The sequence below is a fragment of the Shewanella sp. GXUN23E genome (assembly GCF_050865035.1).
Lineage (GTDB): Bacteria > Pseudomonadota > Gammaproteobacteria > Enterobacterales > Shewanellaceae > Shewanella.
In genome coordinates, this window is the sequence record NZ_JBOZWP010000004.1 from 230687 (window position 1) to 288357 (window position 57671).

The following is a 57671-nucleotide window of genomic DNA, read 5'->3' on the forward strand; positions in this document are numbered from 1 at the left end:
CGCCAGCCTGTGCAGCGGATTCATGCGACTTTACCCAAATATCCAGCTGGATGTTCAATTTACCGACAATGACGTCGGTTTGGTGGGGGAAGGATACGACATTGCAATCAAATATGGACCCCTTCAGTCATCCGACCTCGTTGCCCGGCTGTTATTTGAGCGCCAGCCAATACTGGTCGCAAGCCCGGGATACCTGAAGAGTAAGGGCACACCGGCCACCCCAAAAGATCTGGCCGGACATCAGGGAATTTTGCTGGGAACCTCCCGCAGTGCGCCGATTTGGCCGCTGGGCAAAGGGAATCGCAAAACCATGGTCAACTTTCAGCGCAAGGTGCGGGTCAACAGTGCGGTAATGGTTAAGCAGCTGGCAATGGATGACTTCGGCATTGCCATGCTGTCGTCGTCCAGCTGTAAAAATGAAATCGCCCGCGGCAGTCTGGTACCCATACTGCAGGAATGGCCCATCGAACCTTTCAAGGTATACGGGGTCTATTCAAGCCGTCGCCAACTGGCTACCAATATCACGGTATTTCTGGACTTTTTTACCAAACGTTTCAACAGTCAGGAAGCCGCGCAGGCGTTGATGTTCTGAAGCGGTACCGGCGCAACACCGGTACAATGAAAAAAGGCGGCCCGGGCGGACCGCCATCGCTTCCGGGAAGGGATGGAAGCGACAAACCCACAGACTTCAAGAAGCCGCCAACATCGGGCATATGCCAGTTGCTGGCAACGAAAACCTCTTCGGCCAAAACCATCAGAACCGATAGGGAAAGCGCAGGCTGACCTGATAATCCGGGGTATCTTCGGTCAATCCGGCACCTATGGTGGTCACCATAGAGAGGGAGTCGGTCAACGCCAGTGTAGCCCCCAATCCCAGAGTGGCAGTATTGGTGTCCGAGCGGGGAATTTTCTCCCACATCCCTCCTTCAACCCGTTGTCGGGTTTTGCTGAAAAAGCGCTGGTTGAAACTCATCCCCAGGCTCATTTTCTCCGATACCGCGAACGCCAGACCAACGCTGTAATCTATGTAATCCCCCAAATCTATCTCCCCGGGAACGACGCTGGATTGTCCGGTAATGTCGTCAAATTTCTGCGGCAAATTAACGCCATAGTTAAGATTGAAAAACACAATCGCCGGATCATAAGTTTTGGCCAGGCTGAAGCCCGTCGAGATCCCCCATACACCGTTTCCCGACGCCATTTCACTGGGATAGGTCAGGTTGCCTGACTCAGAGGTCAGCAGCGGAATGCCATAGGGATCTTTACCCGTAGGCGCTTTGACCCTGACATTCCATACCCAATCGGGCGCATCCTGAGTTTCCGCCATGATGCGGTAGTAAAGACCTGCACTGATATCCCCCAACAGCGTGTCCTGAACCCGCGCGACCTCATAGCGTTGACTCGAGTTTCCCTCCCCTACCGAATCAAACTGGTTTTCCCGGTAGATAAAGGGCAGCGACAAATCAATCTGCCAGTTTTCATTGAAACTGTAGCGACTGGTCAAATCCAGCTGCACATTGGACGTACGGATCCGATCAAGATTCAGGTTTCCCAGAAAAATCGCATCCAACGCCAAAAAACCCCTCAATATTAAGTCCTTGCGACTGAAATAGCTGTAACTCAACGAAGGCTCAATGCTGAACTTACGGCTGAAAACCGTATGGGTTTCCTGCAGCACATCCTCAGTACTGCGGCCGCGATCCGGTGCCTTTTTGGTATCTTCCCCCCCTTCTGTCTGCGACTGTGTAGCCGCCGTTGCAACCGGCTGCTCAACCCGGGTACCGGATGGGATCTTTGGCCTGGCAATCCCTTCCTGACCGACCGTTGGCGGAGCAGTTTTACCACCGCTGACCTGATGCAACACCTGCTCACTGTTTAGCACCCGCTGCGCCATGTTATTCAATGCCTGTTGCTGCTGTTGCAGCTGCTGGTTCATCATCAACAACTGGCGCTTAAGACGGATGATCTCCTGTTTGAGAGCTTCCTCCTGCTGCGCCGTTACCTGCGCCGGGTCAAGCGCATCTGCAGCGAATAATGGCGTTGGCAATCCAAGAGACAGGGCGATAAGCCCAGGCAAGATTGCTTTGTTCATAGGAGTACCCCGCAATATAAAGGTCATCCGGATAACTGCCTGCCCGGACCCGGAATGACAGGATGACGCAGACGCCATCAGGGCCTGCGATGCGATACCCGGTTGCGAAGTGCAATCATTCTCCCCGCAACAAGGCACTATTGGTGTCAGTAATTCAGTCCAAGCAGTTGCTGCGCCAGAACGGCACCAGACAAACTGCCGACGTCAATGCCTGCATATCTGAGCTGCGTCAGGTTGCTTATCCCAAGCCCTGAGCCCTGCAGGTCAATCGTTTGTAATAGCTGTCCGGACCCGCTGGTATTGACCAGCCCCTGCACCGAAACCGCTCCGGGCAAGGTAATTTGCATCCCTAGTTGCCCGGGTTGAGTGGAATAAATGACCTCACCATTGCTGCTTACCCACTGCTGACCAACGGCTACTTCCACGCCCTGTGGCAAGGCGGCGAGCTGCCCCGCAGCCAGATTCAGGTCATTCAGTCCCTGGTTGGCGTTGCCACCTATCTGAATGCGCTGTTGCAGACCGGCGCTTTGCCCCAGAGTATTTAAATCCATACTCTGATCAGTGGCCGTGACAGCCTCGGCGACAGTCACCTGCACCAATCCTGCGGAGTGAATCTCCAGTTGCATATTGGCCTGACCAATCTGGCCATCGGCCTGCAGATAGCGGGTTTGCATCAGCAGGCCAAAGTAATAATCCTGACCGCTGACGGTATATTTGCCGCGAATGCTGCCAAGCTGCTGCTCTGACAGCTCGTTAAGCCGGGCCAGAACATTGCCTGCCAGTAAGGTCCCTGACAACAGCACCACTTTTATGACGTTCGTTTGCATACTCCCTCCTGCAACCGCCGTTTGTCACAGCATGTCGGAATAGTAAAAGCCAAACTCCATCAACTCGGCATCCGACATGGGTGAAACAGGCTCCAGCGCCCGGTAACTCAGCCGCTCACGCGGGCTGAGCAGTATTGTGTCTTTGTCGTACTGTCGCCCTATCACGACAAACACTACCTGATTCCATTTGCTCTCAAATTCATCCAACGGAATGATGCGGTTTCCCAGCGCCGGATCCCCCAGATATGCCATCCCCCGCTCGATACGTCTGAGCACCACAAAGTGGTTGTAGCCGTTATCATTGAGCAGGACGATAGCCGGGATTTTCAGTTGCATCAGTTCATCCATTCCCACCTGATAGCCCCGTCCCCTGAGACTGACGGTCTGCAGATAGCGCTTCATATCCAGCAACGAAAATCCCTTCTGCGCAACCTGCTGCATATCCGCCTTTTCCAGCATGCCGTTCATCACATCAAACTCCTGCAGTTTGGGCATGGCATAGGCAAATTTCAGAATGGTAGCCAGACTGGCCGCACCACAGGAAAAATCGGTCTGCTGCGCGACCAAATGCTCGAATCTGCGCTCTCGAATACTCTGCACGGGCTTTTGATAGTGACCAACATTGGGGATTAACCCTGTCAGCACCGCATCAACGGCTTCTGCCGCGCCAGCCCCCAGGAGTGGAACCAGAAACAAAGCTGTCCGGATAAATGATTGATTCATGATGCAAAGAGGGGGGAGCAAGCTCCCCCACACCCTTTACTCGTTGCCAGGGCTGCCACCGCCGCCATTGATAGCGGTCAGAGACAGGTTATTGGCCTGGAGGTTGCCGGTGCCAGAGGCGATGTTCACGCCAATGTTACCGGTTGCGCCGCTAAAGGCATTGCCGCTGACCCGGGCGGTATTGGTACTGCGCTGTTTAACCTGTTGAATAATCATCGGTAGGTTACCGGTCACAGTGCCAGCCAGAGTCAATTCACCGGCTTCGTGGAAGGTCATGTTTTCATCTGCAACACCGTCTGGACTGTCAGCATCAGGTAGACCACCAGACTCGGTGTCCTGATTGAAATCAATGTGTCCCCACAGGGTTTCATCGCCACTGCGGTGAATACCGTCAGGGTCCTGCCAGATTTCCGGGTAGTACTGAGAGGTCATCTCAGAATCACCGCTGTAAGTACCAGTTGCATCCAGCGCCAGAGAAACCTGAACCTGCGCATAGGTATCTTCCACCACCCCCTGATTCATCACCATATTGCCGCCGGTAGCCTGGTTGTTGGAGACAGAAGCCTCACCCAGACGACCGTTGTACACAGATGCCGCCAAATTGTTGGCCTGCGCGTTATTGTTACCTGATGCAACGTTAACGCCGATATTACCGCTGGCACCGGCGAAGGAATCATTACCAACAAAGGCGCTGTTGGTACTGCCATGATTGGTGGTGTAATTGGACATGCTGAGCTGATCACTGAAGATTTCTGCATCTCCGGAACCAAATGCAAATTCAGCATCGATAGCAGCCAGTGCCGCAGAGTTTGCCTGGGCGTTGTTGTCGCCTGCGGCAACGTTCACCCCTATGTTACCGGCTGCATTCTGGAATGCGGTATCCGAAATACCGGCACTGTTGTTGTGATAGTAATTGGATGCCTGGTTATAAACAGAACCCTGTTTATTTTCTACAACAGCCATACCCAAACCATCTGCGGTAATAGTACCTTCGATGGTGACCTCTCCTGTGTACTTCAGATCCTTCTCAACATTTACCTTTTTGGTGAGAGTGACATCACTGCCTGAACCATCTTCGGCCATTGCCGGTACACTGATAATTGCAGCGATAATCATTGCTAAAGGTAGTTTGTTCATCTTCCATTCCTCCATTTGGATTGAAGAAAAGCCTTGAATGGCCCTTCCCGCTGTTCAATTCCCGCCTGACAGCTGTAACGAGAATTGGTTTACGGCAACGTTGCTGTTACCGGAAATCTGATTGAGCTGAATAACCCCCTGCGCCTGACTCAAACTGTCGGCAGCAATCAGAGTCTGACCTGCGGGCGCATCAGCAATCATTCCGGGCGTCATCGCGCTAACCAGTGTGAGATCCCTATCCTCCAGTGCCGTTGGCAGCGATGAAATCGCGCCAGCATTAATCTGCAGGTTTTGGTTACCGCTGACCTGATTCACACTCAGCATCCCGGTGAATCCGGCAAATGCCATGGATTCAATACTGCTGATGGCTTCTCCATCACCAGCCTGCCAATCATCAGCCATCAACAGATTGCTTTGTCTGACGCTGGCCTCTTGGCCAATGGCATGATTGTTGGCTTGTTGATTGAAGTTGCCGGCGGCCATATTTACCGCCGCCCGTCCGCTGGCGCCCTGAAACGCCTGATTGCCTATCACGCTGACATCCTGAGCCGACACAAACGCCGAAGTGATGATCAACAGAGCCCAAAGGGTGCTCTTGCCTGTTCCTTTCACATCTCCTCCCATGTCATCCGGACAATCCGTCAATCACATCGCAAGCCCGATGCCAATGTTGATTAAGCTTATTTATCAATACTTTGTGAATTAATGCGCAGGAATGGCGTCTCATTTTTAAGACTGAACAATAGCTAACTGATTGAATTAATTGACGAGTCTAAGATTGAAAGACGTTCTCGAAGTTAAGACAGGATGACGCTGGCGGGTCATAAGAAGAGCGTGCAGCGCTTTCGGGATAGTGCTGCCAAAATCCAATCCCATTCAGCACAGCCAAGTACAAAAAGCCGGGCAAATGGAGATGAGGGAATTAATGTCAACTGTTGGTCTGACTATTGTCTGCTGAATGCCAGGCTATAAGCAGCAATACAGCATCAACAGTGAACGCCAGACCCAAATAGAAAGGCCGCACAAAGGCGGCCAGATAGAAGCTTGTGCAACCAGCTCAGTGAATTAAAAACGCTGACAACATATTGTTCCAAAAACAACCAGAGACAGTCAGGCAAACAGTAAGTCGCACATCTGCTGCCTGGAATATCCATGCGCCGACGCAAGCCTTGCAGCAAATCCGCTGTTCATCAGACAAACCGTCAGCTAAACCATCACTCAGCCACTGAGCAGTGGCCTGCATGAACCAGAGTGCTATTGACCGGCAGGGTTGCGGTTATCACACCGCGATACCGTGTTTTTCCAATAATCGGTACAAAGTGGCCCGGGATACCTTCAACTGAATCGCTGCCGACTCTACCTGACCATCACACTGCCGCAGCGCAGAAGCCAGCGCCTGCCTCTCGGCTTCATCCCGGAAGGCTTTAAGCGAACGCACGACCGGTGACTGGATGGCACTTCGCAGCTCCAAATCTCCCGGTGAAATTTCCTGCCCATCACAAAGCACCACGGCGCGACGACTGCGATTCAACAGCTCCCTGACATTACCAGGCCAGTCATGGGCCAGTAACGCCGCTTCAGCCTCAGGCGACAGTACTTTCGGTGCCAGCCCAAACTCAGCGGCAAACTGCTCAATAAAGTCGATAGCTAAAGGAATGATGTCATTCTGACGCTGGCGCAGAGGGGGCACATACAGGGTGACGCCATCGAGGCGATAAAACAGATCAAGCCGGAAACAGCCCTCATCAATGGCCTTCTCCAAATTGATATGAGTGGCTGCCAGTACCCTGACATCGGCCGTGTGACTGCGCTGGCCGCCAACGACATCGAACTTGCCCTCCTGCAGAAATCTCAGCAGGTTAACCTGTTGATCCAATGGAAGATCACCTATTTCATCCAGAAACAGCGTTCCACCATCAGCCTGCTGAATTTTGCCCAGGTGTGCATTAACCGCTCCGGTAAATGCGCCTTTTTCGTGGCCAAACAACTCAGACTGCACAAGACCTGAGGCTATCGCGCCACAGTTAACCGCAACAAATGGACCTGCAGCCCGATCCGACAAACCATGGATCTGACGGGCCACCAGCTCCTTACCCACGCCACTTTCACCGCGGATCAGTACCGGAATATTGGTGGGGGCAATCTTGGATAATTGTGTATGCAGCTGACTCATCAGACAAAATGCCGCACCGGCCGGACGCCGCTTTTGCCCCTGCGCCAGCACCTGGCGCAATCGACTGAGTCCCATTAGATGACCAAGAACCACCAGCAGGCGCTCCTGCTGTAAAGGGGCGGTGTGAAAATCTGCCGCATACAGAGAAATGAGCCGGGCAAGCTGTGGCTCCTGCAATGCCTCGCTATCAGCCAACATCAGCAACAACATCTTTTTATCCAGCTGTTTGGCAAGCGGCATGGCCCACCCGCCATCAAAACACTGGCGTAAGTCCATGATACAGATGCTGGCTTTCATGCATTCAGGAGTCAGTTCGGCGAGATCACCAATCCTGAGTTGGTAACCCCGATCGCGCAACAGTGCAATCAGGCTCTGATCGGCATACTGACCTATATAGAGCAACGAAGAGTTCATGGCGATGAATCCTGCTATCTTATTCCCTGAGTCTTTGCGCCGCCCCGGTGGGGTGGCGAACTTGAGGTAGGTATCTCCTACCCATCCATGGTGCATTCAGTGTAATAATTTACACTCTGCTTTTTTGATAGTGTCTTCAGCCACAATAGAAAGGACATCCAGAATAGACCTTCAGTAAAGCAAACACCAGCTATATAGCAAAACAGTTTTGAGTTGTTATTTTTAATAATCCTGAGCTATGAACTGAGTACAGGACTGTTTGTTATCCCATCTCTCTGGTGCATACTGTTCATTTGACAGACAATTTTACTGACGTTTGCGCTAAACCAAACGAGGGACTTCTATGCTCACCAGGTTATGGATAACGTTACCGCTGACACTCTCCACCTTACTTTGTCTTCATCCGGTACAGGCTAATCAGGTTGAGGAATCCCGGTTGCCGGCAGCCCGGGAGGCAATGCCTCAGGTCATTGAACGCTATCAGGGGATCACCGGTAAACTGTTGCCAACTCTTGCCCAGACAAACAATGAACTGGTGTTGACCCGGGACGTTGCCCAGCTGGGCACCCGCTTATGGCAACAAGCGGTGACTGATGTGCAATCTGGCAATCCCGATGACCGCTCACTCTACTGGAGCCGTCTGCAGCTGCGCCAAACCCTGAATGATGCTCCGGCCGGCATTAAACTGGTCGATTGGCAACGCAAGGTACTGCTCAACGCAGTGGAAAAAAGCTCCCGAGGCATGAGCGATATTCACTTCGATGACGATGCCCGGTTACGTATCCTGGTCACAGGTTTTGACCCTTTCTTCCTCGATCGGAATATTGCCCAGAGCAACCCTTCCGGTCTGGTGGCATTGAGCCTGGATGGCAAAAAGTTTGAAGTCGGCGGGAAAACAGCGCAAATCGAAACGGTAATGATCCCGGTGCGCTTCACCGACTTTGACGAAGGGCTTATCGAGTCACTGCTAACTCCGATATATCGTGACAGGCAGGTTGATTTGGTAGTGACAGTCAGTATGGGACGGGATCAGTTTGATCTGGAGCGCTTTGTCGGTCGCAATCGCAGCGCCGCGGCGCCGGACAACCGCAATGTGCTGACCGGCGCAGATAAAGCCCATCCCAGGCCGCCCCTGTTTCAGGGCAAGGTATTAAATGGCCCTGAGTTTATTGAGTTCTCGCTGCCTGCCCAGGCCATGACTCAGGTACAGGGACGCTGGCCCGTTAATGATCACCATACGGTGACCACCAGCCAGAAAGGGGAATTCAGCCCCCTGTCCATCGGCGAGCTGCAGCAGGCTACGTCCGTAGAGGGCGGAGGCGGCGGTTACTTATCCAACGAAATCTCATATCGTGCCTTGCGATTGCAGGTGTTGATGAACAGCCCGATTGCCACTGGCCATATCCACACTCCCAGAGTCCAGGGATATGAGCCTAAAATGGAGCAGGAGATAGTTGAACAAACCCTGCAATTATTGCAGGCCGCGGCCGCAGCACTCTGATGTCAATCCTGTTTACAGAGCCAACGAGAATTGGTTTCCAGTTAAGTCGGTCCAGGTTGAGTCAGCAGACGGGCAATCTGGGAACGCTGACTCACTGAAGCGCCACAGCGGAAATACGGGTATTATGAGCTTATCCGTATTTCTGCCAGTCAAACCATGTTACAACGCCTGAAAGCCGCTTTATCCCCCTCATCCCCAGCTATCCCGGCAGTGACAGATCCGCTGCAACGCAAGGTTATTGAGCGTTGCCAGGCCTGTTATCAGGATGCCGAGCACCTGCTCAAGCGCCGCTTTCCCCGCCCGGAAATCAGCTTTAAGCTCAGGGGCAAAAGCGCTGGTACCGCTCATTTGCAGCAAAATCGGCTGAGGTTCAATCCGGTGCTGCTGGCAGAAAATCCAGAGGCCTTTCTCTGCGAAGTAGTGCCCCATGAAGTCGCCCATCTGCTGTGTTTTCAACTCTATGGCACAGGCAAACACATCAAGCCCCATGGCCAGCAATGGCAGGCGATCATGCGTCAGGTATTCAATCTGGCTCCCCGTGCCAGCCACAATTTTGATATCAGCTCGGTGAAAGGCCAGACCTTCACTTACCAGTGTCAGTGTGGCCCGGTGGAACTGACAGTAAGACGCCACAACAAGGTACAGCGGGGAGAAAGCCGTTATCTTTGCCGCCAATGTCGCCAGCTGCTGAGCCGACGCACCGACTGAGTCTTGCCAGCCTTCCGGGCAATCCTTAAACTGCTGCCAGGCTCCGCCAGAGAGCCAGCCAGTCATTTAGGGAATCATTTTGAAATCAATTATGTTAAGGCCAGCTATACTGCTGTCTGGCCTGTTGTACTGCATTGCCGCGCAGGCTTCCCCAAGTCATCCGGAAAACTTTGCCCAGGCCAAAAAAATGGCCACTGCCATCTACGCGGCACAGGGCGACATCAAGACTTTCTATTGTGGCTGCGACATCAACACCGCCGGCAAAAAATGGCAACCTGAGCTGAACAGCTGCGGCTATCAGGTTCGTAAACAGGTGAATCGGGCCAACCGTATCGAGTGGGAACACATAGTGCCCGCCTGGGAATTCGGCCATCAATTGCAATGCTGGCAGGAGGGCGGCCGCGCCAACTGCGGCAAACAGGATGCCGGTTTCAAACGGATGGAAGCGGATTTGCACAATCTGGTGCCGGCCATCGGCGAAGTGAATGGCGATCGCAGCAATTATCGCTTCAGTCAGTGGAATGCCGACACAGGACAATATGGTCAGTGTCAGATGGTGGTGGATTTCAAAGGCCGCAAAGCCGAACCACCGGCACGCGCCCGCGGTGCCATCGCCCGGACTTATTTTTATATGCAGCAGACTTACGGCCTGAAAATTGCCGCCAATCAGCAAAAATTATTCAGTGCCTGGGATAAAACTTATCCGGTAGATCCCGTAGAATGTCAGCGGGATGCTGAAATCGCCCGGGTTCAGGGCAATCATAATCCATTTGTTAAATCCCAGTGTGATGCCCGCAATGACGGCACTCGCCTGGCTGAATGAGGTAGTCAGTTTCATGAGAGTTCCACGTATTTATCAGCCCATTGCCCTGTCAGCTCAGGCGCAGGTATCGCTGGATGAAGATGGAGCCGCCCATGTTGGCCGGGTATTGAGAATGGGCGTTGGTGAGCAGATCTGTCTGTTCAACGGCGATGGCAACAATTATCTGGCGGAAATTATCGCCGCCGGCAAGAAATCCGTGGATGTGCAGGTCCTCTCCTGCGAGGCCAATGCCAGTGAATCACCGCTGAATTTGCATCTTGGTCAGGTGATCAGCCGCGGTGATCGCATGGATTTCACCATTCAAAAATCGGTGGAACTGGGCGTCAACACCATCACTCCGCTGTTTTCCGAGCGCTGCGGGGTCAAGCTCAATGGCGAACGTCTGGACAAAAAAATCCAGCAATGGCAAAAAATTGCCATCAGCGCCTGTGAGCAGAGTGGTCGCAGTGTGGTGCCGGTTATTCGCCCAGCAATGGAGCTCAGAGACTGGTGCGCTGAGCAAACCGCTGCGCTGAAGCTCAATCTGCATCCCAGAGCGGCATTCGGCATCGGCGGCCTGCCCAGAGACAATCAGCGGATCCGCCTGCTGATCGGTCCTGAAGGTGGCCTGTCGGCAGACGAAATCGGCATGACAGAAACCTATCATTTTACCGATGTGCTGCTCGGCCCGCGGGTGCTACGTACCGAAACCGCCTCCCTGACCGCCATCAGCGCACTGCAACTGCATTTGGGGGATTTGGGTTAACCCATCCCCGTTGCCGGCAACCCGGCCAGCTATTAAGGAATTTCATCAATGATTAAACTCGGCATAGTGATGGACCCTATCAGTTCCATCAACATCAAGAAGGACTCCAGCTTTGCCATGTTGCTGGCCGCCCAATCCCGTGGCTACCAGTTGTATTACATGGAAATGAAAGATCTGGCGCTGGTTGACGGCGAGGCCATCGCCTCCATGCACCCGCTGAGCGTGCAGCAGGATGCCGGCAACTGGTACCAACTGGGCGAAGTGCAGGAACGCCCATTGGCAGAACTGGATGTGATTTTGATGCGCAAGGACCCACCATTCGACATCGAATATATCTACGCCACCTACATGCTGGAGCGGGCGGAAGAAAAAGGCACCTTGATCGTCAATAAGCCCCAGAGCCTGAGGGATGCCAACGAGAAGTTGTTTACCGCCTGGTTCGCCCAGTTTACCCCGAAAACCTTGGTGACCCGCGATGCCAAGCGTATCCGCGCGTTTCATGCGCAGGAGAAGGACATCATTATCAAGCCGCTGGATGGCATGGGCGGCAGCTCCATTTTCAGGGTGAAAGAGCAGGATCCCAATCTGGGGGTGATTATTGAAACCCTGACCCAGCACGGCAGTCAGTATGCCATGGTGCAAAAGTTCATTCCCGAGATCACTCAGGGTGACAAGCGCATTCTGGTGGTGGACGGTGAGCCGGTGCCATACTGTCTGGCGCGCATTCCACAAAAAGGTGAAACCCGCGGCAATCTGGCCGCCGGTGGCAGCGGTGAACCTCGCCCACTGAGTGAGTCAGACTGGGCTATCGCCAGAGCCATTGGTCCTGAGCTGAAAAAGCGCGGCTTGATTTTTGTCGGTCTGGATGTGATTGGCGATAAACTCACCGAAATCAATGTCACCAGCCCTACCTGCATCCGGGAAATTGAAGCCGCCTTTGAGGTGGATATTACCGGTATGCTGATGGACGCCATCGAACAGCGAATTCGTTCTTAACTCAACCTCATACAGGGAAAGTGATTATGTTTTTCTCCCCTCGAGCAGGACAGCTTGCCGGATTGCTGGCACTGCTTCTCAGTACCACACAACTGCAGGCGGAAGGTCTACCACAGGTGCCCAGCACGCCGAAAAACCTCATCATTATGGTGGGGGATGGCATGGGGCCTGCGTATACCAGCGCTTATCGCCTGTATATGGATGATCCGGCCACCGAAGAGGTGGAGGAAACTGTATTCAACCGCCTGTTGGTCGGCAATGCCAGCACCTTCCCCGCCCGGGAAAGTGGCTATGTCACCGACTCGGCAGCAGCTGCCACAGCCCTGTCCTGCGGTATCAAAACCTACAACGGCGCCATAGGTGTCGACAGCCAGAAACAACCGGTGCCCACTCTGCTCGAGCGGGCTAAACAGGCAGGCCTGTCTACCGGGGTTGCAGTGACCTCTCAGGTAAACCACGCCACTCCTGCGGCGTTCCTGAGTCACAGTGAAAGCCGCCAGAGCTATGATGAGCTGGCGCAAAGCTACCTGGCAACCGATGCCGAAGTCATTCTCGGTGGTGGACAGAAATATTTCCCTGAATCACTCAGAGATAAATTCCGCGCCAAGGGCTATCAGGTGCTGACGCAAATGGACGCCCTTGAGCAGGTCAACAAGCCTGATGTACTGGGACTGTTTGCCGATATTCACCTGCCCTGGGTACAGGATGAGCCGGAAGCAGACAGACTCGCCACCCTGACCAGAAAGTCACTGGAACTGCTGTCTCAGAATAACAAAGGTTTCGTCCTGTTGGTTGAAGGCAGCATGATCGACTGGGCCGGCCACGGAAACGACATCGGCGCCGCCATGGGAGAAATGCACGGTTTTGCCAATGCGGTGGAAGTCGCTGAACAGTTCGTTCGTCAGCATCCGGACACTTTGTTGGTTGTCACGGCCGATCACTCTACCGGTGGACTGACCATAGGTGCCAACAGTGAGTATCGCTGGAATCCAGAGGCTATCCGCGGTATGACAGCGACAGCCGAGAGCATTGCCAAACAGGCAATCGCTACCGACCAATGGCAGCAGGCGGTAACAACCGGTCTGGGCTTTACGCCTTCCCAGCAGGAATGGCTGCAACTGGATCAGGCCAGAATGCAGGGCCAGGATGCCATGACCAAGGCACTGCGAACCACAGTAAACAGTCACTCCAATACCGGCTGGACCACTGGTGGTCACACCGGCGTTGATGTTCAGGTATTTGCAGCAGGCGCAGGTTCAGGACTGTTCCGTGGACATCAGGACAACACTGACATAGCCAACAAACTGGCCAGTTTGCTGCCATCCCCAACACCAGCCAAGGTGCAGTAACCTGACAGTAAATGCCTGAGCATAAAAAACAGCGCCTGATGGCGCTGTTTTTACTTGCCGCAACGGCTCACACTCCGGCTTCGCTCACACTCCAGATGGTGACAGTCCAGGCTGATTCACCGCATTGTACATAACCACAGTAACTTTCCCGATAAGGCTCGTTTGGCAAAGCTCAACCGCAAAACTTAAGTAGTCGCGGGGCGATTACCCCAGCTTGCCCATCTGCAGATAGTTTTCCGCTTTGGGCCAGATATGATGTGTACTGCCAGCAGTCAGAATACGCTGCAACTGATCTTCTCCAATGGGGCGGGAATACAGGTAGCCCTGCGCTAACTCGCAACCTGCGGCGCGCATAAACTCCTCCTGGGCATCGGTTTCTATACCTTCGGCCACCACGGTTCGCCCAAGATTGTGGGCCAGTTCGATAACAGTGGTCACTATGTGTGTATCCACGCCATTATCCAGCACGCCACGGGTAAAGCAGCGGTCGATTTTGAGCACATCAAAAGGCAGCTGTTTCAGATAACTGAGTGAGGAATAACCGGTTCCGAAATCATCGATGGCAATGCGGATGCCCAGTTCCTTGAGATCCCGCATCACCTTCATGGCCAAATCCACCTGCTCAATCACGCTCTCCTCTGTCACTTCCAGCAACAGAGTGTCAGGCTTTACCGGATAAAGCGCCAGCAGTTCGGTAACCGTCTCTTTCAAACCATCGGCCAGGTAATGACGGGCAGACAGGTTCAGCGCCAGGTACAGTTTCTCGCCATAGTTGCGCTGTAACCGGCTCAGCATACGAACCCCTTCCCTGAGTACATAGTTGCCCACTTCAATAATGGCATCTGAGTGCTCAATATCCGGAATGAAGTCACCGGGCATAATCAGCCCCCGCTCGGGGTGAAACCAACGGATCAGCGCCTCAAATCCTTTGAGGGAGCCGTCATCCAGCGACACTATTGGCTGCAGGTACAAAGATAATTGATTGTCGGCAATGGCCGCTCCGATATCCTGCTCCACCATCATGCGATTATTGGCATGGTGCAGCATATCGTAGCTGAAAACCCGGTAATTACTGCGCCCGGCATGTTTGGCCTGATACATGGCAAGCTCGGCATGCTTGATTAAGTCTTCAGGCGACATGGATGCATCTTTGCAGAAGGCAATACCGATACTGGTGGTGATAATAAGCTTATGGCTCTTGAGCATCACCGGCTGCTGCAGCGCCGAAAAGATTTTATGAATGACCCGCGGGATCTCCTGTTCATGCTCCATCCCCCTGATAAGGATGATGAACTCATCCCCTCCCTGGCGAAACACGGTATCCATGGCCCGAACACTGTCATTCAGGCGTCCGGCGACAATTTTGAGCAACCTGTCGCCCTCATTGTGACCCAGGGTATCGTTGATGCGTTTGAACTCGTCCAGATCCAGAAACAACAGAGCAATTTGCTCATGCAGGCGTCCGACACAGGCGATAGATTTATTAAGCTCATGCAACAACATAGGACGATTGGGCAAGCCGGTTAACATATCCAGCATCGCCAGCTTTTCCAGTTCCTGTGTGCGGGAAACCACGATTTGCTGTAAGTATTCAAGCTTGTCAGTCAGCTCAAGCGTCGCCTGTTCAACATCATCGACCTCATCCTGCACCCCGGAAGACGCTGTCGGAATCGCCCGGCGCACACCATCAAAATCTGATTTTGCCAGCAAAGGCAAAGTCCTGGCGTGGCGCTGTAACCGACTGATGGGCGACCAGGCAAGCACCATCAGCCACAGACTGACCAGGATCAACGCGCTGAGCATGATGCCCATCATATTGCGTTGAAATCTGGACATCGCCTGATGCCACTGGGACAGATCACTCATGACCACCAGTGCCGGGCCAACTTCACTGGTGTCCAGCGCAAACGCCCATACAGCCAGCGACTGTTGCTCACTGCTGAAAATCTTCTCACCATCAAACAGCGCGCTCCACGCCCACCGGCTGGCTACCCGCTGCAACACTGGCAGGGTCGCCTTGCGATCACTGATACTGAACAGCTCACGTCCCCAGAAACCGATTCCGGGCACGCCGGGTTGATAACCGCCAAGCACAGCAAACTCCATATTTTCACTGCCCTGCAATCCCACCAGAATATCGGTGAGCCCGGTTTCTACCAGCATCGGATAAATCTTGCCCTCGGCAACCACCGGCACCAGCACCTGCAGCCTGCAGGTTATCTCACAGACCACCAGCCAATCGGGCGCGGTCAGTGCCGTATCCGACGAAACCGGCGCCAGCTCAGGTAACTGCGACTCCCCCAGTGACTGCAGGCGTCGGCCCTTATCGTCATACAGCCCAAGTCCGGTCAAATCCCAATGCATCTGCACATCCGGCCAGCGTACCGCCAGCCAGGATTGCAGCCGGGTAAACGAACTTTCTTCAGACAGGGTTTCAGAGGCCAGCAAGGTGATTTGTTGAGAAACCCGCACGGCACGATCGACCGAGCGGCGAATGGAGCTTTGCAGGTTATTGGCCAGAGTCTGGCGCTGGGATTGCAGCTGTTGCTGTTGCTGACGGGTCAACTGTCGGTCGGCGAAGGAACCCAGGACAACGCCGACAATCAGCATCATCAACAGGACGCTGACCAATAATTTCCATTTCAGGCTCAGAAACCAGTATGTATGTCCCCTTTCTATCATAGGGTCACCATTGGATCCGATATGACAGCTGCAACATCAACATGCTCCAGTCTTTTCCCTGTCGCGAAGGATCCCGTGGCAGCAACGGTGCTACCCAGGCGGCGCCTTCGATCCAGTGATATTCGGCGGCCACCAGCCAGTCTTTGTTAACCAGCCAGCGCCCCCCCAGGGTCCAGTCATTACTGTACGCAAAATAGGCAGGATTACCAGTCTGCGCTGCATAGGCCTTTCCGCCGGAGTCGTTAAGGTTATCGGTGTAATCATCGTATCGAATAAAAACTTCAACATTTTCAGGCAACAGCGCACGGCCTTCAAGGTAATAGCCCAGATTGTCATCCCTCCGCTCACCGGCCTGCAGCGGAAAATAAATGCCCTCTGTATGACGATCCCCCAGCAACACTTCACCTGTCAGCTCAAACCAGGAACGACTGTATTTGGCCGACAATACCCAGGCATGCAGTTCGAGCTCGCCATCGATAAATTCGCCGCCAGCCTGATAATCAACGCCGGCGGTATAATAAGTGGCCCCCAAACGCCAGTGCTCTGCCTGATACTCCATATCCAGACTGAAAAACCGGTGAGCATCCAGCTCACCCACATCGCCCTCACCAAAGATATTACGGGTCAAATCACCACTGTTGGCACTGGCACCGGCCATCAGGTGCCAATCAAAAATCCCCTCTCCGAAACTCAGGCGACCAAACAGGTCCCCGCCATCCACGTGCAACTGGGCATCCCGGAAATAGTCAGAATAGATAGACTGAGGCAACATAATTCCCGGACGGGTAAAACTCATGTCACGGGTGCTGGAATAGAAGCCGACCTCATTCTTCATTCGCCCGGCCCGCAGTCCGACATGCCCCCCGGGCAGTTGCCAGTGAGTCTCTGCAAACAGATAGTCAACCCGGACCTCAGCATCCGCCAGATTGCCCCAGCGCCGATAAGTCACGGCACCGGCTATTCGGCCCCTGGACCAGGGCTGCCAGGATGTGGTGGCCATGACTTCGGTCAACTCCAGACTGTCACCATCTGCACCAACTATAAAATCACTGTCTTTGACATGGGCATAAGCCTGACTGGCATAACCATTGAACTGCCAGTCCTGAGCCGCTGCAGTGCAGGTTACCAGTCCCAGTAAACACAATACGTTACTTGCCTTCATGGTCACCTCCCTGTGACACACTGTCGGACACCAGATATCCAATGGCCCCGGGGGTTACCGATACCAGGGTTTTCATCACCTGTTCATTGGGGACAATTTTGGGACGGTCTCCAGTCCCCGAATACACCAGTCGATCCCATCTGCGCTGCAGGACATAGGGCATCAACTCCAGCACTTCAATACAGAATTGCCTGTGTTCACCGGAGTCAGGCTGCAGGATAAATACCGTAATAGGTTCGCCGTTGGGCCAGAACAACTTCTGGCGGGAGAAAATCAAACGCAATTCGGCCTGTGATGGATGGTAGGCAGCGACGGAATCATGGGTGATGGTCTGAGCCGCCAGGCACGGCTCCCATATCAAACTGAACAACAAGCATATCCCTATCGCCTTGCCGTGCATGCCAATGCTCCGTAATCCTTTACAGCGAATGCCGGGCCTCCCCGCTTCGCGCAAGGCACCAACAGCTTGGGCGACACAGGAACCGTCCAAGGCTGTCCATGCCGTCATTGACTAAGCTTAGGCGAAAAACCTGAACTTGCCGCGCAATTCCAATTAAACCGATTCAGTCATTGGGCTATAATGGCGCTTTGTTTATTGACTCTCCAGGCTCGCCAGTGCTCAGCAATTCTTCGCAACTTATTACTCGAAACAATCAATTGGTAAATGGGCACAAGGTACTTCTGCTCAACCATGAAGACGATTTGCTGGCCAAAGAGCTGCTGCACAATGCCAGCTCAGTCACCGCGCTGGCGCTGGATTTTCATCATTATCTGACGCTGGCACCACATCAGGGCGGCGCACTGAACACATTCTTTGGCCATTGTCTGCCTCAGGCGGAGACCTTTGATACCGTCATAGTGCACTTTCCCAAGGCCAAGTCACTGGCGCCCTATCTGTTTAACCTCGCGGCCAACTACCTCAGCCAGGGCGGACAACTGCTGGTAACCGGTGATAACAAAGGCGGCATTAAGTCGCTGCCTAAAATGTTGCCTGAGTATTTTGGCAGTTGCACCAAGCTGGACAATGCCCGCCATTGTCTGTTGTTTGCCGCAGAGCTGATCGACACAGCCCCGGCAATGGTGCTGCAGGATTGGGTCAGCAGCTATACCCTCAGCACGCCTCAGGGTGATATCAGTATCTGTAATCTGGTGGGAGTCTTCAGCGAGAAAAAGCTGGATATGGGCACAGAGCTACTGCTGCAGCATCTGCCATCATTGCATGGACGGGTGCTTGATTTCGGTTGTGGAGCCGGCGTCATCGCCGCCTGCCTGCTGAAGGCCAATCCCCAGCTGCAGCTTGAATGTGTAGACATTAACGCCATGGCACTGGCCTCCTGTGAGTTAACACTGGCAGCCAACAAGCTGCAGGCCAGAGTTTATGCCTCTGATGGCATGAGTCAGACTGAGGGCGCATTCGATGCCATTATCTCCAATCCACCATTTCATGACGGATTAACAGCCACCACAGATATTGCCCTGAGCTTCGTTCGTGACAGCCACCGCGCCCTGCAGCCAAAAGGCTGCTGGCAAATTGTGGCCAACCGTCATCTGCCCTACTCAGAGACCATTGCCAGCCACTTCGGCAAGGTAGATTGCGTGGCAGAAAACAACAAATTCAAGGTCTATCGCCAGTACAAATAGCACAGGTACAGCAACCCAACGCTAAATGCTATTGCAGGGCCAACGTTACGGTCGACGTTAAGTACACGTCGGCCGTTTTTGTTTTCCGCACGACAGCATAACAAGCAATGTGCCGTAAACCCGGTTTGATGCTTTTGCCACAAATTTGTACTGCTGCCATTTCAACCAGAAAATCCATTGATATACTTGGGAAAAAATTTGCAAGGGAAGCAAATGAATTCACCTGAGTTAATCAGTCTGAGCGCGGATAAGCGACAACTTATCCTGACCGGCGCCCCCATGGAACACTTTGGCCTTGCGACTGCAGACATCATGCAAGCCATCAAAGACGCTGGATTTGGTCACTATTGCCCACTGTCTCAACATCTTGAATATGTGACTCAGGAGTTGTCCCGGCGCCATGCCGCCGGCGATCACTCACACCTCAGCCATCCCATCGCCGAACGCCGGGATGCCATCCTGAAACTCGACATAAGTACCGATCTGATGCAGGTACAACTGCATATCACCAGCCCTTGGGGTGGTCGCAAAGCCTCCCTGCTCGACGTCCTCAAACAGCTGAAAACTCATCAGATCCGCAACGGTATTCTCAAAGGCAACATAGAACAATTGCTGAAACAGAGTGCACTTGCTGCGCCCGGCAGCGTGTTCCAGGGCATGATCGCCAGAGGGCGGCTTCCCCACCACGGCCGCGACGCCAAAAATATCCGCAAAGTTCCTCTGGCCCGGGAGCGCATGATGCAACCCAAAGAGCGCGATAATGGCACGGTTGATCTGCGGGATCTGGGCAAGCTGGCGTCGGTATCAAGTGGCGACATATTAATGGTTAAACGCCCACCCAGTGCAGGATTCAGTGGTTACAACGTCAGGGGAGAAGTGCTGCCCGCCCTGCCGGGAAAAGATATTGACCTCATTCCCGGTCCGGGCACCCGCCTGGACAATACAGATCCCGCCGTGCTGCTGGCCGATCGCGCCGGATTGCCGCAGGAAACACCTCACGGCATGCTGGTTGATGAAGTATTGCTGCTGCACGATGTTGATCCGGCCCACGGACATGTCGAATTCAAAGGCAGCGTGCTCATCCGTGGTGATATCAAGGAGGGGATGAAGGTCAGGGCCAGAGGAGATATCTGCGTACAGGGATTGGTGCAATCGGCACAACTCGAGTCCGGTGGCGATATCGTCATCAACCAGGGAGTGCTTGGACGTCAGCACCATGAAACCCACAGTCTCGCTGCCAGCCTGGTTGCCCGGGGACAAATCTGCGCGCCGTTCGTACAGTATGCCAACCTGAATGCCGGTGGCGATATCAATATTACCCGCCAGTTACTGCACAGTCAGGTAGTCAGTCAGGGCGATATTATGGTGTGCGATCGTTTCGGCAAACGCGGGGATATTGTCGGCGGCAGTATCCGCGCCAGCGCCATTAAAGTCGTCGCCCTGGGGGCTGATGCCAGCACCCGCACCCGGGTTGAATGTGATGACCACCGCGCTGATCTCAAGCAGCAAATCAAAGAACTGGAAGTGCAGAAGCAAACTCTGGTTGTCCGTAAAATCCGCCTGGAAAACCAGCTTCAGCAGAAAACCACTGCCAGTCAGGACAACGAGCGATTCCGGCAGATGAATAAAGATCTGCTGTTTACTGCCACCGAACTAAATCAACTGAGCAAACAACTGGATGAGCTGCTTCACCACCTTGAACACTACTATGAAATCCACAATGTTCAGGTGCGTCGCTGCCTGTTTCCGAATGTTGAAATTGTATTGGGCAAGGCCAGCCACAAGACTAATCGTATCCATGGCAATTGCACCGTAAAGGTACAGCATAAAGAAGTGATCTTTGACTATCAGAGCAAGCCCAACTTCGTCGCTCCGCGCTGATATCCAATTGAGCATGCGGGCTTTTGAATGACGGTCCGCATGTTATCATCCCCGCCAGCAACATTAAGATATTAGGGATAAACACATTTGGAACTGCTGAATATCGATTGTCTTGGACGCCCTCTCAGGCTTGAAGGGTCAATGGCAGGCTGGCAACAAGTCTTCTGGAACAACACACTGGTGTCACAGCAAAATGCGACCGGTAACAGCGATGGTCACAGTCAGCACAGTTTTACCCTGACGGGCCAGAATGCCAACGGTGAAGCTCAGGAAATTCTGATCACCCTGGATATCCACCTGCAATGGCAACCCTTTGTACTGGACTACCGGATAAGCGTCGACGGCGCCCCCCAGAGCAGTGGTCAGCGCACAACCAAAGATATTGAGCGTCAGACACCTCAGGTCGCGCCAGCTGTCCCGCAAAAGTTCAGTCTGGTGGGGCTGGCATCACTGGGATTCAAATTACTTAAAAGCGCCAAGGTAATTAAAGTGGTGCTGGCCGGTGCCAGCATTGCTGCTTATTCCTGGCTGTTCTCATTTCAGTTTGCGCTGGCGCTGATTGCCTGTCTGATGTTCCATGAGTATGGCCACATCCGGGCAATGAAATATTTTGGCATGAAGACCAAAGGCATTTACCTGATCCCTTTTATGGGAGGCCTGGCATTGTCTGACGAAAAGATAAACACCCGCTGGCAGGATGTGGTGATCTCCATTATGGGGCCAACATTCGGTCTGCTGATGTCACTCTTTTGCGTACTGCTGTACTGGCTGACCGGCGAGATCTTTTTTGCCGGTCTGGCCACGTTCAACGCCCTGTTGAACCTGTTTAATCTATTGCCTATTTTGCCACTGGACGGCGGCCATATTCTCAAGAGTATCAGCTTCTCCATGAACAGCCTCACCGGTCTGCTGACCTGCGTTGGTGGCGCAGCCATAGGCGTCTATGTCAGCTATACCTTTGGACTGGCATTGCTGGGATTCCTGCTGCTAATCGGCAGTCTTGAGATCATTTTTGAATGGCGCAGCCGTCATCAATCCCACCTGCTGCCACTGGACAGATATGGCCAGATATTCAGTACTGTCTGGTATCTGCTGACGGTCTGCGCACTGGTTGGCGTCATCTGGTACTTTGCCGGTATCGGCGACGACCTGCTTGGGTTACCGCTGAAAATTCTGCAAAGTTAATACGTTAAAGGGAGAGCCAAGGCTCTCCCTTTTTCCGACCGGAATAGCCCCGCGCCTCTATAGTCGCAGTTCGACATTCACAGCAATACCCCGGGAAATTCCAGGCAACAAACAAATTTCTTTTCAGAACACAGCGGGCAGCGGCATCAGCCGAATATCAGCAACATATACATCCCTCTTCACCATTCATGGGGTTCAGCGTAAACAGTCTTCTCTATTCGAGCCTGCCTGAAGACGTATCGCAAAACTGGCATTGGCGTCACTCACCCCGTCCCCAACTCTCTGCCAAGCTCACATCTTTTCCCAATACAAGGGGGTAGCATCGAAACATCCCGACAAATTTACATCGAAAAAATGAACAAAATTGATGTGTTAAGCCGTATCTCCGATGAGATGCGTGAAGCATTGAATGCCAATCCGCCTGCCACAACTCAAACTGATGAGTCAGATCCCCTCCGCCGGATGCGCGCAAACTACAATCTGGACAGACAGTTCTGGAATCAGGGCGGTCCGCAAATGCAACGCACCTTGAATGTATCTGTGCCATTTGGTGACCAGACCATTCAAACCCGCATTCACTATCCCAGCAGTGACAAGCCGTTACCCGGTATTTTCTATATTCACGGCGGAGGCTTTATTGTCGGCAACCTTGATACCCATGACAGAATTATGCGGCTCATGGCCGCCGAGTCAGGATGTGTCGTCATTGGCATTGATTACAGCCTGTCACCTGAAGCTAAATTTCCACAGGCCATCGAGGAATGTGTCTGCGTAACCCGTTACTTCCGGCAACATGCCAGTGACTATGGTCTGGATCCACAGCAAATGGCCTATGCAGGGGATTCCGCAGGAGCGCACCTGTGCCTTGCGAGCTTTCTCTGGCAAAGAGACAAGCAAATGGATGTCAGCTTCATCAAGGCGCTGCTGCTCTACTACGGCTTATATGGGCTGCAGGACTCCCGCAGCAGACGCCTCTATGGTGGTTGTTGGGATGGGCTGACCCGGGAAGATCTCAACTACTACGAACAAATGTACCTGGCCGCTCAGGACGCAGCTGAATCTCCATACTATTGCTTATTTAACAATGACCTGAGCAGTCATATGCCAGCCTGTTTTATCGCAGGCAGCGAATTTGATCCACTGCTTGATGACAGTAAAACCCTGCACAGCATGCTGCAGGCCAACAATCTTCCAAGCCAATATCAGGTTTATGAAGGCACGCTGCACGCATTTCTGCATTGCTCCAGAATTATGCCCATCGCCCATAAAGCGATTGCTGATGGGGCAAAGTACTTCCTTCATCAGCTGGAGCGAGCGTAAGTACCGGCTGGGCATTACCCGTAAACCATTGCTCAAACCGACTGGGGTAATTCACCGGGAGCCTGAAAAACCGCTCCCGGAGTACCGGTTTACACGAATACCGCCGATGCCGGCAGGGCGATGATTCAGGCCGGCTGTCTCAGGCGCTTTTTGCCCAAATCCTGACCTTATCCGATATACCGCAGGCAAGCGCACTCTTGTTGGTTTCAATCACCATCACTGACACCGCCAGAAACAGTGCATCTTTCAACAGAAAGAAATTGGTGATCAATACACCATCGGAAAATTTCCAGGTGTCAGGTGTTGTCGCCATAAAACTGATAGTTACCAAAAAGATAGCGCTCGCCGCAACGCCTGACGCCAGACCTGTCAAAGAATGTCTCAATCCCAGCAACAGGCCAAGCCCCACCACTATCTCAATCGTTCCAATCACATTGGAAACCTGTTGCACCGAAAGCAGATTGTAAATCCACGCCATCAATGGATGGTTCCGGATCAGAGGTTCAATCAGGCCTGCCTCGGTTGGCGTAAATTTATAGATTCCCAGCCAAATAAGCAGGACGGAGACACTGATAACGGCGAGAATATATCCCCGGCCAATCGTTTTGCTCATGGTACAACTCCTTGATATACCACTCCCTGTGAGTGTTGCTTAAATTGACCGTCCAGTTGTCCAATCCCATTCAGCAAATCCGACAATAATTCCTTGTTATGCTGATAGGTCGAGGCGACGACTTAAGGTCAGTAACAACCGGCACCGCAGCTTTTGCGTGCAACGCTTAGAGAGAGAAAACGAAAGGGAGCGGTGATTGCGTAAGTGACAGGCTCAGCAGGCATCTCAAGCTGTTTACGCCAGCTGGCTTATTTCAGACACAGCAAGCTTCCAGAGAGCAAGCCGTTATCGACGGGCATCTGCAGTTATCAGCAGCCCTTTATTGTCAGTGTTTTCACTGAATTTCAGACACAAAAAAACCGACTCAAAGGTCGGTTCTTATTCTCCTTAATCAAGGAGATGGTACCAGAGGTCGGACTCGAACCGACACGCTTTTAAGGGCGGGGGATTTTGAATCCCCTGTGTCTACCAATTTCACCACTCTGGCATCAAATTTTAATATCTTCAAAGGCATTTCCTCAGAAGATGCTGGGCATTATACCTGTGGTTTTACCTTTGACAAGCCCCGCATTCCCTATTTCATCAGCCAGCCCTGTCGATCGCACACTTTTCAGCCTGCAACTATGACCAAGGTCATTCACCACAAGCTTAAAAACAATTCAAGCAATTAGTTGATCATGATCATTAACATCTTTTAACAACCGTAATAGGCTGAAATCAAGTTGATAGAAACAAGGAGTTGGATATGGCCTTTTGGTTGGATTTAATGTTTGGTAATCCCATTGGACTGATGTCGATGATTGTTATCTTCAGCACCATTGGAATTATTTCCTATATCAGCTGGCTTTTTATCAGTAAGTCATCCTCTCCGGATGCATGAGTCAAACTCAGCAACTGACAGATAAACCGATGAAGCGCCAGATGCCGGCAGTAAGAAGTGGCAGAGACGGGAGTCGATGATAAGTGGCGAAGAGCGTCAGCACTGAAGTGATGTGTCTGCTTGTTGGTGCCATCTTACAAAAGCAAAAACCGGTTACCCAGGACCCAGTCAGGATGCCAAAAACCATCCTGACCACAGGCAACAGGTCGCTGGGTTAACGTAGCGGACATGAAGAATTTACCAGGCAACACCAACTGGGGCCCAGCATAAGCTCCCTTGTCCGCAGGAGCTCCTGCGCAACACGCCTGTCAATATGCTTGTTTGCCAATAATTGACATCAGCTTCATTGATAATCCGACGTCAACAATTCCCTGTCAGGCTGCATGCTTACGGGTTTGAGCCAGGTTATTGATGAACGAAGGTCTGGTTTTGAGCAGCGCCTGCATTTCTTCAGCCGTCGGCTGGCCCAGTGGTAATCTCAATATCTGACGATTGAGATATACCCGCGCCTTCATTGATATCTTGTAATCCGCAGTAGGACCATGAATTGCGTAGTGCTTTTCATTACCAAGACATTCCAGAATACCTGAGTTAAGCAAGCTTTTTACCGGCGTTTCATTCTGTGGCAAAGTCAAAATGGTGGCACCCTGTAAAAAAAACTCCCGCAGCAATGCCCGCTCAGACAAATCCAGCAAGTTGATTTTATGCTCGATGTTTTCAATCAGGCGTTTGTCACTCAGATAGCGGATCCCTTCATCCAGCAGTATGCCCAGCAAGCGGGAAGCAAAATAGGCAACACCTATGATCATTCCCAATCCGATAAAATGATTATTGGCAGCCACAAATCCCTGCAAACCTATAAGCATCAGAGTCTTCTGAGGCAAAAACAGCAGCGTCACACAACACACCACCAGCCAGATCATCAGGCTCATCGTCAGCTTTCGTGCATTTACGGCCGGCAATTCTGAGAAATTTGTCTTCAACATACAGGCATCCAACTGTCAGAAAATTGAACAAAACAACTCCGGCTAAGATTTCTGCAAATTCCGCACCAAATTTTTAGAGCAGTGCCTCAGGGATTGTGTATTTTACCCGGTGCCGTCATCGTTCCGGCACACAGCTCCCTTTGGCCCCTTTTCTCCATCCTTTTCAGTGAAAAGCACCTTTGCCTACTATGCTTTAAATATTAGGGTCAAGGGTGCAGGGCGCTATGTTGAATATCTTTGAACAACTGCTGCGACAACCGGATGCCAGACGACTGTATCAGTCGGTTCTGCTGGTAGTGGTTTTGTTGACGCTGTTGATCACCCTGTTACAGACAGGCCAACAGCATGCCGATTTGACGGCAGCACAAAATGCCCGCATTGAAAGAGCAGTAATGCAACGCCTGCCTATGCTGTTTGACAAACTATCAGCGGGTGAAGTCAACCTGCTGCCCGACCATATCAACAAATGGCTGGAGGAGTTGGCCCGCAGCGAGCAACTGCAGCATGCTTCCCTCACTCTGGGCAACAACCTGAGCTGGCAATATGGCGAACCCAGCTCAAACCCTGTGTTGTCACTCAGCCTTGGCGATTCAAAGACATTGCCCACTGCCATGTTGCAAATCCAGCCCAGTACCCGGGAGATACGCCATCAATTGTGGCAGGCGTTCTGGCGTCAGCTGACATTCAATACACTGCTCATCATGATGGCTGCCGCCGTTGGGCTACTGCTGTTCTGGCGAAAGATGGCAATGCAATCGAGTGCGGCGGAGCAAAACCGGCAGGAACGTTCCGCAACCCAGCGGCAGACTGATGCCCTCTCCGCCCAGATAGCATCACTGCAGCAATCACTGACTCAGGTACAGACCGAACGCGATGCTTTGCAGGCCAGAGAGCAGAAGTATCAGGCCAGTTTGTCACTCAAAGACAAAGAGCACTCCAAAGAGCTGGAACAATCCATGTTGTTGCTCAACCGGGCTCAGGAGCTGATGGTCGAGCAGGAAAAGATGGCCGCCCTTGGTGGACTGGTTTCAGGCCTGGCCCATGAGCTGAATACCCCTATCGGCGTTTGCCTGACAGCATCAACCATGGTGAAAAATGAATTACAGCAGTTACATCAACTCATTAACGGTGATGAGCCCACGCTGGATGAAATCAACAGCATCATCGCCGATACCCAGCAAAGCTGCGAGTTGGCCACTGGCAACATTATCAAAGCCAGTCAATTGGTACAGAAATTCAAAACCGTGGCAGTAGCGCAACCTCAGGACAAACCACAGGATCTGAACCTGCTCAATATTGTCGAAGATCTCTATGATTCGACCCGATTGATGTACAAGCCCAAAGAAGCACAGATTGAGCTGGATATCGCACCCAACCTGGAGATTGTCTGTAATCACAGCCTGCTGACACAAATCATAGGCAATCTGCTGACCAATGCCTTCTGCCATGGCTTTACTCAGGAAAAGGGCAACCGTTTGCTGGTCAGCGCAGATATTGAAGATGAGCAACTGAAAATTACAGTGGAAGACAATGGACCGGGGATCAGCAGTGATGTCGCCGAACACATGTTCGAGCCGTTCTACACCACCAGCCGCAATAAGGGGGCGACCGGACTTGGGTTAGCCGCTGCGTACAATGCCACCACCCAGCTGCAGGGCACTATCTGGTTCAATAAACATACCCAGCTGGGGGGCGCCGGATTTGTTGTGCAATTCCCCGTTCAGTATCGCTTTATTGGCGACATTGAACTCTATCAGTGTTGAATGACCACAAAAAAAGCGGAGTTCACAGGAACACCGCTTTTGATTCAGGCTCAATGCGCACTTTCATGCAAGCGAACAACATCAAAGACAACAGCAACAGAAATAACGGTAACAGAGGTCGTTGCGGCCGAAATTACTGTGCGTTTGCCTGCTCGGCAAGTTTCTTCAAAACCCGGCTGACCGCCGTAAAACCGAAAGTACCGGTCACCACAGTGACGGCCCCGAATCCGGATGCACAATCCATCCGCATCGTTCCACCGGCCTCAGGTTTGGCCGCGCATACCTGACCATCACTGGCGGGATAGGTCAATTGCTCGGTGGAAAATACCGCATCAATGCCAAAACGACGATCCACATTTTTAGAGAAATTGTATTCCCGGCGCAGCAGATTACGCACCTTGGCAAGTAATGGATCCTGATAGGTTCTGGCCAGATCTGCCACCTGTATCTGAGTCGGGTCAAGCTGCCCACCGGCGCCCCCCACAGTTACGATGCGGATTTTGTGGCGCTTGCACCAGGCAATCAGTGCCGCTTTGGGCTTTACGGCGTCAATACAGTCGACCACATAGTCCAGATCGCCTCCCAACTTTGGCGGAACAAAATAGTCACCCAGGTTATCCGTGGTAATGAAGTCTTCAATCAGCTCTACCCGGCATTCAGGGTTAATCGCCTGGATACGGGCGGCCATCACTTCCACCTTCGACTGGCCAATAGTATCTGTCAGCGCGTGGCTCTGCCGATTGGTATTGGTCACACAGATATCATCCAGGTCGATCAGGGTAATTCTGCCGACACCACTGCGGGCAAGTGCTTCAGCCACCCAGGTCCCGACGCCGCCAATCCCGACCACAGCCACATGAGCACCATGAAATCTCGCCAGTCCTTTAGTCCCATACAGGCGGCCAATGCCCCCAAATCGATTTAAATAAGCTTCAGACAACATACTCGGCGACCAAGCCCCCAGGATCGTGACAATAGGAAAGCCGCATATTTTACCCCAAAATGCCGGCTAAGGAAGCATCACGCCACTGCCCCTCCCCATATCAAGTTAGCGCGACACAGGCAAAACCAACAACATAGATCACAAAAGCGATTCGGCAGAAAGTGACACCAGGTCACACTAACTCACATTGACGAACAAAAAACCAGCAGTCAGCACACCCAACTAGTTCACCTTTTGCTGAAGTATCGGAAAGATTCCGGCTAAAACATTAACCAGCATTTACAAAATAAAAATTAACACACTGATTTTAATGAAATTAATAAAATTCCGCGCCACAACAATTGCAACATAAAAACAACACTCAGCATATTCTGCAAGTGCTTATATACCCACGTAAAAATCCCCAAAAGTATGACCAATGGCACAATTTTATGCGGCTAAACCTGCAAAAATTGGCTCCGAAGTTGTAACAGACTGGAAGTCTGTACTACGACGAGACCTGAATCAAAACAACCCAAACGGAAGTTTTAGGGAGCAATACGAATGAAGAAGAGTTTTATTTCTGCGTCCATCGCCTCTGTACTGGCTATGGCTTCTGCCTCTGCAATGGCTGCCGGCCCAGATTTCTACGGTCGCCTGGATCTGGCTGTAACCAACTCTGACCAGGGTTACACCACTCAGAACGGTAAAGACGGTACCATCTTTGAAAACAACTTCTCCCATCTGGGCGTGAAGGGCAGCGAAAAGATCGCTGAAGGCTTCGATGTGATTTACCAGATGGAATTTGGTGTTGATAACACTACCACTTCCGGTAAAACCTTCACCGCACGTAACACTTTCCTGGGTCTGAAAACCAACTTCGGTACTGCACTGGTAGGTCGTAACGACCACGTATTCAAGCAGTCTGAAGGTGGCTTTGACCTGTTCGGTAACACCAACGCTGATATTGACCGTCTGATCATTGGTCAGGAACGTGTTGCTGATGGCGTATGGTACTACTCTCCAAAGATTGCAGATCTGGTAACCCTGAACGCCACTTACCTGCTGAAAGACAATCAGAAGGACACTCAAGACCAACAGTACGCACTGAGCGCGACTCTGGGTGACAGCAAGCTGAAAGCCCACAACTTCTATGTAGCAGCAGCTTACATGGACGGTATTGCTGACGTACAGGCATACCGCGTACTGGGTCAGGTTAAACTGGCTGACTTCAAGATCGGTGGTCTGTTCCAGAACTCTGAAAACAACACCTACAGCAACATCGAAGGTAACTCTTACATCGTAAACCTGGCCTACAACCTGAATGGTGTGAACCTGAAGGCTGAGTACGGCATGGATGAATCAGGTCTGGGTAAATACTTCCAGAACGCTTCCGGTCTGGGTGATGAACTGGCCAAGGCTAACAGCACTGTTGCGACTCAGTTCAGCGACATCAACGTTGAAAACATCACCGTGGGTGCTGACTACCGCATCGCCAAGTCTACCCTGCTGTACGGTCACTATTCTATGTACAAAGGTGACTACAAGCTGGCTGGCGCCAAGCTGGATCTGAAAGACGACAACGTATTCACCGTGGGTGTGCGTTTCGATTTCTAATCTGAATAAGTTCAGATACTTAAAAGGCGCCTAACGGCGCCTTTTTGCTGTGGATTATCCACTAGAAATAACGGATAACCAAGGACGGATGTGGTACATCAGTCAATATCCTGAGTATTACGCACCAGACGGTAAACCGCCTCATTGAGCCAGGGCACCTGTTTTTTTACAAAGCGAGGATTGTCTGCCAGCACATCCCGACAACAGAGTTGTTCGATATCAAAATAAGGTGCCAGGTGCTGGTCAATCCAGCCTTCGCTGACCGCAAATGGAGGCCCCTGCAACGTTTCCTGCGGATAATCCAGCGTCACAAGCAAGCCTATTGCTCCCGGTTTCAACAACTGTGCCAGCTTCCTTGCATAACTGTCCCGCATCTCCTCCGGCCAGGCGATTAATGCGGCGCGATCATAAAAACCATCACAGGGTGTTGTCTGCTCAGGTTGCAGTGCGAAAAAATCTCCCTGATAAACAGTGATCTCCTCAAAACTGAACTTTTGATGCATGCCTGCTATTTCCAGACTGGCATCCAGCCCCTGCTCTTCAAAAAACTGACGCACCGCCAGCTCACTGAGCTCACACCCCATCACCCGATGGCCCTGCTCCGCCAGAAAGGTCATGTCCAGAGACTTACCGCACAGAGGCACAAAGACCTCAGCATCAGGCGATAATTGAAGGGAAGACCAGAACTCAGTCAACAGGGGGTTAACTGCGTCCAGATGAAAGCCGATTTGTTGGGATTGCCACTTGCTGTGCCAGAATGCTGCGTCCATCAGTATTTCCGAAATTGCTGTTGATGGACGCTACTTTACCGAATTTGTCAGGGGAAAAATATGGCGGGAAAATCATTCGCCCCGTAACACATCCTGCGCTTTACGCAGCCACAGACAGTTTTCACACTGACACTTGCGACGGCTGAGATGATAAGGCGTCAGGCTGGAGCGAATAAAGTCCTCAGCAATCAGCACTTGCTGGCGCAGTTCTTCAACAGACTTTTCCTCCAGCGAAACCAACTCATCGTTATGGTTCATCCACACACATTCCATGCCCTGATGACAGAACAGACACTGTTCATCCGTTGGGTTATAAAACCCGGCGTGTGGGCAATGGCGCAACTCCATGGACTGGATGATGCGTTTTCTGGCAAATTCATATAACTCTATCAGTTGTGTTTTCAACTGGGCTGACATAGGCCCTCCTGTCCGCGACACTGGCGCTCTAACTCAATCAGCTTACAAATGCAAGATAACCCACTGATGCGACTGGAAAACATGACTTACGTCAAAATGCCTGCCGAATCTGCTGCAAACTTGAGCAAGCGGGTTAAGCAGGGCCGCAATTGCAATTTGAACCCAAGGGGCCATACCTGTTTAAATGGATCCCCGGAATAACGGCTATTTTAATGGATTTAGCGGCGGGCAGTCTGTGATGAAAACTGCGACTCCTGCAGCACAAGGAGACTCAATTGCCCACCCCCGCATTGCAACAGTTCTATATTGCCGAAGAACAATCCATTTATTTGCTCAAAGCCGATGATGCCCGCAAGCACAAGGCATGGATCCGTTTGTGTAAACAGCAACTGAGCAAACTGGGGTATCAGGATATTGAACTGGCCGGCAAAGGTGCCTATGGCTTCGTTTTCGCAGGCATCAATCAACAGAGTGAATCCCACGTATTCAAGTTTTCCCGCATCACCCTGCCCCGCCATATTCAGGCCAGACTGGAAGATGAGGCCCACATCATCTCCCTGCTCAATCACCCGCATATTCCGCCCTTGATCAAATTTGAGATGGTCGGCAGACAGGGCATTCTGGTGATGCAAAGGGCACAGGGGCAGGATCTGGAACAACTGAGCCTGCAACAGGGGCCACTGACACCGGATGAAGTCATGGAGATCGCCAGGCAATTGGCCGATATTCTCATTTATCTCAGAGTGGGTACTCCTTTGGTACATGGCGACATCAAACCTTCCAATCTGATGTGGGACCAAGACAGCGGTACCCTGTCACTGATTGACTGGGGCTCAGCGGTATTTGCGCAGCGCGATGAGCACAATCAACCGGTAGCGGGCAATGTGATGAACCTGCTCAGTGGCGATCAGCAGCATACCAACGCCCGCATGGGCGATGTGTACTTTATCGGTGAAGAGCAACTGAGCGGCGGCCTGTCCAGCCCCAGGTTCGACGAGCAAGGCGTTGCCGGCACTCTGTATGCTCTGGCATCGGGCCTGCCCAGCCGCTTTGGCAGTCAGATTATTCCACCGACCAGTCTGGGACTGCCCAGAGAACTGGCCCGCATCCTGGAAGGCATGCTCAGTCAGGATGCCAGTGTCCGCAATCAGGCCGGTGACTACTTTCTTAAAGCCATGAGCCGTCCCCAGCGACTGCTGTTACCTCAATTGCAGCAACCAGAGTATCTGCCGCCAATCCCGGTCTGGACTCAGCAGCGTAACAAAGAGGTAGATACGGTCAGCTACAGCTCACGCAAATCCTTTCTGCGGGAACACCAGTCCGATGAACCAATCACCCGGATTGATGACTTCCAGCTGGATAAGTATTACCGCAACTTTATGGCTGGAATGGGTGACACGGAAAAGGGCTTCCTGGCGGCGCTTGGCAGGCTGGGACATTACCCCATCATGGGTGGACTGGCACTGCACTGGCAGGACCGGGCCCTGTATGTGGATTCCAATCTGGCGCTCTATGATCCGGCGCTGAAACAGACCTTCTCCAAAGTGGTGGGCAATATGATCACCCTGGCCCGGGGCATCCATAAACAGGGCACTTTCAAGGCCTGTTTCTTCAATGCCAGAGATACCCTGCACATTACCCGTGAAGATGAATCCAGGCCCTTTGTTGCCGGTGAAAACCAACAGCTGCCATTTGAAGTCAATGATGTGCCATTACAGGAAGATAAATCCAGGCTGCACTCTTACTTTGAAGATGGCCGGGATCCGGATGAGAATCTGGAATTGCCGGCCGAAATCATGACCGAGCTGGGCACCCTCAATCAGATCCACCACACCGGCTGCATTATCTTTGAAGTGCTGCCGACTCATATGAAGATCCACAGTTACTTCAAATTGCTCAACCCCAGACGTCAGGCGGCGTTTCGTGCCTGCCTGGATCGCATCCTCAACCATGTGGGAAAAATTCAGGGATACGGCGTGTCAGGTTTTATGAAACTGCCCTACAAAAACACCCGGAAATTTGATTATCTGGAAGCGTTGCCGGAAAAATTCTACCCCAAAGACCCCAGAAACCCGCAGCAATAGCCAAGTCCTCTGAAACAACCGCCACAGGTTATGACCGCCTGAATAAAAACGGCCCGGACAACATCCGGGCCTGAAGCATTATTTCTGCCGCGCAGAATGGGGAATTAATCGTCCTTGCGGGAACGCTCGTCCCCGGGTTGCCACTCACCTTTCAATCCCCGGTCTTCATCCTGCTTGCGCTCAAAATCCCCTTCGAAGGTATTGCCGTCGTGACGGTCAAAGGGATCGCGGCCAAACGGACTTTGACCATTGAAGGCTCCGGGCCCGAAGCCGCCCTGCATACCATTGAACTGCCCGGGCGTAACCATACGTAACTGGGCTCGTTTGAGAATAAAGCGGGCGATGGGTCCCCGGGTGAAAGGGGTCAGCAACAGCAAGCCGATAAAATCAGTCACAAACCCCGGGATCACCAGCATAATCCCGGCCATGGCCAGCATCATGCCTTCAATCACTTCCTGCCCGGGAGACTCACCACGGGCCAGCTTCTGCTGCGCCTGCATCAGGGTGCTCAATCCCTGACTACGTACCAGTGACGCGCCGACCAGCGCGGTAAACAAACACAAACCTATGGTGGTCCAGGTTCCCAGTACTTCGCCCACACGGATCAGCACGGACAGTTCCACCACCGGAACCAACACAAAAATCAAAAACAAAAATAAGAACATGCTGACCTCAAAATTGCATTTCAATGAAAACTAAATGGGGATTAACCTGTCTACTTTCAAGTCACAGGCAATATACTCTCCTGCCGGATGACACAGGCCATTGAACTGACTCACTGTTTTGCCTGCTACTGATGCAAGATGCAGATAAAACACGTACAGTTGGGCCAACCAAACTAACCCGGTTTGCTTAAACCAGCTTTAATCTTAAGCGAGACTTAAGGACTGACTGATGCAATACGACAGTGACTACCTGTTGGTGATGACTACCTGCCCTTCACTGGCGGTGGCCAAACAACTGGCCAATATGGTGGTTGACGGGCAACTGGCCGCCTGTGTGCAGATATCAGGCCCCATCACCTCCTGTTATGTCTGGCAGGATAAGGTTTGTGAGGATCAGGAGTTCAGCCTGCACATTAAATGTCTGGCGTCCTGCTATCAGGCGCTTGAACAAGCTTTGACGGCACAGCACCCCTACGAGGTACCACAGATTATTGCGGTTCCCATCATCCGGGGACTTCCCGCTTATTTGGAATGGATAAAAGAAAACAGCCAATCATGAAACGATTATTTGCCGTATTCCTTACCGCATTGACCCTGCTGTCCCCTCTGGCACACAGCGAAGGTATTTTTGACAACAAAAAATTCGACTTCCTGGGCAATAAAGAACCTGAACTGATGCCGGTTGATCAAGCCTTTGTGTTTGATCTGAAACAGGAGGGCAATCAGCTGAAGGTGAACTTTGTGATTGCCGACGGTTACTACATGTACCGCGACAAACTGAAGTTTTCCGTCAACAATGCGCAGCTCGGTGAAGTGCTGCTGCCTGCCGGCAAACCGCATCATGACGAATACTTCGGCGAGCAGGAGGTGTATTACACCTATGTGGACATCCCGGCGGCCCTGAAACAGGCCGGCGCCGATGCCAGTTTCTCCGTGACCTTCATGGGCTGTGCCGAAGGCAAACTCTGCTATCCACCGACCACCCGCACTCAATCCATTCAGCCGGTAACCGAAAATGCCGGTGAAGTGGTGATCAGTGAAGCCGCCAAAGATATCCGTGCTGCCGCGCAGGCGGTCAATACAGTCAATGCTGCAACATCTCAGCCAGAAGCAGTCAGCGAGCAGGACAGCCTGAGCCAGATGCTCAGCGGCGACAACCTGGCGCTGACTCTGCTTATTTTCTTCGGTCTGGGACTGGGTCTGGCTCTGACCCCCTGTGTATTCCCCATGTATCCGATCCTGTCCGGCATCATAGTCGGACAACAGCAGAAATTATCCACCGCCAAAGCCTTTACCCTGTCTATGGCCTATGTGCAGGGCATGGCGATCACATACTCAGTTGTCGGTCTGGTGGTGGCTTCTGCCGGTATGAAATATCAGGCAGCACTGCAACACCCGGCGGTGTTGATTGTCCTGGCACTGCTGTTTGCACTGCTCAGTCTGTCGATGTTTGGTCTGTATGACATTCGGCTGCCATCCAGGTGGCAGGAAAAGCTCAACAACGCCTCCAACAATCAGAAAGGCGGCAATCTGACCGGTGTGTTCATCATGGGGGTCATCTCAGGTCTGGTGGCTTCTCCCTGTACCACTGCGCCGCTGTCCGGTGTGCTGATCTATATCGCCCAGAGCGGCGACTTGTTGCTGGGCTTCCTGGCTCTGTATGTGCTGTCGATGGGAATGGGCCTGCCGCTGCTGCTGCTGGGTACCTCTGGCGGTAAACTGCTGCCGCGCGCCGGTCAGTGGATGGAAGTGATTAAAACCGTATTTGGCTTCCTGCTGCTGGCGGTATCAGTGGTTATGATAAGCCGCATCTGGCCAGGCCTGACAACAGACATACTCTGGTCTGTCTGGGGTATCTGCCTCACCGGCTACCTGATGCACCAGAACAAACTGACTGAGTTCAACTGGAAGCAAACCGTACGCTCGGTATTGCTGATCCTGATGCTGCTGGGCAGCTTCTCTTTCGGCTTCCAGTCGGTGATGCACGCACTGGGCTTTCAGCCGGTCGGTATGACAACGCAACAGGGGCAACACAGTGAATTCATCAAGATCAAATCGCTGGATGATTTGAATGCGCAGCTCGCCAAAGCCCGCGAGACAGGTAAGCCGGTGATGCTGGATCTGTACGCCGACTGGTGTGTCGCCTGTAAGGAATTTGAAAACATCACCTTCAAATCGCCGCTGGTTCAGGAACGTTTCGCCGATATGGTGCTGCTCAAGGCCGATGTCACCAAGACTGATGCCACCGATGTGGCACTGCTTGAACACTTCAACGTGCTGGGACTGCCAACCCTGCTGATGTTTGATGCCCAGGGCGAACAAATTCCGGCATTGACGGTAACCGGTTTTATGGGACCGGATGACTTTGCCGCGCATCTGGATAAGCTGGTGAAATAATCACAGGCAAAAGGGAGCGAATATCGCTCCCTTTTTTCTCCGCTGGCATCCGCCCCTACCGCATTCCCTCTCACATTTCGCAAACAAAATCCATTAATTGAATCTCAAAGCTTGAGTTTTCTTATACAATATCCGCATTTACAAAAGCTTATCCCGAGATTACTAATATCCCGACAGCAAGGCCATGAAGGCCGTGCCGGGGCCGGAAAGCATCGCGCATCATTGATTTACCCAGAAGGACAGCTATGGAACCTGCGATCCTCGTCATTACGCTCGCCTGCGGCCTGTTGGTCAGCCGGGTGGGGCTGCCTCCGCTGATCGGCTACCTGGTTGCCGGTTTTGTGCTTTTTATGTTCGGCATCGAAGAATCCAGCCTGCCACTGCTTGAACAGCTGGCCAACCTCGGGGTGACCCTGCTGCTGTTTGCCATTGGCCTGAAACTGGATCTTCGCAGCCTGTTCAAGGCCGAAGTGTGGGCCGGTGCCGGTATTCACCTGATGGGATCGATGCTGTTCTTTGTGCCGCTGCTCAAATTGCTTGGCATTCTGGGACTGTCGCAATTAACCGGCCTGGGCTGGGAGCAGCTGAGTCTGCTGGCGTTTGCTCTGGGCTTCTCCAGCACGGTATTTGCCGTCAAAGTGCTGGAAGACAAAGGCGATATGCAAACCCTGTACGGCCGGGTCGCCATTGGTATTCTGATTATGCAGGATATCTTTGCGGTCGCCTTTCTCACCATTTCCAAAGGCGATATACCCAGCATCTGGGCGCTGGCGCTGCTGCTGTTACCACTGGCAAAACCATTGATTTACAAAGCCTTCGATCGGGTTGGTCACGGCGAACTGCTGGTGTTGTTCGGACTGGTGATGGCCCTGGTGGTCGGTGCCTGGCTGTTTGAAGCCGTCGGCCTCAAGCCGGATCTGGGGGCGCTCATCATAGGTATTTTGCTGGCAGGTCACCCTAAATCCTCTGAGCTGGCCAAGTCACTGTTTTACTTTAAAGAGCTCTTTCTGGTCGCGTTCTTCCTCACCATTGGCCTCAATGGTTTGCCGACACTGGAAGATGTGGCGCTGGCCGGTATTCTGGTCGCCGTCATCCCGTTGAAAATTGCCCTGTTCTTCTACCTGCTGACCCGGTTTAAACTGCGCTCCCGCACCGCCATGCTGGCGTCCTTCAGCCTGGGTAACTACAGTGAGTTCGGCTTGATTGTGGCTGCCGTCGCCGCCCACAAAGGCTGGCTGCCACCCCAGTGGCTCATCATTATAGCCGTGGCCCTCAGCATCAGTTTCCTGCTGGCCGCCCCACTGAATAATGCCGTGGGCGCCCTGTATCAGAAGTTTAATGCCCGCCTGCGCCAGATGGAGCGCTATCCGCTGCATCCGGAAGATCGCCCCATCGCTATCGGCAATCCCAGATTTATGATCATAGGTATGGGGCGGATCGGCGCCGGTGCCTACGATGAACTGCGAGCCAAGTTTGGTGATGAGATCCTGGGCATAGAACACAAACGGGAACTGGTCAGTCATCACCTGAACTATGGCCGCAGTGTGGTACAGGGCGATGCCGCCGATATCGATTTCTGGGAAAAGCTGGACAATGCCGACGGGCTGGAGCTGGTGCTGCTGGCGATGCCGCATCATGGCGGTAATCTGTTTGCGGTTGAACAACTGCGTAAGCGAGGTTACAGCGGCAAGATCAGCGCTATCGTGCAATACAGCGAAGATATTCCATCGCTCAAAGAAGCCGGTGCCCACAGTGTATATAACCTGTACGAAGCAGCCGGCGCCGGTTTTGTCGAACATGTCACTTCAGAGCTGCTGTTCTTCAGCCAGCAAGCAGAAGCGGAAAGAGAAGCCAAAACTGTTATTTAGCATTCAGTTACGTTAGGGTGATGGGCGTTTATTCATCGTAAGGATACGTCCATGGCCCCGTTCCATCTTCGCCCGGCTATACCCGCGCTGTTTGTTTGCCTGCTGGCCCCTGTGGCTCAGGCAGACGGATTGGATATTTTTCTCTACCCGTTGAGTTTTGCCGACAATCAATGGCAAGTGGGTACGCCAATCCCGTTGACCGACAGGCCAGGTTATGATTCCCAGCCGGCATTTACAGCCGACAGCAAAGCCCTGTTGTTCAGCTCTGATCGCAGTGGTCGCTATACAGATATCTATCAAATTGATCTGGCTGACAAACGTGTCAGCCAACTGACCCGGACACCGGATGAAGGGGAGTTTTCTCCCACGCCCCTGCCAGGGACCGACGGCATTCGCTATGTGGTTGAACAGGGAATACCGCATCAAAGTGTCTGGCAGCAACAAGCGCAGCAGCCAAGAAGCCGCGCCATCAACAGCTATATTCCCACCGGTTACTATGCAAGCCATCCACAACTGGGCACGTTACTGTGGGCCAGATATGGCTACAACCTGTACTTTGAACCCACAGGCGAGCAGGCCGATGAGGGACACTTTGTGGCCGCCGGTGTTGGCCGCAGTCTGCACGCCATCCCCAACGCCCCGGCCTTCAGCTTTATTCATAAACGCCACGACGGCCAACTATGGGTTACTCGCTTTGAGCCGCACAGCGGTAGCCAGAGTCAGGTGATTGCACTGTCCCCGGGCAGTGAAGATATCAGCTGGAGCAGCAATGGCTGGATATTTCACACCGCCGCCCAGGGGCTGATGGCATACAAATACAACCCCGATATCCCGACAGGTTTACGCCAATGGCAGCAGATTATGCCTTTGAATGCCCCGGCTGACGGATATCAGGCCCCCAACCGACTGGCCATCAGTCCGGACGACCGCTGGCTGGCGATTGTCTGGCAACGCTCTTCCAGGCCAGACGAGTAAAGACGGTATATTTTACCGTGAGAAACGCCTGATACCACTTTTTACGCTAACATGTTATAAAAACGTAACGAATCTCACTTCTGCATAGTGAGTTTGTTTCAGTCACTTTATTGCATGGCAGCGACGGCAGGATGAACCGGGCGGAAGAATTTGTCAGTCAACTCTTCTCAGAGACTTTCAACAAGGAGCCGAAACGCCTGTTTCGGGCGCCGGGACGGGTCAATTTACTGGGTGACTACAGTGACTGCTATGACGGCCTGACCATTTGCTGCGCGGTCAATGTCTATACCTTACTGGCCGTTGCCCCCCGTGAGGATGGAAAGTTCAGAGCCATCTTCCACCATTCAGCCGTCAAAGGTGAAGGTCACCAGCCCGGACAGATCTATGAGTGGTATGCCGGTGCCGAAGGTCCGCCCCTGACCGATGCCGACAGTCTGAATTACCTGAAAGGTATCACCAGCGAGCTGGTGCGCTCGGGACTGATCCTGACAGGACTGGATCTGGCGGTGGTCAGCACAATCCCCAAAGATACCGGTCTTGGTTCCACCGCTGCGCTGCAAACAGGCTTCGGCACCGCGCTGAGTTTGTGCTGCAATCAGCAACTGACGCCAATGGCCGTCGCTCAGCTGGCACAGCGCGGCGAAAACCTCTACCTGTCACACACCTGCGGCGTTGTCAGCCAAATGAATTGTGCCCTTGCCATGGCAGACTGCGCCATGATGATCGACAGTCTGGATATGGACTGTCAGCCTATCCCCATGCCAGATGCGCTGGCACTGGTAGTGATCAAGCCGGGCAATGTCGAAGCCAAAACCGAAGCCAGGCGTCAGGCCAGACTCGCCAATTGCCGGGCATTTGCAGAGCACTTTGGCGTCAGTTCGCTGCGCAGCCTCAGCCAGCCACAACTCGCCGGGGAAGACCGGCAAAACTGCAGCCGCTTCTTCGATGAGGTGGAACATCTGCTGGGGGAAAACAACCGCGCTCACCAGTTAGTGGGGGCCCTAAGACGGGGCGATTGCCACACCATCAGTGCGCTGCTGACCGATTCCCATCATTCTCTGGTCCAGGCACTGCATCCGGATAACGATCAGGCGCTGGCAGTCTGTGACTTTCTGCATCAATATCTGGCCCACCGCGGTGGCGCCAGAATGACTGAAGATCAAACGGTAGTCGCGCTCATCCCCAAAACAGAAGTGGCTGATGTACTGCTGCAACTGCAAACCCGTTTCAGCCAGTGCGACAGCTACCTGTGTGAGTTGACCTGCGCCGCCGGTGCCATTTCCCCATAAAAAACGGCAACCCTGTGGTTGCCGCTGTATCTGTAGCACTGTTGCCGACGCCGGCCAATAAGCTGATATCAATGCAGTCGCCTGGTGCCAGACGACTGAACTTCTTCAACCCAGCCGCGGTGACGTCTGATTAATCGTCTTCAAAGTCGTCGTCAGACCAATCGTCGCCGAAATCTTCGTCGAAATCGTCATCGTCGGCTTCGGCCTCAGCTTTAGCCTTTTTCGGTGCCGGAGCATTTTCACCAAGTTCATCCACCTTGGGACGTTTACCCAGGAACTCCGCTCTCACCCGCTTCCAATCCGCACTGAACGCAGATTCTGCAGCTTTAATGGCGGCCTCATCCAGCTCATGTAAATTGGGTCGTACGATCTCTTCCACGTATTCCACAATGGCTTTGCGGTCGGTGTTGTAGAGATAAATTCTGCCAGAAGAGGCATCAGGTAACTGGTTGTCATGGATAACGACTGTGTTGCCTCTGGAGGTTCTCAGTTCACCAATCCAAACCTGTTTTTTCGCCGTGTTGTACATATATGCCAATACCCTTAAATCAACATATAAACTCAAAAATTCATCTGCGTGGCAGCACTGCGTGACTGCCGTTCATGCCCGTTGGGAACCGGGGTCAATTAGCCCGGTATTTTTACAGAAAGTTTTCAAGAATCAATGACCCGGATATGAAAAATTGCTCATTGAAAGCGAAAAGCTCATTCCGTCGTCACAGATCCCACCATGACCGATAAGTTCCGGTCATCACCGCGTTGAAAATCACCCGTTTGAAGACTTGTTTACACCTTCATTAGGAATGTAGACCAAATTTTTTGACTGGCAAATTTTTTTCTCGCGAGTTTCAAACTTTAACAAAATGCATAAGAAACAAGCGGAAAGCCCGATACAGTAAGGGATCCGACTAACTGGCATTATTGGTACCAGCTTTAATATCGGCTGTCCAGAGGGAATTTTGTCTAACGTCGGCGGGCATAAAAAACGGGGATGTGAAATCACATCCCCGTCAACAATTTCAGCTTATCTCTGGCTGGATATCAGGCCTTGCGGATAACCACGCGAACCCTGGGGCCCTGCTGCTCCACTTCCAGCACTTCATGACCATGACGTTTGGCATCGGTGGGAATGTTGTTGATGGACTGCAGGCAGTCAGTCACGACTTCCAGAGTTTCACCGGATTGCATTGTTTTCAACGCATCCAGGGTGGCGACCACAGGATAGGGGCAAGGCTCGCCCCACACTTCCAGTTGGAAATCCACTTCACCCACAACTTGATTTGCTGATTCAACCATTTCATTTCTCCTGACGCTGGCGGGCGAAGAAACGCTTCTCCCACCACAAAATTGCCAACAACGACAGACCCAGCAGCGCGAAGGTCATACCCAGTCCGCCCCAGGGTCCCAAACTTTCCAGTAAATTCACTTTTGGCCAGCTGGTCGCCAATGGCGTTGCCACCATATCCCACATGGCGGCCAGTCCCAGTGCACCCAGAATGGTGCCAAGGCCCACCCACCAGAAGTGCACCTGACCTTCCATTGCACGGTACATCCAGCCGGTTTCACAGCCGCCAGCCAGTACGATGCCGATACCGAACAGCACACCGCCAATCACCACATTGGGACCAGCCCACATCACTTTTTGTGCCATGCCCAGTTCGATATAGCTGAAAGTAGCCAGCGCGCTGACCGCCATCCCCAGCACAATCGCAATGGCCATCTGGGTGCGACCGGTGATCCACATATCGCGAAACGCCGAGGTAAAGCAGATTTGCGCGCGCTCAATCAACAGGCCAAAGCCCATACCAAACAGCAGTGCTATGCCCAGTTTGGGTGAGTCCAGCAAGGTCACCACGCCCCAAATCGCCAGCAGACCGAAAAGCACCATGCCCAGACGGAAACGCTTGCTGGCCTGGTTTTCATCCTGAGCGATATTGCGCTTGGCACCGCCCTTGGTCAGCTTCAGCGGCACCCGGAACATGGGCAGCAGCGTCAGCTTGGCGCCCACATAAGTGCCCACCGCGGTTGCCAGCGCAAAAATCCAGGCATGCAGCGAGAACTGAGGGATCCCGGTGAAAAAAGCCGCCAGGTTACAACCCATGGCCAAACGCGCACCAAAGCCCGCCAGCGCACCGCCAATCACGGCCTGAGCGATACGACGTTTATGCTGCGGCAGACGAATACTCACATTGTTGGCCCACAAGGCTGCCGCCAGCGCACCACCGAACATACCGATCAGCATCATGCCACCGGCTCTGTCCAGCGGAGTTCCCTTCAACCCAATAATCTGGAAATAGGTCCAGTTTTCAGGATGGGCACCAAACAGCTGGGCCAGATGACCGCCCCAGCGGGTAAATTCACCGGTCACGGCCCACAGACCACCGGTCAAACCGAAAAAAATGGCCGACAGAACACCGGCTGCGATAACCGCAGGCACAGGTGACCAAAAACGGACCAGATAGGCTTGCTTGAATGCTTGCCAACTCACGACATTTTCCCCCATTGAAAATGCAAGCGACGATGCCGGGCGCAGAACAGACTTGATTGCAGTCTCCTCACCACAGTGTCAATCACTTTGAAAAACGAAAGCGGCGGATAATACCTCACCCGGGGATCCGTCGATACGTCGGAATACAAAATTTAACCAGATAGGGTTTTCTTACCCCACGCGCTGCAACATAGGGGCTGCACCGGTCACAATTCGTTCACCGCAGCTGTAAACCATGGCCCGGTTGTCACGGCAAAATCCCACCAGAGTGAGATTGCTCTGCTGCGCCAGTTCCTGCGCCAGCGCCGTCACCGCCGACATGGCGAACAGGATCTCAATACCCGCTGCGGCCGCCTTCTGCACCATCTCAAAACTGGCACGGCTGGTCAGTATCACGGCCCTGGGCATGGGCAGTTTGTTGAGGGCAAAGTGACCAATCAGCTTATCCAGGGCGATATGTCGGCCCACATCCTCAAACCCGGCAATAACGCAACCATCCTGATCCAGCGCCATGGCCGCATGGGTCGCACCAGTGATCCGAAAACAGGGCTGTTGCTGCTTCAACGTCCGCAGCACTGAGTTCATCACCGCCAGGTTAAAGCGACTGCTGCCGACCACTGGAACAACTGGTTTTATCGCCTGATCCAGCTGGGCAACACCACACAGACCGCAGCCGGTACGGCCCGCCATATTGCGTCTGTGCTGCTTGAGCTCGGCAAAGCGGCGGGTGGTGATTTCCAAATGCACTATCACCCCAAGCTCCACTTCTTCCAGTTCAACACCTTTGATTTCAGAGGCACACTCAACAATCCGCTCCGACAGGGTAAAGCCAACAGCAAAGGCCTCCAGGTTCATGGGCGAGGCCATCATCACGGTGTGGGAGATGCCGTTGTACACCAGCGCCACCCGCACCTCCTGCGCCAGTTCATCAGACACAGGGGAAAGGCTGCCGTTAAAGCTGGACAGCGCATCTATGCTACGGATGCTGTTGTGAAATTCGCTATTCATGAAGATATCCCTGTGGAAAGTCCGGCACGCTGGCCGTCGGCCCTATTAGTTGATAGATGGGCTGACATGCTTGTTGCCGAAATGGAAAAATGTTTGGGTTCAGAAGCTTGCGCCTTGCTATCAGGCCTTGTTCCCGGCCGCAAATAATCAAACAGCTCAGCATCCCGCAAGGTGCGGCTGTTGGCCTGATACAGTCGCCGGGTAAAGCCGATTCGGTCAAACCACTCCAGCAGCTGGATCCCGGCTTTGCGCCCCATCTGCATTCCGGCGCAAAACTCAGAGGTACTCACAGACTCATGTTCTTCAAGGTGTGCGAGGATCATGGCAGCACCTGCCTGCAAGGTATCGCTGAGAATGTATCTGTCTTTGAGCAGCGCACTGATGTAACCCAGCTGCACCAGCTTGTAACACAGGGCTCTGGCCTGTTTGGGAGTCAAGCTTAAAGGCTCACAAATATCCGAGGTCCACAGTGGCGTGCGCGACTGAATGAACATCTGCTCGAGGCGCTGCCACAGTGGCAGCTCATCAACCGACAAGCTGATGGCGTGTCTTGGCAGATGCAACTGCCCCCGGGTCATCGCCAGCTCCCCGGCTGCCAGCTGCTCATCAATGGCCTGATTCACCAACGCCGCTGGCAGGCCTGAGTGACACACCCTTAGCAGCCGCGCCCGACCCAGCCCCAACTCGTCCGGGTTGGATTCATGGTGAGCGGCAATCCTGTCCATCATGCCGGTTTTAAAGCCATCAAACAGCGTGCGACTCACCAGCCAGTCACCACGACTGACCAGGCCTGCACTGTCGCTGTGGCCGCTGATTGCACGCCCGCTATTGTCATGCTCACGATGAACACTGCCACGATGAGCACAGCCATGATGATCACAACCAAGGTGCTGCTGCAGTTCAACCTCACTCAGTTGCCAACTCCAGCTCTGCAGCGCGATAGATACCGCTTTGCGACTGCAACTCACTGTGAGTGCCTGCAAAGGTGTCTTGTTGGTGCTTTTAATACAGGCCGCCAGCTCAGTCAGATACGCAATGCGCTCGGCGGTGCGCTTACCCCGGGTTGGTACCTCCAACTCAAGCACCCGGGCGCCCCCCAGCGTCTCGCGGCCGCAGGCATCGCGCACCACCAGCATATCGCCGGTGGCTGGCAGCAAAGGCTGCTCCAGCACCAGCTCAGCCAGATACGCTTTGCGATTGACAGAGGATGTGGTCAATGGCGTATCAGATAGCAGGGCGATACGACCAAGAAGATGACTGGCGCCATGGTGCAGGTGCACGCTCTGCCAGTGTTTGGGGATAAAACCACTGAGTACCACGGCAAATCGGGATACCGGCTCTGGTGTGGCGATGGAGCTCAGCCAGTCGCCACGCTCGATAACCTGCTCATTGCCAGTCAGATTCAACGCCACCCGATCACCGGCACTGGCAACATTGGATTCCCGTCCCTGGGCGTGCAGGCCTCTTACCCGCACCTGATTTTGATGATGCTTGTGCCTGGCTCCGGACAGATACAGTCGCTCGCCAGTGCGAACGAGGCCGCTAATCACTGTACCGGTTGCCACCAGACCTGCGCCTTTTACACTGAATGCCCGGTCCAGCACCATGCGAAAAGGCGCCGAATCGACTGCAGCTTGATCGGTCCCGGCCAGCGATTGCAGATGCGCCTTTAGCTCGGCAATGCCAAAACCTGTGTGCGCAGAGACAATAAACTCCTGTCTGGATACACCTTGCAGATTACCGGTATTGGCCAGCCAGACACCCAGCTCGGCCTGCACTTCGCTGACTCTGTCGGCAGTCACTCTGTCGTACTTGGTCAGGGCGATAGTCAGGCTCTCAAGTGGCATCAAAGAGAGGATTTGCAGATGCTCCCGGGTCTGGGGCATCACGCCATCGTCGCAGGCCACCACCAGCAGGGCATGTTTGGCATGGCTGACGCCACACAGCATATTGTTGATAAATTTTTCGTGACCCGGCACGTCGATAAAGGCCAAACGGCGGTTATCAGCCAGATCCATAAAGGCGTAGCCCAGATCGATCGTCATGCCCCTGCGCTGCTCCTCCGGCAGACGGTCGGCGTTCATGCCGGTCAGCGCCTGGATCAGGCTGGTTTTGCCGTGGTCCACATGCCCAGCAGTTACAATAATCATTGCTTAGCCCCACACTCAGCTTGATGACACTGGTTTTGCCACCCTCTATGTGCCACATGCCCTGCAGTAACAATAATCATTGCTTAGCCCCACACTCAGCTTGATGAAACGGGTCTTGCCACTCTCTATGTGCCACATGGCCTGCGGTTACGATAATCATGCGGCGACCTCGCAAGCTGCAGCGCCAGTCTGTCGAGTTCGCTTATCCTGCCAACGGCTGATGCACTCATACAGAGCTGCCGCCAGTTCACCATCGTCATCGCTGCCACGCAGATCCAGCCACAGTTTGCCTGCTCCCAGACGGCCAATAAGCGGCACGTTCTGATTTTTAAAATGCCTGTCCAGCGATATCAGCGAGTCTTCGGCCAGGCCTAACGATGGGGTAAAGCACAGGGCCACAGACTCCAGCAGCACATCCGGCTGGGAGCCACTGCCCACCTGTGTCTGGCAGGGTTCAAGCGCTACCCCCAGAGTCGTATCCAGCTCCTCACACCCCTGCATCAGCAGCCTGCCAAGCCTTTCAAGTTCGGTTAATGGCCGCGACAGCTTACGAAAGATTGGCATTACAGTGTCCAGCTGCTCAGGTTTGCGATATTCAAGCAGGGTGGCTTCCAGCGCGGCCAGCACCATCTTGTCGCATCTCAGTGCCCGCTTCAGCGGATGGGACTGCAGCTTGTCGATCAGTGCCTTTTTGCCCACTACCAAACCCGCCTGAGGACCGCCCAGCAGTTTGTCACCGGAAAAACTCACCAGATCAACGCCATCACTCAGCATCTGCTGGGGCATGGACTCGCAAGCAAGGCCAAAACGCGACAGCTCGGTCAGTGCGCCACTGCCGAGATCGGAAATCAGCGCAATGCCACGCTCACGGCACAATCCGGCCAGTTCGGCCTCAGAGACCGACTTGGTAAACCCGGCGATATGATAGTTACTGGTGTGCACCTTCATAATGGCGGCAGTGTTGTCGGTAATGGCGGCAGCGTAATCTTTAAGGTGGGTGCGATTGGTGCAGCCCACCTCCACCAGCTTGCAACCGGCCTGGGCCATGATGTCGGGAATACGAAAGGCGCCGCCAATCTCCACCAGCTCGCCCCGGGACACAATCACCTCTTTGCCCGGCGCCACAGACGCCAACATCAGGAGCACGGCCGCGGCATTATTGTTCACCACGCAGCAGGCCTCGGCGCCGGTCAGTTCATGCACCAGCTCACTGATGCGCGAATCCCTGTGACCACGTTTGCCTGCGCCCATATCAAACTCCAGCGGAACAGGGTGACGCATCACTTCAGTTACCGCACTGATGGCCGATTCACACATCTGGCTGCGTCCCAGATTGGTATGCAGTATGGTGCCGGAGAGGTTAATCACAGGGCTTAAGCTGTGGCGAGAGGCATGGTGCAGCGCCTGCTCCAACTCGCGAACAAGCGCAGCGTCATCTGTGCACCAGGCTGGCAGGGTTCCCTGCTTGGCAATCAGGCTGCGGGCCGCCGTCAGCATTCGGGTCAGCTCGGCTTTCACCTGAGGTTTGCCGAATTTATCAATAAAACTCATCACTTGAGATATCTTCAGCAGGCTATCCATGGCCGGCAGGAGTCGATACAGCGCGTTGCAAGAGTCGATAGCTTGAGTCATAAGTCTTGGGGAATTGATCTTTGTTTGGGTTAAAAAGAGGAGGCACAGGGTGCCTCCTCAGGTTTTCAGTACTGCTAATAATTACTAAGCGTTGGCTGAAGGCTCTTCACAAGAGCTAGCCGAGGGCTCCTCATGGGCCAGCAGCAGCGGGTTGACGGTGGAAGGATGGAATCCTTCCTCAACCAGTTGCTGATCCATCACCATGCTGGCCAGGTCATCGACCGCCACTTCCAGGCGCGGGTTGATGTCGGTAAACAGCATCTTGGTGTAACCCTTACAGCTGCCACAGCTTTCGATACGCAAAGGTGCCTTGGTTTCGGTTTCAGCCCAGAGATGGATATCCCGGTTATCACCGCAACAGGTACACTCGGCGCGCACTCTGTGCCATTGGGTTTCACACAGACTGCAGTGCAGATAACGCAATCCCTGACGGGGCTGCTCACGCACCACACTGGCGATGGGGTGAGAGCCACACACAGGACACAGCCTGTGATGACCTTCGCCCACCTTGGCCTGAACCTCTGCCACGCATACTGCCCAGTGCGACCAGTAGAGTGACAGTGCCGACCAGATAAACAGGCTGAAACGGGCAGGAACGCAAGTAAACCGTCCATCCAGCATCTCTGTCGCCCAGCGCTGTAGCTGCTCAGGCTCTGTGGTGGCCAGCTCCTTCAGCACTTGCTGCACTGAAGGAGACACCAGCGGCAGCAACTCACTGATAAGCTCCTGCAACCCCGACTGCCAGACATTGCCCCAGTCGAAACTGGCCAGACTCAGCGGCGTGGAGCCAGACAGCTGCAATTGCGGCTGTGGACCAAACAGGCTTTCGCTGTCAGAAGCTGCCAGTCGGGCCTGAGACTGGGTCAACAGCCTGAGCAGACCAAAGTAGTCACTCAGTACAGTGTCATCCGCCAGCTCCTGCAAACGTGCTGCGCGGCGTGCATACACAGCAGCAGGGTTTGCCGGTATCACGGTCAACACATCGGCCGCGTCTTTGGCCAGGGCTTCAGGGTCCAATCCGGTTACAGAAGGGGTTGCAGTGCTCATAATCAGTGTTTTTCCTGCTTAATAATTTTCAGTTCTGGATCATTCAGCATGTTCGGGTGGTGCTTCTTGCACCAGGCCCGGGATACTGTGCCGTACAACATACCGGCCACAGATCCTTCCACCCAGGTCGCCATCCAGAAGTGCACCATCACGAAGATCAGCATGATCACCGCGCAGATGGCGTGCAGCAGAATGGCCCACTCAATGGTGGAGGCGTCAAAGTAAGGGGCGAAGTAAGGCTGCCACATCATAAAACCTGTCACGGTCAGCACGATGGAGGTCACCACGAAGGTGCGGAACAGCACTTTCTGACCCGGGTTGTAGTGGCCGATCGCGGGGATCTTATCCTCGTTCTCGAACATCACATCCTTAATGGCCAGCATCCACGTCAGGTCGTTCTTTTCCCACTTGTTATGGTGGTAATAGCGCACCAGCATCAACATCAGCGGCAGACACATCATCAGGCCGGCGATGGGATGAACAAAACGCGCCATCTGTGGCGTGCCGGCAATGCCGCCCAGCCACTGGAACGAGGGGAAGAAGAAGGCAAAGCCCGTCAGGAAGGTCACCAGACCGGTCGCCACAATGAACCAGTGGCAGAGTCGGTCGAACAGTGTATGACGCAAGATCCTTTCATTCTTATGCATAGCCGTTACTCCTTGTCTGACTTCTGGCGGGACTCACCATGGCTTTGGCCATCATGGGAATGGTCGAACGCAGCCGGTTCGTCCTCTTCCACAATGTTGCGCCCCACAATAATGCGGTGGGCAACGGCCACAGCGGCGGTGGCAATAATGCCCGCGGCGCCCAGAGGCTTAACCACGTCCTGCCACAACTTGACCGGCAAACTGGTCTTGGGATCAGCCGGCAGGCCATAGCTTTCAGGCTGGTTGATATCGTGCAGAATCATCACCATACCTGTGCCGCCTACCCCTTGCGGGTTGTACAGACCGGCATTGGCATAGCCCTTTTCTTTCAGTTGCTTCACCCGCAGATCTGCGTAGAACAACATGTCTTCCCGGGTGCCGAAACGCAGCGCGCCGGTAATACAGGTCTTGACGCAGGCTGGCTCCAGACCAATCTGAGTACGGTCAGCGCACATGGTGCACTTGTAGGCCTTCTGATCGATGGGATCCAAACGTGGAATGTTGAACGGACAGGCCGATACGCAATAGCCACAACCGGTACACTTGTCTGAGTCAAAGTCCACTGTGCCGTTACTGCGCTGCACGATGGCGCCTTTGGTTGAACAAGCGGTCAAACAGGCTGGGTCATCACAGTGCATACAGGCGGTGTGCGTGAACTGCCAGTGCATCTTGTCGTTCTTCTTGAACTCGTGGAACTTCATCAGCGTCCAGCACTCGGAAGAGAGATCTGCCGGGTTCTGGTAGCTGCCGGAGAATTCGCCGATTGGCGCTCTTAAGTCATTCCACTCAGAGCAGGCCACCTGACAGGCTTTACAGCCATTACACTTGGTGGCATCGAACAACTTGGTCATCCTGGCGACCTTGCGGCGCACCTGGGCGGCCGGGGTCAGCTCAGATGTGCCTGAACTTAAAATAATATCTTGTGCAGACATGATCAGATCCCCTCCGCCTTCTCAATGTTGACCAAAAATGCTTTGTACTCAGGTGTTTGCGTATTCGCATCACCCACTTCCGTGGTCAGCACGTTACAGGTAAAGCTCTTGCGGATCAGCGCGTTGTGACTGCCGTGACGTGGCAGACCAATAGTGTGAACCCATTGACCATTCACCTTCAGCGGCTGCAGTCGCTGCGTCACCAGCGCCTTGGTTTCCATGGCGCCACGCTTGGAGCTGATACGTACCCAATCACCGTTGGCAATACCCTTGTCTTTAGCCAGCACTTCGTCGATTTCAACGAAGGTTTCCGGCATGGAGATGGCCGCCAGACGACAGTGAGTCGACCAGTAGTTGAAGTGCTCAGTCATAGAGTAAGTGGTACAGACATAAGGGAATTCCTTATTACTGCCCAGCGTCTCCTTCACACCTGGCAGCATACGTACTGCAGGGTTGCTGATCACATTCGGGTGCAGCGGGTTAGTACCGATAGGCGATTCCATTGGCTCGTAGTGCTCAGGGAACGGACCTTCAGCCAACAGCTTGAGGGCGAAGAAACGGCCCACACCTTCAGGCTGCATCATAAATGGATGGGCAGATTCCTGAGGTGGCAGCTTCATGTTGAAGTCGCCCACGTCTATGCCATGCCAGTGGCCGTCGGTATATTCCAGGATCATCCGCTTGGGATCCCAGGGCTTACCGTTCACGTCACAGGAGGCGCGGTTGTACAGTACGCGGCGGTTCATCGGCCAGGCGAACGCCCATCCCGGCGTGATACCTTTTCCGGATGGATCATGGTTGTCACGGCGGGCCATCATGTTGCCCTCTTCAGTCCAGCAACCTGAGTAGATCCAGCAACCACATTCAGTGCTGCCGTCATCTTTGAGCTGAGTGAAGTTATCCAGCTGGCGACCTGTGGCGATATCCTTACCGTTGAGCTCCTTGGCCACCTCTTCCCCGTGCGGGAAAGATGGCGTGTGGTAATCCCACTTAATGGCTTCAATCGGCTCAGGCAACTTACCGCCTTCATCCTTATACATCTGCTTGAGTTTCAGCATGATGCCGGACAGGATCTCTGCATCTGGCTTGGACTCACCCGGTGGGTTGGCGCCCTTCCAGTGCCACTGCATCCAGCGACCTGAGTTAACGATACAGCCCTCTTCCTCGGCAAAAAGGGTGGTTGGCAAACGGAACACTTCGGTATGAATCGACGCGGGATTCACTTCGTTGAACTGATCAGCGTGCTGCCAGAAGGTCGCGGTTTCGGTCTGCAGCGGATCCAGTACCACCAGGTACTTCAGATTGCTCAGCGCCTTCAGTACCTTATTGCGGTTTGGCTGGGAGTTAATACAGTTCACGCCCTGTACAAACAGACCATTGACCTTGCCGTGATACATCATGTCCAGATGGCGGGTGTAGTCGTACTGCAGATCCCACTTGGGCAGCCAGTTGTAGCCATAGTCATTGTCTTTGGTGGCATGCTTGCCCCAGAAACTCTTCATCTGCGAGACAAAGAACTTGGGATAGTGCTGCCAGTAGTTGGTCTGACCCGGACGCAGCGGCACTGGCGTGTAGTTGCGCAGGTAAGTCTCAAGGTTGATGTCATTGTCGTTTGGCAGCTTGAGGTAACCCGGCAGGTTCTGACACAGCAGACCCATATCGGTGGCACCCTGCACGTTGGAGTGACCACGCAGCGCGTTGACACCACCGCCCAGCACGCCAATGTTGCCCAGCAGCAACTGGATCATCGCCATACTGCGAATGTTCTGCGCGCCCTTGGTATGGTGGGTCCAGCCCAGTGCATACATAAAGGTGGCAACGCGATCGTGAGTATGGGTCGAACCAATCACTTCACACACGGCCTGGTAGTCTTCTACCTTGGTGCCGGTGATATTGCTGACGGTATCAAAGTCATAGCGATCAACATGCTTTTTCAGCAGGTTCCACACACAGCGTGGGTGCTGATAGCTTGGGTCAACCCTGGCAAAGCCTTGCTCGTCCAGCTCATAGAACCAGGACTCTTTGTTATAGGTGCCGCTTTGCTCATCAAAGCCACTGAACAGACCATCGTTGAATTCAAAATCATCACGCACAATAAAACTGGCGTTGGTATAGGCCTTCACATAGTCGTGGTTAACCTGATCTGTCTCGATCAGATAACGGATCACACCCAGCAGGAAGGCAATGTCTGTGCCGCTGCGCAGTGGCGCGTACACATCAGCCAGAGAGGCGCTGCGGGTAAAGCGTGGATCTACGACCACAAGCTTGGCATCGTTATGCTGCATGGCTTCTGACACCCAGCCAAAGCCGACGGGATGCGCTTCTGCAGCGTTGCCGCCCATAATAATGGCGACGTTGGTGTTTTTGATGTCGATCCAGTGGTTGGTCATGGCACCGCGCCCAAATGTTGGAGCAAGACTTGCTACCGTTGGGGCGTGTCAGTTACGAGCAATGGTATCGATGGCAACAAGGCCAGTGGCACGGGCAAACTTATGGGTAATAAAGCCGCCTTCGTTCGGCTGCGCCGACGAGGTCATCATGCCTGTGGTCAGCCAGCGGTTTACTGTGGTGCCGGCTTCGTTGGTTTCGATCAGGTTGGCGTCGCGGTCGTCTTTCATATGACGGGCGATACGTGCATAGGCTTCCTGCCAGCTGATGCGTTTCCATTCATTGGTACCCGGCTCACGCACTTCTGGGTACTGGTTACGGTGTGGGCTGTTGACATAGTCCACCAGACCGGCACCTTTAGGGCACAGGGCGCCACGGTTAACCGGGTTATCCACGTCACCTTCGATGTGGAAAATACTCTGCTCAGAGTTTTTGCCCACAGTGCCGTGGCTGTACATCAACAAGCCACAACCCACAGAGCAATAACAGCAGTTATTACGGGTTTCTTTTGCTCTTAATAATTTATACTCACGGGGCGCGGCCATCGCCTCACCGGGCATCATGCCCAATGCTGCAATAGCTGAGGTGGTCGCTCCGCAGGCACACAGTTTAAAAAACTGTCGTCTGTCCATCTAAAGTCGCCTCACTCTGGATTAAATTCTGCAATCACGGGCAATGCCCGGGTCGCAATATTTTGGTTTGTTGCAGGCATCCTGCTACCCGACAACGGCCGCAGTATCAGAAAACAAACTCAAAATAACAATTTATCCCAACAGACAGAGATCACACTAAAATCCAAACAGCAAAACCAACCACAAAACACGCCACACAAAGGCGAAAACAACCAAAAAATCAACAACAAGCCAGTTAATTTGACCACCAAACACATCAACAACAGACTGCGACATAATTACCCACCACAATGGTAAATAATGTCCCAAAATCATTGCTTAACAACAGGCTAATTAAGCTGCCAGCAATTCACGGTTATCAAAAAATGAAAGCAATGGAAGACAGGTTTTTCAAAGGGGTATGAACATTAAATTCCATGCTGAAGTGAGATCCTCAGAGAAAGTTAAAAACCCCGTAAACAACAAAAAGGACAAAATGACCCACATTGATAACTTTTGACCAGCATACAAAACAGCCTCAACCTGCCATCACCAGTACAAAATCCAGACAACTCAAGTCTGCCCCCGTTGATCGATTTGCCCCATTCACTGCCAGCAGCAGTTATCGCGGCAAATGCCACACAGGTCTCAAAAACCAATAATGACAGTATGATGGGCTTGTCATTGCGGGCCGAATGTCATTAGTATCCGCAACACCAAAAGGGAAGAACGTCGTCTCCGGTGAGGCGTCCGGACTTCAAATCCGGGTGGGGCTGCCAGCAGTCCCGGGCAGGTTCAACTCCTGTGTTCTTCCGCCAAAATCCCTTTCAATACCCAATTATTACCACCAATAATCAACTCGCTCATTGCTGACAGATCCCGCCGTTCCCGCACAGCCATCTATCCACTGCTTTGGTCTACTGCAATGGCACAGCGACCACCGCCAGCCGTACCAAATCTGTGCCTGAGACACAGTCAAATCTGTACCTGAGACACGGCCAAAGAGCGCCGTAATTCAGTGATTTATTGAGTAACTTCACAGATTGAGTCATGGCTCATTTTCAAGGTTCAACATCCGCCAACATTCCGCTAGTCTGCCCCGGTTTTCAATTGGCTCAGCAATAAGGATGACCCATGCACCATTGCGGTAACACGCTCTATCTTCAGGACAAATTCTGTACTCAATGCGGTGAAGAAATTCAGCAGGGGCGTAAACTGCTCGGTCTGCTCGATATTGAACCCCAACTGCTGGATGAGCTGAGCCAATCCTGTCCGGAGGCCAAAACCTTTACCGGCCGACTCAAGCGCAGCTTTCACTATCAGCGCCACCACACCCGCGGCAGCAACAGCATCACCTACTCCTACTGGTGGATCACCCTGGAGAGTGCTGAAGGCGAGATCAAACAGATCAGCATCAATGCCGAAAACAGCGCCTTTAACAACCTGAAAGTGGGCGATGTCATTTCTCTGCTGAAGCCAACCAGCATCAAGCTGACTTACAAACTGGACAGCGCCGCCAAGGGCATAGTGACCAACGACCAACTGGCAGGTGGGGTAATACTGCACAATGATGATGGCCAGGTATCCACCCTGACCAATCACTATGACTGCAGCAAACCCAGCCTTGGCGGCACTATCTTTCTCGGCCTGTTGCTGGCTATCGTTGCTTCCCTGATCGTGGCCGGGGTGTCGGATTTGGGTGACGGTTCCTTTGTCATGGGCGCCTTCCTCAGCCTCGCCTGTATGGTGCCCTGGTACAACGCCAGCCTGAACAACTTCCATAAATGCCATGCCCGCAAGGAAAGCATCAAAGCGGCCATCGCCAACATACTGGAAATCAGCAAATACCAGCTGGGCTATCACCGCCTGGAGCGACCAAGTCAGGACGACGATATATTCTGCGGCGGCTGTGAGTCGCGTATTCAGGCAAACAGTGACTTCTGCCCTCACTGTGGTGACAGACAAACCGCTCAAAGCGATTTATTGCCACCACAGACGCCAACTGCAGAACAAGCCGAATTGGGGACGATCAGCGCCATGGACGCCGCTGCAGATTCCCAGCTGCAGGTCTGTGATGCCGAGCCACAGGACCAGGCGCCTGAGCGCAAGAGTATCCGTCAGATGCGGCTGGACAAGATGAAAGAGTTCTATGTCTCCCACAAACAGGACTTTATCTACCGTCATGTGCTGAGAACCAATAAGAAATTCGATGGCAGCGCCTGGTGCTACATGGTGCAGGTGACCGACAGAAATATGAACACCAGCGTCAGCGATGTGACCCACACGGAGACGATTCGCACCGACTATAAAAATGGTTATGGCCATGTGGTGGATACCAAGTATGAAACCCACAGCTATCGGGTTCGGGATTCCAAACTGGATGGCAAGATCACAGTGGAAGATGAACAGGGCGAAGTGTTCGAGCAGTGGCTGCCGGAGTCTTTGATGACCCACACTGATGTGGGCGACTATCTGCTGATTGGCTACTCCCGCTTAGACAGAAACGACCGATATCGACGTTACAGCGAGTACTACTACAACATCAGTAAAGGTCGCTGGGAGATGCCTGAGTCTGTCCATGACTATGGTGATACCAGCCGGCTTGCCAAACTTATCGTGGCGTTGGCTGCAGCGGGCTGCTGCGCGCTGGCCTATTACACCCGTCAATGGCAACTGCCCGCCGGCTTATTTGGTGTGTTTATAACTGGCGTTGCCGTTAAGTCCTGGTTGACCGGTAAAGCCAACAGCAATAATGCCCACGAGCTTATCCAGCCAATTATGGACATGCTTTACAAAGTGCGGGACAACAAGCTGGAGCTCCTGGCTTATCTGACCAAGCTGAAGTAACTGATTGCTTTTCAAAACTAAAGACCCGGCGAATGCCGGGTCTTTTTTCAAGGCGTCTGTTTTCAGGACGTCCTTGCTAACAACCGCACCCACCACGAAATGCTTCAGATCTTCTCTGTGACCTCAGAGCCCTCTGTGGTTAACCACTTTTCCCTTCTAAAGCGCTCACCACAGAGCGCTGCGCTTCACAGAGAACACGGAGGAAAAGCGAGAACAGGCCGAGTACCGCGAATTGCTTTTGCTCTTCTCTGTGTCCTCCGTGCCCTCTGTGGTTAACCGCTTTTCGCTTTTAAAGCACTCACCACAGAGCGCTGCGCTTCACGAAGGACACGGAGGAAAGACGAAAAAGCCGAGTTAGGTCAGATGTGCTTGCTCTTCTTCGTGCCCTTCGTGGTTCAATGCTTTTCTGCTTGTCTACTCATGATTGACAGTCAGCACTATCTTGCCTCTGTGTTGTCCGGACTCCATCAGCACATGAGCCTTGCCGGCATCCGCCAGCGCAAAACTTTGGTAGATGGGTAACAGCGCAGCCTTGCCATTCAGTGTGGGCCAGAATGCCTGTTCAAGCTGGCTGGCAATCTCCGCCTTGGCCGCATCAGATTGCGGCCTTAATGTTGAGCCCGTCCAGCTGATACGCTTGGCCATCAAGCGGAAGAGGTCTACCTCTGCGGTACGTGATTGTTGCATGGCAACCGACACCATTCGGCCATCGGTATTCAGCGCTTTCATGCTGAGATTCACCATCTCGCCACCGGCTTGATCCAGCACCAGATCCACGCCGCCTCCTCTTGTTTCACTGGCACTCTTACTTTCCCTGGCACTGGCGTCGAGGATCTGCTCCAGCAAGTCGTCATCTTTATAGTTGAGCGCCGCATCAGCCCCCAGCTCAAGGCAGTAATCACACTTATCCTGGCTGCCACAGGTAACTATGACTTTTGCGCCCAGCGCCTTGCCCACGGCGATGGCAGCGCTGCCGATGCCACCGCTGCCGCCATGCACCAGCAGGGTTTCCCCCAGTCGCAAACGGCCACGAATGACCAGATTGCCCCACACGGTAAACAGCGCCTCGGGCAGCACTGCCGCATGAGCCATATCCATGCCATCGGGGATCGACAGGCAATGTTCGCTATGGGTCAGCACATACTGCCCATAACCGCCACCGGGCACCAGGGCGCAGACCTTGTCGCCCACTTGCCAGCGACTGACGCCCTGTCCCAGCGCGACAATTTCTCCGGCGACCTCCAGCCCCAGAATGGGACTCGCCCCCTCGGGCGCGGGGTACACCCCCTTGCGCTGCGCCACATCCGGGCCGTTGA

General features: G+C 53.3%; 47 protein-coding genes and 2 tRNA genes (2 of these 49 running past the window's edge). 22 read left to right on the forward strand and 27 right to left on the reverse strand.

Going from position 1 to position 57671, the window contains the following annotated elements:
• Positions 1-592 carry the 3' portion of a LysR family transcriptional regulator gene (locus ACRRUX_RS06050; protein WP_432528215.1) on the forward strand. 320 nt of this gene lie to the left of the window's left edge, so 592 of the gene's 912 nt are visible here — the last part of the coding sequence; its start codon lies off the left edge, out of view; its stop codon occupies positions 590-592.
• Between the two features lie 162 nt (positions 593-754).
• On the opposite strand, the gene ACRRUX_RS06055 is transcribed toward ACRRUX_RS06050, so the two are convergent.
• From ACRRUX_RS06055 to ACRRUX_RS06080, 6 genes are all read right to left on the reverse strand, one after another.
• Entirely contained in the window at positions 755-2092 is a 1338-nt protein-coding gene (locus ACRRUX_RS06055) for a transporter (protein WP_432528217.1), read from the reverse strand.
• Positions 2093-2238: 146 nt separating this feature from the next.
• Entirely contained in the window at positions 2239-2919 is a 681-nt protein-coding gene (locus tag ACRRUX_RS06060; RefSeq protein WP_432528219.1) for a hypothetical protein, read from the reverse strand.
• Between the two features lie 24 nt (positions 2920-2943).
• The gene (locus tag ACRRUX_RS06065) at positions 2944-3615 is read right to left on the reverse strand and encodes a C39 family peptidase (protein ID WP_432528221.1); all 672 of its coding nucleotides are present in this window, start codon (positions 3613-3615) and stop codon (positions 2944-2946) included.
• 63 nt (positions 3616-3678) lie between these two features.
• Positions 3679-4779: a hypothetical protein gene (locus tag ACRRUX_RS06070; RefSeq protein ID WP_432528223.1), complete on the reverse strand. Its 1101-nt coding sequence runs from the start codon at positions 4777-4779 to the stop codon at positions 3679-3681.
• Between the two features lie 54 nt (positions 4780-4833).
• Positions 4834-5391 carry a hypothetical protein gene (locus tag ACRRUX_RS06075; protein WP_432528225.1) on the reverse strand — a complete coding sequence of 186 codons (558 nt, stop codon included), beginning with the start codon at positions 5389-5391 and terminating at the stop codon, positions 4834-4836.
• Between the two features lie 667 nt (positions 5392-6058).
• Entirely contained in the window at positions 6059-7366 is a 1308-nt protein-coding gene (locus ACRRUX_RS06080) for a sigma 54-interacting transcriptional regulator (protein WP_432528227.1), read from the reverse strand.
• A gap of 343 nt (positions 7367-7709) precedes the next feature.
• On the opposite strand from ACRRUX_RS06080, the gene ACRRUX_RS06085 reads away from it, so the two are divergent.
• From ACRRUX_RS06085 to ACRRUX_RS06110, 6 genes are all read left to right on the forward strand, one after another.
• Entirely contained in the window at positions 7710-8867 is a 1158-nt protein-coding gene (locus ACRRUX_RS06085) for a hypothetical protein (protein ID WP_432528229.1), read from the forward strand.
• Positions 8868-9023: 156 nt separating this feature from the next.
• Positions 9024-9575: a SprT family zinc-dependent metalloprotease gene (locus tag ACRRUX_RS06090; protein WP_432528231.1), complete on the forward strand. Its 552-nt coding sequence runs from the start codon at positions 9024-9026 to the stop codon at positions 9573-9575.
• Positions 9576-9666: 91 nt separating this feature from the next.
• Entirely contained in the window at positions 9667-10398 is a 732-nt protein-coding gene (locus tag ACRRUX_RS06095) for an endonuclease (protein ID WP_432528322.1), read from the forward strand.
• Between the two features lie 13 nt (positions 10399-10411).
• The gene (gene rsmE, locus ACRRUX_RS06100; protein ID WP_432528233.1) at positions 10412-11143 is read left to right on the forward strand and encodes a 16S rRNA (uracil(1498)-N(3))-methyltransferase; all 732 of its coding nucleotides are present in this window, start codon (positions 10412-10414) and stop codon (positions 11141-11143) included.
• A 48-nt stretch (positions 11144-11191) separates the two neighbouring features.
• Positions 11192-12139: a glutathione synthase gene (gshB, locus tag ACRRUX_RS06105; RefSeq protein WP_432528235.1), complete on the forward strand. Its 948-nt coding sequence runs from the start codon at positions 11192-11194 to the stop codon at positions 12137-12139.
• A 26-nt stretch (positions 12140-12165) separates the two neighbouring features.
• Entirely contained in the window at positions 12166-13488 is a 1323-nt protein-coding gene (locus ACRRUX_RS06110) for an alkaline phosphatase (protein ID WP_432528237.1), read from the forward strand.
• 204 nt (positions 13489-13692) lie between these two features.
• On the opposite strand, the gene ACRRUX_RS06115 is transcribed toward ACRRUX_RS06110, so the two are convergent.
• From ACRRUX_RS06115 to ACRRUX_RS06125, 3 genes are read right to left on the reverse strand one after another with little or no spacing between them, the layout of a single operon-like run.
• Positions 13693-16170, reverse strand: a complete 2478-nt coding sequence (locus ACRRUX_RS06115; protein ID WP_432528239.1) for a putative bifunctional diguanylate cyclase/phosphodiesterase — start codon at positions 16168-16170, stop codon at positions 13693-13695.
• A gap of 4 nt (positions 16171-16174) precedes the next feature.
• The gene (locus tag ACRRUX_RS06120) at positions 16175-17332 is read right to left on the reverse strand and encodes a hypothetical protein (protein ID WP_432528241.1); all 1158 of its coding nucleotides are present in this window, start codon (positions 17330-17332) and stop codon (positions 16175-16177) included.
• Positions 17319-17702, reverse strand: coding sequence for a hypothetical protein (locus tag ACRRUX_RS06125; protein WP_432528243.1), 384 nt, complete (start codon positions 17700-17702; stop codon positions 17319-17321). Before ACRRUX_RS06125 ends, ACRRUX_RS06120 begins: the two co-directional genes overlap by 14 nt.
• Before the next feature lie 245 nt (positions 17703-17947).
• Here ACRRUX_RS06125 and ACRRUX_RS06130 point away from each other — a divergent pair, with 245 nt between their 5' ends.
• The 4 genes from ACRRUX_RS06130 to aes all read left to right on the forward strand — a co-directional run bounded on the left by ACRRUX_RS06130 (position 17948) and on the right by aes (position 23359).
• Positions 17948-18973 carry a methyltransferase gene (locus ACRRUX_RS06130; RefSeq protein ID WP_432528245.1) on the forward strand — a complete coding sequence of 342 codons (1026 nt, stop codon included), beginning with the start codon at positions 17948-17950 and terminating at the stop codon, positions 18971-18973.
• Positions 18974-19186: 213 nt separating this feature from the next.
• Positions 19187-20854: a FapA family protein gene (locus ACRRUX_RS06135; protein ID WP_432528247.1), complete on the forward strand. Its 1668-nt coding sequence runs from the start codon at positions 19187-19189 to the stop codon at positions 20852-20854.
• 87 nt (positions 20855-20941) lie between these two features.
• Entirely contained in the window at positions 20942-22039 is a 1098-nt protein-coding gene (locus tag ACRRUX_RS06140; RefSeq protein WP_432528249.1) for a site-2 protease family protein, read from the forward strand.
• A gap of 354 nt (positions 22040-22393) precedes the next feature.
• Entirely contained in the window at positions 22394-23359 is a 966-nt protein-coding gene (aes, locus tag ACRRUX_RS06145; RefSeq protein WP_432528251.1) for an acetyl esterase, read from the forward strand.
• Positions 23360-23498: 139 nt separating this feature from the next.
• On the opposite strand, the gene ACRRUX_RS06150 is transcribed toward aes, so the two are convergent.
• Positions 23499-23972 carry a DUF417 family protein gene (locus ACRRUX_RS06150; protein ID WP_432528253.1) on the reverse strand — a complete coding sequence of 158 codons (474 nt, stop codon included), beginning with the start codon at positions 23970-23972 and terminating at the stop codon, positions 23499-23501.
• A 400-nt stretch (positions 23973-24372) separates the two neighbouring features.
• A tRNA-Leu gene (locus tag ACRRUX_RS06155) sits at positions 24373-24459 on the reverse strand.
• Positions 24460-24717: 258 nt separating this feature from the next.
• Here ACRRUX_RS06155 and ACRRUX_RS06160 point away from each other — a divergent pair.
• Positions 24718-24852, forward strand: a complete 135-nt coding sequence (locus ACRRUX_RS06160; protein ID WP_432528255.1) for a DUF3149 domain-containing protein — start codon at positions 24718-24720, stop codon at positions 24850-24852.
• A gap of 374 nt (positions 24853-25226) precedes the next feature.
• Here ACRRUX_RS06160 and ACRRUX_RS06165 read toward each other — a convergent pair whose 3' ends face one another.
• The gene (locus ACRRUX_RS06165; protein ID WP_432528257.1) at positions 25227-25838 is read right to left on the reverse strand and encodes a superinfection exclusion B family protein; all 612 of its coding nucleotides are present in this window, start codon (positions 25836-25838) and stop codon (positions 25227-25229) included.
• A gap of 224 nt (positions 25839-26062) precedes the next feature.
• Here ACRRUX_RS06165 and ACRRUX_RS06170 point away from each other — a divergent pair, with 224 nt between their 5' ends.
• Positions 26063-27601, forward strand: coding sequence for a sensor histidine kinase (locus ACRRUX_RS06170; protein ID WP_432528259.1), 1539 nt, complete (start codon positions 26063-26065; stop codon positions 27599-27601).
• 133 nt (positions 27602-27734) lie between these two features.
• On the opposite strand, the gene tcdA is transcribed toward ACRRUX_RS06170, so the two are convergent.
• Positions 27735-28541 carry a tRNA cyclic N6-threonylcarbamoyladenosine(37) synthase TcdA gene (tcdA, locus tag ACRRUX_RS06175; RefSeq protein ID WP_432528324.1) on the reverse strand — a complete coding sequence of 269 codons (807 nt, stop codon included), beginning with the start codon at positions 28539-28541 and terminating at the stop codon, positions 27735-27737.
• 546 nt (positions 28542-29087) lie between these two features.
• Here tcdA and ACRRUX_RS06180 point away from each other — a divergent pair.
• Positions 29088-30140 carry a porin gene (locus ACRRUX_RS06180; RefSeq protein WP_432528261.1) on the forward strand — a complete coding sequence of 351 codons (1053 nt, stop codon included), beginning with the start codon at positions 29088-29090 and terminating at the stop codon, positions 30138-30140.
• Between the two features lie 98 nt (positions 30141-30238).
• On the opposite strand, the gene ACRRUX_RS06185 is transcribed toward ACRRUX_RS06180, so the two are convergent.
• Together ACRRUX_RS06185 and ACRRUX_RS06190 are read right to left on the reverse strand one after the other, a co-directional pair.
• Positions 30239-30910 carry a thiopurine S-methyltransferase gene (locus ACRRUX_RS06185; RefSeq protein WP_432528263.1) on the reverse strand — a complete coding sequence of 224 codons (672 nt, stop codon included), beginning with the start codon at positions 30908-30910 and terminating at the stop codon, positions 30239-30241.
• A 72-nt stretch (positions 30911-30982) separates the two neighbouring features.
• Positions 30983-31327: a hypothetical protein gene (locus ACRRUX_RS06190; RefSeq protein WP_432528265.1), complete on the reverse strand. Its 345-nt coding sequence runs from the start codon at positions 31325-31327 to the stop codon at positions 30983-30985.
• A 275-nt stretch (positions 31328-31602) separates the two neighbouring features.
• Between ACRRUX_RS06190 and ACRRUX_RS06195 the strand changes: the two genes are divergently transcribed.
• Positions 31603-33411 carry a protein kinase domain-containing protein gene (locus tag ACRRUX_RS06195; protein ID WP_432528267.1) on the forward strand — a complete coding sequence of 603 codons (1809 nt, stop codon included), beginning with the start codon at positions 31603-31605 and terminating at the stop codon, positions 33409-33411.
• 104 nt (positions 33412-33515) lie between these two features.
• On the opposite strand, the gene ACRRUX_RS06200 is transcribed toward ACRRUX_RS06195, so the two are convergent.
• Positions 33516-34076 (reverse strand): FxsA family protein, encoded by a 561-nt coding sequence (locus ACRRUX_RS06200; RefSeq protein ID WP_432528269.1) that lies wholly within the window; start codon positions 34074-34076, stop codon positions 33516-33518.
• Between the two features lie 229 nt (positions 34077-34305).
• Between ACRRUX_RS06200 and cutA the strand changes: the two genes are divergently transcribed.
• From cutA to ACRRUX_RS06225, 5 genes are all read left to right on the forward strand, one after another.
• Positions 34306-34635 (forward strand): divalent-cation tolerance protein CutA, encoded by a 330-nt coding sequence (cutA, locus tag ACRRUX_RS06205; RefSeq protein WP_432528271.1) that lies wholly within the window; start codon positions 34306-34308, stop codon positions 34633-34635.
• Positions 34632-36473: a protein-disulfide reductase DsbD gene (locus ACRRUX_RS06210; protein ID WP_432528273.1), complete on the forward strand. Its 1842-nt coding sequence runs from the start codon at positions 34632-34634 to the stop codon at positions 36471-36473. The genes cutA and ACRRUX_RS06210 overlap by 4 nt, the downstream gene beginning before the upstream one ends.
• 245 nt (positions 36474-36718) lie before the next feature.
• A complete protein-coding gene (locus tag ACRRUX_RS06215) occupies positions 36719-38341 on the forward strand; it encodes a cation:proton antiporter (RefSeq protein ID WP_432528275.1) in 1623 nt (540 codons plus the stop codon).
• Between the two features lie 51 nt (positions 38342-38392).
• Complete coding sequence (locus ACRRUX_RS06220) at positions 38393-39316, forward strand: TolB family protein (protein WP_432528277.1); 924 nt, start codon at positions 38393-38395, stop codon at positions 39314-39316.
• A gap of 131 nt (positions 39317-39447) precedes the next feature.
• Positions 39448-40605, forward strand: a complete 1158-nt coding sequence (locus ACRRUX_RS06225; RefSeq protein WP_432528279.1) for a galactokinase — start codon at positions 39448-39450, stop codon at positions 40603-40605.
• Positions 40606-40735: 130 nt separating this feature from the next.
• On the opposite strand, the gene ACRRUX_RS06230 is transcribed toward ACRRUX_RS06225, so the two are convergent.
• The 10 genes from ACRRUX_RS06230 to fdnG all read right to left on the reverse strand — a co-directional run bounded on the left by ACRRUX_RS06230 (position 40736) and on the right by fdnG (position 53529).
• Entirely contained in the window at positions 40736-41134 is a 399-nt protein-coding gene (locus ACRRUX_RS06230) for a hypothetical protein (protein ID WP_432528326.1), read from the reverse strand.
• A 512-nt stretch (positions 41135-41646) separates the two neighbouring features.
• Positions 41647-41901 carry a sulfurtransferase-like selenium metabolism protein YedF gene (yedF, locus tag ACRRUX_RS06235; RefSeq protein ID WP_432528281.1) on the reverse strand — a complete coding sequence of 85 codons (255 nt, stop codon included), beginning with the start codon at positions 41899-41901 and terminating at the stop codon, positions 41647-41649.
• 1 nt (position 41902) lies between these two features.
• Positions 41903-43093 carry a selenium metabolism membrane protein YedE/FdhT gene (yedE, locus tag ACRRUX_RS06240; protein WP_432528283.1) on the reverse strand — a complete coding sequence of 397 codons (1191 nt, stop codon included), beginning with the start codon at positions 43091-43093 and terminating at the stop codon, positions 41903-41905.
• 171 nt (positions 43094-43264) lie between these two features.
• Entirely contained in the window at positions 43265-44101 is an 837-nt protein-coding gene (fdhD, locus tag ACRRUX_RS06245; protein WP_432528285.1) for a formate dehydrogenase accessory sulfurtransferase FdhD, read from the reverse strand.
• Positions 44098-46251 (reverse strand): selenocysteine-specific translation elongation factor, encoded by a 2154-nt coding sequence (gene selB, locus ACRRUX_RS06250; protein ID WP_432528287.1) that lies wholly within the window; start codon positions 46249-46251, stop codon positions 44098-44100. The genes fdhD and selB overlap by 4 nt, the downstream gene beginning before the upstream one ends.
• 156 nt (positions 46252-46407) lie before the next feature.
• A complete protein-coding gene (gene selA, locus ACRRUX_RS06255) occupies positions 46408-47883 on the reverse strand; it encodes an L-seryl-tRNA(Sec) selenium transferase (RefSeq protein WP_432528289.1) in 1476 nt (491 codons plus the stop codon).
• Positions 47884-47967: 84 nt separating this feature from the next.
• A complete protein-coding gene (gene fdhE / locus ACRRUX_RS06260) occupies positions 47968-48930 on the reverse strand; it encodes a formate dehydrogenase accessory protein FdhE (protein ID WP_432528291.1) in 963 nt (320 codons plus the stop codon).
• Positions 48931-48932: 2 nt separating this feature from the next.
• On the reverse strand, positions 48933-49577 hold the full coding sequence (locus ACRRUX_RS06265) for a formate dehydrogenase subunit gamma (RefSeq protein WP_432528293.1): 645 nt from the start codon (positions 49575-49577) through the stop codon (positions 48933-48935).
• A gap of 5 nt (positions 49578-49582) precedes the next feature.
• Positions 49583-50509: a formate dehydrogenase subunit beta gene (fdxH, locus tag ACRRUX_RS06270; RefSeq protein ID WP_432528295.1), complete on the reverse strand. Its 927-nt coding sequence runs from the start codon at positions 50507-50509 to the stop codon at positions 49583-49585.
• 2 nt (positions 50510-50511) lie between these two features.
• Positions 50512-53529: a formate dehydrogenase-N subunit alpha gene (gene fdnG, locus ACRRUX_RS06275; protein WP_432528297.1), complete on the reverse strand. Its 3018-nt coding sequence runs from the start codon at positions 53527-53529 to the stop codon at positions 50512-50514.
• Positions 53530-54231: 702 nt separating this feature from the next.
• Here fdnG and ACRRUX_RS06280 point away from each other — a divergent pair.
• A tRNA-Sec gene (locus ACRRUX_RS06280) sits at positions 54232-54326 on the forward strand.
• 316 nt (positions 54327-54642) lie between these two features.
• Positions 54643-56355 (forward strand): hypothetical protein, encoded by a 1713-nt coding sequence (locus tag ACRRUX_RS06285; RefSeq protein WP_432528299.1) that lies wholly within the window; start codon positions 54643-54645, stop codon positions 56353-56355.
• Positions 56356-56769: 414 nt separating this feature from the next.
• Here the strand turns inward: ACRRUX_RS06285 and ACRRUX_RS06290 are convergent, their stop codons facing one another.
• Positions 56770-57671, reverse strand: partial view of an NAD(P)H-quinone oxidoreductase gene (locus ACRRUX_RS06290; RefSeq protein WP_432528301.1) — the 3' portion only. Its footprint extends 142 nt past the window's final position; the window shows 902 of its 1044 coding nt (coding positions 143-1044); its start codon lies beyond the right edge, outside the window — the gene reads right to left on this strand; the stop codon is at positions 56770-56772.

Bases quoted from the DNA above. Each gene is read 5' to 3' on its own strand.
- ACRRUX_RS06180 (WP_432528261.1), top strand. From the start codon at position 29,088: ATGAAGAAGAGTTTTATTTCTGCGTCCATCGCCTCTGTACTGGCTATG.
- ACRRUX_RS06115 (WP_432528239.1), bottom strand. From the start codon at position 16,170: ATGATAGAAAGGGGACATACATACTGGTTTCTGAGCCTGAAATGGAAA.
- ACRRUX_RS06060 (WP_432528219.1), bottom strand. From the start codon at position 2,919: ATGCAAACGAACGTCATAAAAGTGGTGCTGTTGTCAGGGACCTTACTG.
- yedF (WP_432528281.1), bottom strand. From the start codon at position 41,901: ATGGTTGAATCAGCAAATCAAGTTGTGGGTGAAGTGGATTTCCAACTG.
- ACRRUX_RS06070 (WP_432528223.1), bottom strand. From the start codon at position 4,779: ATGAACAAACTACCTTTAGCAATGATTATCGCTGCAATTATCAGTGTA.
- ACRRUX_RS06210 (WP_432528273.1), top strand. From the start codon at position 34,632: ATGAAACGATTATTTGCCGTATTCCTTACCGCATTGACCCTGCTGTCC.
- ACRRUX_RS06055 (WP_432528217.1), bottom strand. From the start codon at position 2,092: ATGAACAAAGCAATCTTGCCTGGGCTTATCGCCCTGTCTCTTGGATTG.
- fdhD (WP_432528285.1), bottom strand. From the start codon at position 44,101: ATGAATAGCGAATTTCACAACAGCATCCGTAGCATAGATGCGCTGTCC.
- ACRRUX_RS06110 (WP_432528237.1), top strand. From the start codon at position 12,166: ATGTTTTTCTCCCCTCGAGCAGGACAGCTTGCCGGATTGCTGGCACTG.
- fdhE (WP_432528291.1), bottom strand. From the start codon at position 48,930: ATGAGCACTGCAACCCCTTCTGTAACCGGATTGGACCCTGAAGCCCTG.
- ACRRUX_RS06090 (WP_432528231.1), top strand. From the start codon at position 9,024: ATGTTACAACGCCTGAAAGCCGCTTTATCCCCCTCATCCCCAGCTATC.
- gshB (WP_432528235.1), top strand. From the start codon at position 11,192: ATGATTAAACTCGGCATAGTGATGGACCCTATCAGTTCCATCAACATC.
- selA (WP_432528289.1), bottom strand. From the start codon at position 47,883: ATGACTCAAGCTATCGACTCTTGCAACGCGCTGTATCGACTCCTGCCG.
- ACRRUX_RS06095 (WP_432528322.1), top strand. From the start codon at position 9,667: ATGTTAAGGCCAGCTATACTGCTGTCTGGCCTGTTGTACTGCATTGCC.
- selB (WP_432528287.1), bottom strand. From the start codon at position 46,251: ATGATTATTGTAACTGCTGGGCATGTGGACCACGGCAAAACCAGCCTG.
- ACRRUX_RS06200 (WP_432528269.1), bottom strand. From the start codon at position 34,076: ATGTTCTTATTTTTGTTTTTGATTTTTGTGTTGGTTCCGGTGGTGGAA.
- ACRRUX_RS06135 (WP_432528247.1), top strand. From the start codon at position 19,187: ATGAATTCACCTGAGTTAATCAGTCTGAGCGCGGATAAGCGACAACTT.
- ACRRUX_RS06230 (WP_432528326.1), bottom strand. From the start codon at position 41,134: ATGTACAACACGGCGAAAAAACAGGTTTGGATTGGTGAACTGAGAACC.
- ACRRUX_RS06215 (WP_432528275.1), top strand. From the start codon at position 36,719: ATGGAACCTGCGATCCTCGTCATTACGCTCGCCTGCGGCCTGTTGGTC.
- ACRRUX_RS06080 (WP_432528227.1), bottom strand. From the start codon at position 7,366: ATGAACTCTTCGTTGCTCTATATAGGTCAGTATGCCGATCAGAGCCTG.
- fdxH (WP_432528295.1), bottom strand. From the start codon at position 50,509: ATGTCTGCACAAGATATTATTTTAAGTTCAGGCACATCTGAGCTGACC.
- ACRRUX_RS06185 (WP_432528263.1), bottom strand. From the start codon at position 30,910: ATGGACGCAGCATTCTGGCACAGCAAGTGGCAATCCCAACAAATCGGC.
- ACRRUX_RS06165 (WP_432528257.1), bottom strand. From the start codon at position 25,838: ATGTTGAAGACAAATTTCTCAGAATTGCCGGCCGTAAATGCACGAAAG.
- ACRRUX_RS06160 (WP_432528255.1), top strand. From the start codon at position 24,718: ATGGCCTTTTGGTTGGATTTAATGTTTGGTAATCCCATTGGACTGATG.
- ACRRUX_RS06150 (WP_432528253.1), bottom strand. From the start codon at position 23,972: ATGAGCAAAACGATTGGCCGGGGATATATTCTCGCCGTTATCAGTGTC.
- ACRRUX_RS06220 (WP_432528277.1), top strand. From the start codon at position 38,393: ATGGCCCCGTTCCATCTTCGCCCGGCTATACCCGCGCTGTTTGTTTGC.
- cutA (WP_432528271.1), top strand. From the start codon at position 34,306: ATGCAATACGACAGTGACTACCTGTTGGTGATGACTACCTGCCCTTCA.
- ACRRUX_RS06085 (WP_432528229.1), top strand. From the start codon at position 7,710: ATGCTCACCAGGTTATGGATAACGTTACCGCTGACACTCTCCACCTTA.
- aes (WP_432528251.1), top strand. From the start codon at position 22,394: ATGAACAAAATTGATGTGTTAAGCCGTATCTCCGATGAGATGCGTGAA.
- ACRRUX_RS06285 (WP_432528299.1), top strand. From the start codon at position 54,643: ATGCACCATTGCGGTAACACGCTCTATCTTCAGGACAAATTCTGTACT.
- rsmE (WP_432528233.1), top strand. From the start codon at position 10,412: ATGAGAGTTCCACGTATTTATCAGCCCATTGCCCTGTCAGCTCAGGCG.
- ACRRUX_RS06190 (WP_432528265.1), bottom strand. From the start codon at position 31,327: ATGTCAGCCCAGTTGAAAACACAACTGATAGAGTTATATGAATTTGCC.
- ACRRUX_RS06170 (WP_432528259.1), top strand. From the start codon at position 26,063: ATGTTGAATATCTTTGAACAACTGCTGCGACAACCGGATGCCAGACGA.
- ACRRUX_RS06120 (WP_432528241.1), bottom strand. From the start codon at position 17,332: ATGAAGGCAAGTAACGTATTGTGTTTACTGGGACTGGTAACCTGCACT.
- ACRRUX_RS06225 (WP_432528279.1), top strand. From the start codon at position 39,448: ATGAACCGGGCGGAAGAATTTGTCAGTCAACTCTTCTCAGAGACTTTC.
- ACRRUX_RS06265 (WP_432528293.1), bottom strand. From the start codon at position 49,577: ATGCATAAGAATGAAAGGATCTTGCGTCATACACTGTTCGACCGACTC.